A 41771-nucleotide genomic window follows, 5' to 3' on the forward strand; every position below is an offset into this window, starting at 1 on the left:
CCGAGGAGTCCGGGGGTGCCGTGGGACTGCCGAGCCGGCGACGGCAGCCGACTCCCATGACCCAGTGGGACCCGCCCGCACGCCTGTCCTATTGGGCTTTCCATACCAATCGGCGGCCTGCGTACATGCGTTTCGCGTATCTTCAGCTCGGCTCCGACGCGGCCGCCGAGGACGCGGTGGACGCCACCTTCGACTCGATCATGAACGAGTGGCTCCGGATGCTTCACATGGACCGCCTCGACGCCTACGCCTGGACCGTCCTCAAGCAACGGATCGTCGACCGCCAGCACCGCCGCACGCCCTGCCCCGAACCGATGGACATCAGCGCCTTCGAGGCGGCTCTCAAGGAGGTCCACACCGACCAGTACGAAGTGCTGACGGACACCATCCGCTTCTACTCGGCCGTCTCCCGGCTCGCCGAGCGGCAGCGGGACGCGGTGCTGCTGCGCTACGGGCTCCAGTGCAGCCCCGGTGAGGCGGCCGCCGTGATGGGCGTCGACGAGGCCACGGTCCGTTCGCAGCTCGGGCAGGCCCACCGTCGGCTCGCCCGCCTGCTCGACGCCTCCGCCGAATCATGAGGCCGCGAGAGGGCCAGGACTGCGACGGCACCCCCCGCTCCCTGGCCGAGTTCCTGAGCCGGGCCAGCGTGCGCGACCGCTACCCGCACTACGACCTCGGAGCGGCGGAGGCCCGGCTCCTGCGCATCCCGCGCACCGGCTTGGGCCACGTCCACGCCCACGGCCGCGCCCGGCGCCGTTCCGGCTACGGCTGGAGCGACCCGGCGCGGGACATGCCGCTGGACGCCGAACGGGCCCGGCGCGACCTCAAGGCCGTCTGCCTGGCGGTCGTCTGCGACCCGAAGGCCGAGGCCCGGCTCCGCTCCTTCACCGACCGCGGCCACACCGACCTCGTCGGAGCCGTCGTCTTCGGCTGTCTGCTGCACCTGGCCGGGATGCGCGAAGGCGCCCGTTTCTGGTGGCAGTTCGCCGCCGGTTCGGGCCGGGCACGGACCGCACCCGCCGCGTACTGCCTCTTCCTCGACCACTCGCGGCGCGGCGAGCACCACGACGCCCGGGTCTGGGCGGTCGAGCTGGGCCGCCGCGGATTCCGGCCGGGCGGCCGCCGCGACCTGCGCGAGGTGCGGCTGTGCGCTCAGGCGGCGGTCCTGCGCTACGTCGACCAGCTCGACGACGCCGACCTGGGCCCGGTGCCGCTGCCGAAGCCCGGACTGGCCTCGGTGATCAGCGCGTTCCGGCGTCCGGTGGTGCCCGCGGAGCCGACCCGGCTCGGCGCCGGCCCGCTGCGCCATCCGTCCCTGACCGCGGCGGCCCGCCTCAGCGGCCGCTCCGCCGGCCCCGGGGAGGCGCTGGCGGAGGCCCGCCGCGCCCTCGCCGTCGTACGGGTACTGGAACGGCACCCGCTGGGGGTTCGGCCCGGCCTGCTCGCACGGGAGGCGGGGCTGGCGGAGGCGGAGCTGCGGCCGGTGCTGTCGATGCTGTGCGAGGAGGAGTACGCGTACCGGCCGGCCGCCGGGGTCTACGGCCGGGGGCCGGCCCTCGACCGGCTCGCCGGCCAGGGCCGCACGGGCCTCGCGGAGCAGTTGCAGCGGACCCTGGCACTCGCGCGGGACAGCGCGGGCGCCGCCGTCTACCTCAGCCGGTACGCCGAGGGCGAGGTCCGGATCACGCAGATGGCGGACGGGCCCGGGGCACCGCCGGTGCGGGAGTGGGTGGACTTCCGTGCCGCCGCGCACGCCAGCGCCGTCGGCAAGTGCCTGCTGACCCAGCTCGACCACGACGGGCGGGCCGATCACGTGGCCCGGCACCGCCCGGCCCGGCTCACCCGGCAGACCATCACCGACAGCAGGGTCCTGTTCAGCGCCCTGGACGCGGTGGCCCCGGGCGCCCCCGTCTTCGACCTGCGCGAGTACTCCCCCGGGGTCGTCTGCGCGGCCGTCCCCATCGCGGCGGGGGACGCCGCCGGCAGCCTCGCCCTCTCCCTCCCGGCCACCCACGCGCACCGGCTGCGGCACGCCACCGACGCGCTGCGCCGCAAGGCCGTTCCGGTGCTGCTCGCCCTGCTCCTGACGGGGGCGATCCCCCCGGACGCCCCGGACGCCGCGGCCGAGCCGGAGCCGGTGAGCGTGCCGGTGCCGCAGCAGGCGGGCGCCGCGGGGATCACCCCCGAGGTCCTGCGCCACCTGAGGAACCTGTTCCGTACGCCGCTGACCGGTGCGGGGAGCGCGGCCGCCCCCGAGGGACCGCACCTGGTCAGCGACCCCGCTTCGGCGGCCGCGTACCTCTTCGACGCCGCCTGCGACGGCGGGCAGCCGCGCCTGGCCCTGCCGCGCACCTTCGGCCCCCTCAGCCCGGGCAGCCTGACCGCGCCCGGGGCGCTGGTGGTGCTGCGGGCCTGGGCGGACTAGACCGTCAGTCCGGCAGCCTGACCGCGCCCGGGGCGCTGGTGGTGCTGCGGGCCTGGGCGGACTAGACCGTCAGTCGCCCGGGGTGAAGGAGTCCAGGGCGGCGTCGAAGTGGCTGCGGGCCTCGCCGAGCCGGCCGACCGGGGCGGAGACCCAGACGTCGTACAGGCGGCCGTTCTCGTCCCAGCAGAGGTCGAACGTGTGCCGGGCGCCCTCCGCCGTGGTGAAGCCGTTCCAGGTGAACTCCCAGAGCGCCGCGGGCAGTCCGTTGTGGGTGGTGGCGACGACCGTGCCGTCGCGGTAGCCCGGGTTGCTGTCGGGGCCGTCCGCGTCGGAGGCCCGCATGGTGGCGAGCGGGCCGCCGGGGGCCGCAGGCTTCGTCTTGATGCCGATGCGGAACGCGCCGTCCGGGGACACGTAGAAGACCCTCTGGTCGTCGGTACTGCGCTGGTAGCCCTGGGGCACGGCCAGGCTGAAACCCTGCGGGTCGGCCAGCATCCGGTAACCGGCGGGCGCCCGCTTGGCGCTCGCGGCGGCGGGCCGGGAGGACGGCGGCGGGGCGGACGCGGAAGGGGCCGACGCGGAAGGGGCCGGGGTCGAGGGGAGCGATGCAGCAGCCGGGGGCGACGAGGGGGCGGCGTTCGCCGGGGCCGGGGAGACCACCGTGGTGGCGGGGCCCGGCGCAGCCCGCCCCGCCGGTTCCGCCGTCCCGCCCCGCAGCAGCGACGTCACGGCCAAAGTGGCCACCACCGCCGCGACGACGAGCGCCGCCACCAGCCCGGCCCGCAACCCCGGCCGGGACCGGGGCCGCAACGCCGCGGTCGGGACCGGGGCGGCGGGCTCGGGCGGGACGGCGTCGACGGGCCCGGGACCAGGGCGAGGAACCGGGACCAGCGGAACCCGTCCCGTGGCCACGTACGCCGACAGCAGCCGCTCCGCCTCGGCCGCTCCCAGCCGGCGCTCCGGATCGCGCTCCAGCAGTCCCCGCACGACCGGCAGCAGCGGGCCCGCCTGCGCCGGCGGCCGGATCTCGGCGTAGACGACGGCGTGCAGGACCCCTCCGAGCGAGTCGCGGTGGAAGGGCGACTCCCCCGTCAGTGCCGCGCACAGCAACACGCCGAGCGACCACAGGTCACAGGCCGGAGCGGCCGCCGCGCCCTGCATCCGCTCGGGCGAGGTGTACTCGGGCGAGCCGACGAACGCGCCGGTCTCGCTGATCGTGGTGGCCCCGGCGAGGTGCGCGATGCCGAAGTCCGTGAGCACCACCCGGCCCGTACCGGCCTCCATCAGGACGTTCGCCGGTTTGACGTCCCGGTGGAGCACCCCGCGCGCGTGCGCCGCGCTGAGGGCGCCGAGCAGTGCGAGGCCGGTGCGCGCCGTCTCCTCCACGCTCAGGGGCCCTGCGGCGGAGAGCCGGTCGGCGAGCGAGCCGCCGTCGACGAGTTCCATCACGATGTGCGGGCGCCCCTCGTGCTCCACCACGTCGTGGACCACGACGACGTGCGGATGCCTGACCTGCGCGACCGTACGGGCTTCCCGCAGGGCGCCACCGGACTCACGACCGCCGTCGAGGTGCAGCTCCTTGACCGCGACGGCCCGCCCGAGCAGCTCGTCCTCGGCCCGCCACACGGTCCCCATCCCACCCCGCCCCAGCCGCTTCTCCAGCCGGTAACGTCCGCCGATCACAGCACTGTTGCGCGACTCGCCCTGCGACACGTTCTCCCCCTCGACCCGTCCACGGCCATGATGCCGCACCGGCCACCCCGGGGGGATCGGGCGGTGGAGCCGTCGTGTCGGTCATGTGTCAGTGGCTGTCGCTCGGTTGTCGGTGGGATCCGGGACCTTTTGAGAGGACCTGCCGGGTGTGCATCCGGCAGGCGGTTCGAGGAGGGGATCTCTCATGCATGACGTAGTGATCGTGGGCGCGGGCCCGGTCGGTCTGTTCCTCGCTTGCGAGCTCGGTCTGGCGGGCTGCTCCGTCCTGGTGCTCGAGCGGGAGGCGGAGGCCGGATCCCCGTTCAAGGCGGCGGCGCTCGGGTTGCGGGGTCTGAACGCCGCGTCGGTCGAGGCGTTCTACCGCCGCGGAATGCTGCACCGGCTGTTGACGGCGTCGGGCGCCGCCGATGATCGCGGCGCGGATCCGCAGGGGGAGCCGTCACCACCGCGTCGCGGTGGCCACTTCGCCGGCATCATGCTCGACGGCGCCAAGTTCGACGAGGCCTCCCTGCCGTTCTTGCTTCCCGGCCCGGCGGCGGGGGGCCTGATCACGAACCTCGAAGCGGTCGAGGCGGTGCTGTCCGAGCAGGCCGCCAAGCTGGGCGTGGAAGTCAGGCGCGGCGTCACCGTCAGCGCCCTGGCCCACGACAAGGAGGGCGTCGTCGCCCGGGCCGGCACGGCCGAGTACCCGGCGCGCTGGCTCGTCGGCTGCGACGGCGGCCGCAGTACGGTGCGCAGGCTCGCCGGCTTCGACTTCACCGGCACCGAGCCCCGGTTCACCGGCTACAGGATGCAGGCCACTTTCGCCGATCCCGAGAAGCTCAGCTTCGGGTTCAACCTCACGTCGACGGGCATGTACCTCCAGATCGCGGAGGGGAACATCGGCATGATGGACTTCGACGGCGGCGCGTTCGACCGCTCGCAGGAGCCGACTCGCGACCACCTCCAGGCCGTTCTGCGCCGGGTGTCCGGCACCGACGTGACGGTGACCGGCGTCGATCTGAGCTCCACCTTCACCGACCGGGCGATGCAGACCTCGAGCTACCGGCAGGGACGCGTCCTGCTCGCGGGCGACGCCGCCCACATCCACTCCCCGCTCGGCGGGCAGGGACTCAACCTGGGCATCGGCGACGCCGTGAACCTGGGCTGGAAGCTCGCGGCCACCGTGCTGGGGCGGGCTCCCGACGCACTTCTCGACACCTATACCCGCGAGCGCCACCCGGTCGGTGCGCAGGTGCTCGACTGGTCCCGCGCCCAGGTGGCGATCATGAGCCCGGACCCGCACGCCCAGGCGATCCAGGCAGTGGTCCGCGACCTGCTCTCGACCAGTGACGGAACGACCTACGCGCTGGGGAGGATCTCGGGAACCTCGGTCCGCTACGACCTCGGTGGCGACCACCCGCTCATCGGCCGCAACGCCCCGGACCTCCGCCTCGCGGACGGCACCCGCCTCGGCGACCTGATGCAGGACGGACGGGGCGTCGCGCTCGATTTCAGTACCGGCGGACGCCTGCGCGCTTCGGTGACGGGCCGGGAGAGCCGAATACGGTACGTGGCGGGACCGGCGAGGAACGACCTCGGACTGGGCGCCGTGCTCGTCCGCCCTGACGGCGTGGTGGCCTGGGCCGCCGGCGACCGCCCCGACACGGATGCGTTCGAGCGGACCGCCGACCACTGGTTCGGCGCCCCGACGACCGACTGACGCGCCGGGAACGCAAAAGACCCCACCGCGGGGGTGGGGTCTTGCTGGTGTCCGAGGGGGGACTTGAACCCCCACGCCCGATAAAGGGCACTAGCACCTCAAGCTAGCGCGTCTGCCATTCCGCCACCCGGACCAGGTGGTCGGCCCCGGTTTCCCGCGGCGACATGGACAACAATAGCAGGGGATCGGGGTGGTTCCGACCAGGTATTCGGGGCGGGGGGCGGCGCTGACCTGCGGGCATGGCGGGACCGGGCGGTCAGGGGCAGTGGATGACCTGTCCCGCGTACGAGAGGTTGCCGCCGAAGCCGAACAGCAGGACGGGGGCGCCGGAGGGGATCTCGCCGCGCTCGACCAGCTTCGACAGGGCCATCGGGATGCTCGCGGCGGAGGTGTTGCCGGAGTCCACGACGTCCCGGGCGACGACGGCGTTGACGGCGCCGATCTTCGCGGCGAGCGGCTCGATGATGCGCAGGTTGGCCTGGTGCAGGACGACGCCGGCCAGCTCTTCCGGGGTGATCCCGGCCTTCTCGCACACCTTGCGGGCCAGCGGCGGGAGCTGGCTGGTGGTCCAGCGGTAGACGGACTGGCCCTCCTGGGCGAAGACGGGGGGCGTGCCCTCGATCCGGACCGCGTGGCCCATCTCCGGCACGGAGCCCCACAGGACGGGGCCGATGCCGGGCTCCGCGCTGGCTTCGACGACGGCCGCGCCCGCGCCGTCGCCGGTCAGCACGCAGGTGGTGCGGTCCGTCCAGTCGGTGATCTCGGTCATCTTGTCGGCGCCGATGACCAGGGCGCGGGTGGCGGAGCCGGCCCGGATCGCGTGGTCGGCGGTGGCCAGGGCGTGGGTGAAGCCCGAGCAGACGACGTTGAGGTCCATGACGGCGGGCCCGGCGCTCACGCCCAGTTTGGCGGCGACGCGGGCGGCCATGTTGGGCGAGCGGTCGATCGCGGTCGAGGTGGCCACCAGCACGAGGTCGATGTCACCGGGCAGCAGCCCGGCGTGGGCGAGGGCCTTGCCCGCGGCCTGGAAGGCCAGCTCGTCGACCGGCTCGTCGGGGCCTGCGATGTGGCGGGTCCTGATGCCGACCCGCGAGCGGATCCACGCGTCGTTGGTGTCGACCATCGCCTCGAGGTCCTCGTTGGTGAGCACTCTCGCGGGCTGGTAGTGCCCTAGCGCCACCACGCGTGAACCGGTCATGGGCGGGATCCCTCTCGTACGAGTGTCAGGTTCACCCAGCTTTGCCTGCTACCGGCGGGTACGGGTGCGTGTGACCCGACAGGAATAGGGGGCCTTACTTTGGAGAATTCAGAGGATCTTCCTGCCGGGGACGCCTGGGGCGGCGCATCCGCGAGAATGGGGCGGACAGGTGCGTGACGGACCGTACGCACGTCAGAGCGACAGAACGACGGAGTGATCACATGGGGCGGGTCACCGAACGCCGTCGCGTCATCCGGATCCGCGGCGGCGTCGCCGGGGCCCGGCCGGACACGCTCGTGGCCGAGGAGCCGCTGGAGATCAGGCTCAACGGCAAGCCGCTCGCCATCACGATGCGCACCCCGGGCGACGACTTCGCGCTCGCGGCAGGCTTCCTGGTGAGCGAGGGGGTGCTCGCGCACGCCTGCGACCTCCAGGCCGTCACCTACTGCGAGGGGGCGGCCGAGGACGGGTCGAACACCTACAACGTGGTGAACGTGCGCCTCGCTCCCGGGGTTCGGCTGCCCGACATCTCCCTGGAGCGGAACGTCTACACCACCTCCTCCTGCGGCCTGTGCGGCAAGGCCAGCCTGGACGCGGTCCGTACGGCGACCCGTTTTCCCGGGCTCGCGGCCGACCCGGTCCGCGTGAGCGCGGCGGTGCTGGGGGAGCTGCCGGACCGGCTGCGTGCCGCGCAGAAGGTCTTCGACCGAACCGGCGGCCTGCACGCGGCGGCGTTGTTCTCGGCGGAGGGCGAGCTGCTGGACGTACGGGAGGACGTCGGCCGGCACAACGCCGTGGACAAGATCATCGGCCGGGCGTTGCAGGCCGGGCGGCTCCCGCTGGGCGGCGCGGTGCTGCTGGTGTCGGGCCGGGCGTCCTTCGAGCTGGCCCAGAAGGCGGTGATGGCCGGGATACCGGTGCTGGCCGCGGTCTCGGCCCCGTCCTCCCTGGCGGTCGACCTCGCACTGGAGTCGGGACTGACCCTGATCGGCTTCCTGCGCGGGCAGGACATGAACATCTACGCGGGCGAGGAGCGGGTGACGCTCTGAGCCCGGCGCGCGTCATTTCCTCCTGCGCCCCCGGCCGCCCTGTCCGCGCGCCGGCTTGGGATCCGGGGCCGGCGGGTCGATGCGGTGCAGGTCCAAGGTCGCGGGGAGGGGGCTGGTGCCCGGGCCGCCCGCCCGCGCCCAGGCGATGATCTCGTCGGTCGCGGTGTCGTCGAGGGCCCAACCGAACCAGGCCGCCCTGGCGCCCCGGCGCCGGGCCTCGCTGGTGGGCTGGACGACGATCACATTGGCCTGGGCGCAGGGGCCGAGGCACTCGCTCGTACGGACCGCCAGGCGCCCCCCGGAAGCGGCGGCGGCCTCCCGCAGCCGGGCCAGCTGTCCGGCGTGGTCGGTGCCGGGGTTCTTGCGGGGGTCTCCGCAACAACAGCCCCGGCAGACCACCAGGGTGCACGGGCGTTCGGCGTGGGCGGAGAGCGGGCGTATCCAGGTCACCGATGCACGTTACCGGGCCTGCACGGCGGGGTGTTGGACCGTTCAGGAGACCTCCGCCACACGAGGGGCGGGCAGTTCGGTGCTGCCGGCGCCTGCGGGGTCCTGGGCGCGGCGGCGGGCCAGTACCGCACAGACCATCAGCTGCATCTGGTGGAACAGCATCAACGGCAGCACCGCGAGCGCGGCCTGCGCGCCGAACAGCACGCCGGCCATGGGCAGTCCGGCGGCGAGGCTCTTCTTCGACCCGGCGAACTGGATGGCGATGCGGTCTTCACGGCCGAAGCCGAGGCGCCCGGCCCCGTACCAGGTGACCAGCAGCATCACGGCGAGGAGTACGGCCTCCACCCCCGTCAGCGCCGCCAGGCGCACGAGGCCGACCTGGTGCCATATCCCGGCGGCCACGCCCGCGCTGAACGCCGCGTAGACGACGAGCAGGATCGAGCCCCGGTCCACGTAGCCGAGCACCTTCTTGTGGCGGACCAGGAAGCCGCCGATCCAGCGGCGCAGGACCTGGCCCAGCAGGAACGGCAACAGCAGATGGAACACGATGCCCAGCAGGGAGCCGGCAGAGAGGCCGCCGGCCCGGCCGCCCAGCAGCCCGGCGGCGAGCAGCGGTGTGAGGAGGATCCCGGCGAGGCTGGAGAACGAGCCGGCACAGATGGCGGCGGGCACGTTCCCCCGGGCGATCGAGGTGAAGGCGATGGAGGACTGGATGGTCGAGGGGACCAGGCAGAGGAAGAGCAGGCCGTGGTAGAGCGGCGGGGTCAGGACGCCGGGGACGAGCCCGCGGGCGGCCAGGCCCAGCAGCGGGAACACGGCGAAGGTGGCGGCGAGCACGGTGAGGTGGAGCCGCCAGTGGCGCAGGCCGTCGAGGGCCTCGCGGGTGGAGAGCCGGGCCCCGTAGAGGAAGAAGAGCAGGGCGACGGCGAGGGACTGGGCCGCGTCGGCGACGGTCGCGGCGGTGCCCCGCGCGGGGAGCAGCGCGGCGAGGGCGACCGTGGCGAGCAGGGCCAGGACGTACGGGTCCGGCGGGAACCGGACGGGCGGGCGGGGGCGGGCCATAAGGGTGCTCTCTGCTACCGGGGGCGGGTCTTCCCCATGCTGACGCGGGTGACGGTCATCGGGAAAGCCGTACACCGCTCTGACTGTCATCACGTATCGCAATAGCCTTGAGCGATGAACGGTCCCGGTATGTACGACCCGGTCCAGCTGCGCACCTTCCTGACCGTCGCGCAGACGCTCAGCTTCACGCACGCGGCGGGCCGGCTCGGGGTGCGCCAGTCCACCGTCAGCCAGCACGTGCGGCGGCTGGAGGAGGCGACGGGCCGGCCCCTGTTCACCCGCGACACGCACAGCGTCGAGCTGACCGAGGACGGCGAGGCCCTGCTCGGGTTCGCCCGCACCATCCTGGAGGCGCACGAGCGGGCGGCGGCCTTCTTCACCGGCACCCGGCTGCGCGGCCGGCTGCGCTTCGGGGCGTCGGAGGACTTCGTCCTGACCCGGCTCCCGGAGATCCTGGGGACCTTCCGCCAGGAGCACCCCGAGGTGGAGCTCGAACTGTCCGTCGAGCTGTCGGGCATCCTGCACGAACGGCTCGACGCGGGACGGCTCGATCTGGTGCTCGCCAAGCGGCGCGGACCCGGGGACGAGCGCGGGCGCCTGGTGTGGCGGGACCGGATGGTGTGGATCGGGGCGCAGGGGCTGCGGGTGGACCCGGAGCGGCCCGTTCCGCTGATCGCCTTCCCGCCGCCGGGCATCACCCGGGCGCGGGCCTTGGAGGTGCTGGAGCGGGACGGGCGGCCCTGGCGGATCGCCTGCACGAGCGGCAGCCTGAGCGGGCTGGTCGCAGCGGCCCGCGCGGGGCTCGGCGTGATGGCGCACACCCGCGGTCTGATCCCGCCGGGGCTGGTGCGGGTCGGCGGGCTGCCGGAGCTGGGGCCGGTGGAGTTCGCGCTGCTCCAGGGGCGGCGGCCGACCCCGGCATCGGACGCCCTGGCGGCCGCCGTCCTCTCCGGCGGCGACCGCGTGAGCCGTCCGGCGTGAGCGGACCCGCGTGAACGGGCCGGCGTGGGCGGACCCGCGTGGGCAGGCCGGCGTGAACGGGTCCTCGCCAGGCGGCTGGAGCAGACCGCGAGCCGGCCGCTCCCGGCCCCTCCGTGCAGGTCACACGTACACCGGACGGTCCGGGGGGATCTTGTGGAGGTTTCCCGGGGGGTGCCGGTCGGCCGGTCGCGTGGGATAGCGTCGCGGCGCCGCACGGAGAGGAGCGGGATGTTGCGCGAGTTCACCGTCCCACCCGTGGTCGCAGGCACGCCGTCCGGCGGCCTCGCCGACATCGTCTTCCAGCACGCCCGTGAGGACCCGGACCGGGTCGTGCTCGGCCGCAAGACGGACGGGGTCTGGGGCGACGTGACCTCCGGCGAACTGGCCGAGGAGGTGCTGGCGCTCGCGAAGGGGCTGCTGGCGCAGGGCGTCGGCTTCGGGGACCGGGTCGCGGTGATGTCGCGGACCCGGTACGAGTGGACCCTCTTCGACTTCGCCTTGTGGGCCGTCGGCGCCCAGCCCGTGCCCGTGTACCCGACGTCCTCCGCCGAGCAGGTGCACTGGATCCTGTACGACTCCGGTTGCACGGGCTGCGTCGTCGAGAACGAGGACCAGGCCATGACGGTCGGCTCGGTCATCGAGCGCCTCCCCGGCCTGCGCAGGCTGTGGCAGCTCGACGCCGGGGCGGTGGCGGAGCTGGTCGCGGACGGTGCCGGGATGGCGTCCGACGTGGTGCACCGGCACCGCCGGGCGGTCACGCCGGACGCGGTGGCCACCGTCATCTACACCTCCGGTACCACCGGCCGCCCCAAGGGCTGTGTCCTCACCCACGCGAACTTCATGTTCGAGGCCGACACGATGGTGACCCGGTGGGAGTCGGTCTTCCAGGCCGGCGCGGGTGAACAGCCGTCCACGCTCCTCTTCCTGCCGCTGGCGCACGTCTTCGGGCGGATGGTGGAGGTGGCCGCGGTCCGCGCCCGGGTCAAGCTCGGGCACCAGCCGGTGCTGGCGGCGGCCGAGCTCCTGCCCGACCTCGCCGCGTTCCGGCCGACGTTCGTGCTGGGGGTCCCCTACGTCTTCGAGAAGGTGTTCGCGGCCGCCCGCCGCAAGGCGGAGGCCGAGGGGCGCACCGGCCCCTTCGACCGGGCGGTGGAAACGGCCGTGCGGTACGCGGAGGCGCGAGAGCAGAAGGCCTTCGGTACCGGCCCGGGCCCGTCCGCCGGGCTGCGCATGGAGCACCAGCTCTTCGAGAAGCTGGTGTACGGCAAGGTCCGCGAGGCGATGGGCGGCCGGGTGCGGCACGCGATGTCGGGCGGGTCGGCGATGTCGCGCCGGCTGGGCCTGTTCTTCGACGGCGCGGGCGTCACGGTCTACGAGGGCTACGGCCTGACGGAGTCGAGCGCGGCGGCCACCGCGAACCCGCCGGGGGCGACGAAGTACGGGACGGTGGGGCCGCCCATCCCCGGCTGCACGGTGCACATCGCCGACGACGGCGAGGTCTGGCTGCACGGCGCCCACATCTTCTCCGGATACCTGAACGACCCCCGCGGCACGCAGGAGGTCCTGCGCGGCGGCTGGCTGGCGACCGGGGACCTGGGCCGGCTGGACGAGGACGGCTACCTGACCATCACCGGGCGCAAGAAGGAGATCCTCGTGACCTCCAACGGCAAGAGCGTTTCGCCGACAGCCCTGGAGGAGCGGGTGCGGTCGCATCCTCTGGTGTCGCAGTGCGTGCTGGTGGGCAACGACCGCCCGTACATCGCGGCACTGCTGACGCTGGACGTGGAGGGCGTCGCGCACTGGCTTTCGATGCGGGGGCTGCCGCAGCAGGCGGCGGCGGAGCTGGTGCACGACGAGGAGCTGACGGCGGAGGTGCGCAGGGCCGTGGTCGCCGCGAACACGCTGGTCTCGCAGGCGGAGGCGATCCGCACCTTCCGGGTGCTGCCCGGCCAGTTCACGGAGGAGGGCGGCCTGCTGACCCCCTCGCTGAAGTTGAAGCGGAAGGCGATCGAGAAGGCGTACGCGGTGGAGGTCGCGGCCATGTACCAGCGGTGACGGCATGTCGCGGAGGCCCGGGGGGCCGGGGGCGGGGACCGGAGGGCACCCGTTAGACCACCCGGATGGCGGGAATACGCCGTAGACATGGCCGGTTGTCGCCCGACGCGTCGTAGCGGGCGCACCGGCACGACACCCACCCGTCCCCGACCGCGAGGAACGACCCGACGTGAACCAGGTCCCCGGCATCAAGCTCAACAACGGCACGCTCATGCCCCAGCTCGGCTACGGCGTCTGGCAGGTCCCGGACGACGAGGCGGAGCGGGCGGTGGGCACGGCGCTGGAGGCGGGCTACCGCAGCGTCGACACCGCCGCGATCTACGGCAACGAGAAGGGCACCGGCAAGGCGCTGGCCAATTCCGGTGTGCCGCGCGAGGAGCTGTTCGTCACCACCAAGCTGTGGAACGGCCCGTCGCAGCGCTGGGGCCGGGACGAGGTGCTGCGCGCGTTCGACGACTCGCTGGACAAGCTGGCGCTGGACTACGTCGACCTGTACCTGATCCACTGGCCGCGCCCGATGCGCGACGACGTCCTGGCCATCTGGAAGACCTTCGAGGAGATCGCCGCGAGCGGCCGGGCGAAGGCGGTCGGCGTGTCGAACTTCCGCCCGGCGGACCTGGAGCGGCTCGGTGAGGCGTCCGCCCTGGTCCCGGCGGTGAACCAGATCGAGCTGCACCCGCTCTTCCCGCAGAGCGAGCTGCGCGCCGTGAACGCCCGGCTGGGCATCACCACGGAGGCGTGGTCGCCGCTGGGGCAGGGCAAGGAGCTGCTGACCCTGCCTGCGGTCGCCTCGGTCGCCGCCAGGCACGGGCGCAGCGCCGCACAGGTGGTGCTGCGCTGGCACCTCCAGTCGGGTCACGTGGTGATCCCGAAGTCCGTCACGCCGGCGCGGATCCGGGAGAACCTGGACGTGTTCGGCTTCGAGCTCGACGCCGAGGACATGGCGGCGCTCGACGCACTGGGCTCCGGCCCGTCGGCCCACCGGATCGGCCCGGACCCGGCCGTCTTCGACGCCTGACCGGCCGGCGCCCGGCGGCCGACCGCCCGGGGGCCCGGTAGCGGCTCACGGCCAGGGCCCGCCGATGGTCCGCCCAGCTCCGAGCGCGGCTCGCGACCCGGGCCCGGCCGACAGCCGGCCCGGACCGGGAGCCGCTCACAGCTCACGGCCAGGTCCGCCCACGGCCGACCGGGGACCGGCTGGAGGCCGCCCGGGGTCCGGTCGTCGGGGGCCGATCGGGGGTGGGTAGTGGCTTGCGGACCCGGACCCGGGGGGCGGCGCGCGGGCGTGCGGGTGGCGGGTGGCGGGTGGGGGTCAGCCGTCGGCGAAGCCGCTGACGAAGCCCTGGAGGCGGTACGTCGGCTCCGGGCGCGGGGTGTCCTGGCCGGGCAGCCGCCGCAGGCGGTCCGCCAGCTCCCGCGCGCTGACGCCGCGGGGGCTGACGCGGGAGGCGTAGCGCCCGGCCAGCAGGTCGGCGGCCGCGCGGCGCGGGGTGCGGCCCTGCCCGTGGCCCGCGAACGGGGCGTCCCCGTACGGCCGCAGGCCGGCCCCGGCGGCGTAGGAGGCGACGCTCGCCGCCGCGTCCGAGGGGCCGTCCGTCAGGTGGGGGGCGAACACCTCGTCGATGTCGCTGCCCACATCGTGCGCGGCGTCCTTGTCGACGGTGGTCAGGAAGACCCCGCCGGGACGCAGCACCCGCCCGGCCTCGGCGACCACGGCCGCCACCGCGCGCGGCTCCCGCAGCAGGTGCAGCAGCCACACCGCGCTCACCGCGTCCAGCGACGCCGCCGGGAACGGCAGGCGGGTCGCGCAGGCGCGCACGACGCGCAGCCCGCGCCGCGCGGCCGTCGCGGCCATCCCGTGCGAGGCGTCGGCGCCCAGGACCCGCAGGCCGGGGCGGGTCAGCCGGGCGGTGACGATGCCGGTGCCGCAGCCCACGTCCAACAGGGTGCCCGCGGTGGGCGGGAGGAGGCCGAGGACCGCGGCGGCGGCCGCCTCGGCGCGCGGGGCGCCGCCGCGGGTGGCGTCGTAGGCGTCGGCCTCCGCGTCGTAGTCGACCAGCGGCGGCGGGCCGGCGCCAGGCATCAGCGGGCCCCGTGGGCGGGGGCCAGCGCCTCCACTCGTTCGGCGAGGGCGAGGTCGGTCTCGGTGACCGCGTCGCCGGCGCTGTGGGTGTTCACCGACACGCGGACCGTGTCGTAGCCGAGGGTGAGGTCCGAGTGGTGGTCCAACTCGTCCTGGACGACGGCGATGTGGGCGACGAGCGCGCTCGCCGCGAGGTGGCTGCCCAGCCGGTACGTGCGCTGGATCCGGTCGTCTTCGAAGGCCCAGCCCGGGAGTCCCCGCAGCCGGTCCTCGATCTCCTTCTGGGAAAGCGGCTCGCCCGACATCCACACGCTCCTTCACGACCCGGTCGGCCCCACGGCCTGACGTGGTGTCAAGGTTCCCACAGCGCGCGCCGCGGGGAAGTCCCCGCGCACCGGCACGCGCCGATTCTTGCGGCTAACGTCGGGCCATGACCTCTGCGAGTGTGGGTGCGCTGCTGCGTACGTGGCGGGTGCGGCGCGGGATCAGTCAGCTGGAACTGGCGGGGCGCGCCGGTTCCTCCTCCCGGCACATCAGCTTCGTGGAGAACGGCCGGTCCCGGCCCAGCGAGGAGATGGTGCTGCGGCTGGCGGAGCACCTCGACGTACCCGTGCGGGAACGCAACGTGCTGCTGGTGGCGGCCGGTTTCGCGCCCCGGTACGCCTGCACCCCGCTGGACGCGCCGGAGCTGGGGGTGCTGCGCGAGGGGCTGGAGCGTTTGCTGGGCGCGTACGAGCCCTACCCGGCGCTGGTGGTGGACGCGACGTACCAGGTGGTCGCGGCGAACCGGGGCATCGCGATGTTGCTGGAGGGCGTCGCGGAGCACCTGCTGGCGCCCCCGCTGAACGCGATGCGGATCACCTTGCACCCGCAGGGGCTGGCCCCGCGGATCCGCAACCTCCGCGAGTGGCGCGCGCACCTGCTGGCACAGATGGGACGGCAGATCGCGCTGGCCCGCTCGGAGCCGCTGCGGGCGCTGTACGAGGAGGTCTCGGCGTACCCGCTGGCGGAGCGTGGGCGCCCGGACGAAGGCGAACCGGCGGAGGCGACTTCACTCATCGCGCTCCCGCTGGTGATCGAGCACGCGGGACAGGTCCTGTCCTTCGTGTCGTCGATCTCCACCTTCAACACGCCGATGGACGTGACCGTCGCCGAGCTGGCCATCGAGACGCTCCTGCCGGCCGACCCGGCGACGGCGAAGTACCTGCGCTCGGCCGGCCCCTGAACCGCCCGGGCGCAGCGCGAGCCGCCGGCCACGGCGGATCGGCCTCCGTCGGGTGGTCGCGTGGAGCGGGGCTCCCGGAGCCGCGTGCGCGGCCCCGGGAGCCGGCCCGACCGTGCCGGCCGGAATCCGACGGGGTCGATCACCGGCGACGTCGGGCCGGCGGGCTCAGAGCTCCGCGAGGTCGAGGCCGGCCTGCGCGGCGGCGGCCCGGACGGTCTGTTCGAGCAGGACGGCGATGGTCATCGGGCCGACACCGCCCGGTACCGGCGTGATCAGCGAGGCGCGGGCGGCGGCCGACTCGAAGTGGACGTCGCCGACGTTGCCCTCGTTGTACCCCGCGTCCAGGACGACCGCGCCCGGCTTGATGTCCTCGCCCCGGATGAACTCCGCCTTGCCGACGGCGGCGACCAGCACGTCGGCCTGGCGCACGATCGAGGGCAGGTCCACGGTGCGCGAGTGGCAGTAGGTGACGGTGGCGTTGCGCTCCAGCAGGAGCATCCCGGCGGGCTTGCCGAGGATCGCGCTGCGGCCGACCACGACGGCGTGCTTGCCGGTGAGGTCGACGTCGTAGGCCTCCAGCAGCCGCATGATGCCGCCGGGCGTGCAGGAGACGAAGCCGGGGAGGCCGAAGCCCATGGCGGCGAAGGAGTGCATGGTGACGCCGTCGACGTCCTTGCCGGGGGCGATGGCCTCGAAGGCGGCGCGCTCGTCGATGTGGTGCGGGACGGGGTGCTGGAGCAGGATGCCGCTGATCTGCGGGTCCTCGGAGAGCTCGGTGAGGGCGGCGACGAGTTCCTGCGTGGTGGTCGCGGCCGGCAGCTCCACGTGGCGGGAGGTGATCCCGGCCTTGGCGCAACGGTTCTGCTTCATGCGTACGTAGGTGACGGACGCCGGGTCCTCACCGACCAGCACGGTCGCCAGACAGGGCGCGGTGCCGGTGCGCTCGGTGAGCCGGGCGGCGTGGGCGGCGGTCTGCTCCGAGATGCGGCGGGCGAGGGCGGTGCCGTCCATCAGCCGGGCGGTCCGGTCCGGGGTGTGGGTCTGGGCGGTCGTCATGGGGTCTCCTGAGCGTCGCTGCGGATCGCGGTTCGCCCAGGCGCGCGGCAGTCGGCGTACGGGATGCGGGTACGCCGGGCCGCTCCCCGGTGGTGATCCACCCGAACGCCAGTCACGGCCCGCCGCCCACTCTAGTCGACTGCCGCCGGGGCCCGGCGGGCCGCGTGGGCAATCCGGTGGATCACTCGGGCGCGAGCTGGGAGGATCCAGACATGACACGCACTTTCGACCATCTGGTCGCCGAGGCCGATTCCGTCTCGGTGGAGGGGTGGGACTTCTCCTGGCTCGACGGCCGGGCCACCGAACAGCGGCCCTCCTGGGGGTACCAGAAGCTGCTGGGCGAGCGGCTGGCGGCCGTCGGGTCCGCCCTGGACGTCCAGACCGGCGGCGGGGAGGTGCTCGCGGGCGCCGGGCCGCTGCCCCGCCTGACGGCGGCCACCGAGTCCTGGCCGCCGAACGTGGCCAAGGCCACGCGGCTGCTGCACCCGCTGGGCGCGGTCGTGGTCGCGGACGCCGACGAGCCGCCGCTGCCCTTCGGCGACGAGGCCTTCGAGCTGGTCAGCAGCCGGCACCCGGTGACCGTGTGGTGGGACGAGATCGCCCGCGTGCTGGCCCCCGGCGGCACGTACTTCTCGCAGCAGGTCGGTCCGGCCAGCGTCTTCGAGCTCGTGGAGTTCTTCCTGGGGCCCCAGCCGCCGCAGGTGCGGCGGGCCAGGCACCCCGAGGACGCCCTCGCCGGGGCGACGGCCGCCGGCCTGGAGGTGGTGGATCTGCGCTCCGAGCGGCTGCGCACGGAGTTCCACGACATCGGCGCCGTGGTCTACTTCTTGAGGAAGGTGATCTGGATGGTGCCGGGCTTCACGGTCGGGCACTACCGCGACCGGCTGCGCGAACTGCACGAACGGATCGAGAGTGAGGGCCCGTTCGTCGCACACACCGCCCGATTCCTCATCGAAGCCCGCAAATCGGGCTGACGAGGGGACGGGAGGAGGGCGGACGGATCGGGGCCGCATCGGGTTGCGCGGCCACAGCGTGGCGCAGGTCACTCAATTCAGCGCGTAACGAATCGACTCGGGCGTGCGATGAACCGACAGGTGTCCTCGCGCAGCCCGGAATACAGAGCCCCCTCGGGTCCGTTTCCCGAGTTCGCGCGATGATGTCCCGCCCACCTTTAATTGTTCGCAACGAGAGGCTCCTTGTGTCGCTCAGCCCGTCCCGTACGTTCCCTCCGGAGATCGCCGAATCGGAGGCCCTCGTCGCGCTCGTCGAGCGCGGCCGCGAGCAGGGTCACATCAACGGTGACGATGTGCGTCAGGCCTTCGAGGCCGGCCGCATCCCGGTGGACCAGTGGAAGCGGGTCCTGCGCAGCCTGAACCAGGTCCTGGACGAGGAGGGTGTCGCCCTGCACGTCAGCGCGGCGCCCGCCACGAAGGCCGCCGTCAAGAAGCCCCGCAAGGCGGCGGCCGCGCCGGCCCGCACCGTGACCAAGAAGGCGACGGCCGCGCCGCGCCCCATCGGCGCGCGCAAGGCATCGGCCAGTGCGGCCCCCGCCACCGCGGCGGCGATATCCGCTTCGCCGGCCGCCGAGGACGAGGTGACGGCCGAGGCCGCCGCCGAGCCCAAGAAGCGCGTGGTCAAGAAGACCGCCGCCAAGAAGGCCACGGCCACGAAGAAGACCGCCGCGGCGAAGAAGACCGGCGCCAAGGATTCCGACGAGGCCGAGACCCCGGTCGTCGAGGGCGAGGACTGGGCGGCCGAGGACCTCGCCGACGAGGCCGAGGAAGAGGCTCCCAAGGCCGGCGGCACCCAGGGCTTCGTACTTTCCGACGACGACGAGGACGACGCCCCGGCGCAGACGGTCATGGTGGCCGGCGCCACCGCCGACCCCGTCAAGGACTACCTCAAGCTGATCGGCAAGGTGCCGCTCCTCAACGCCGAGCAGGAGGTCGAGCTCGCCAAGCGCATCGAGGCGGGTCTGTTCTCCGAGTACAAGCTCGAAGAGGAGGACGACCACAAGCCCGCGTTCAAGCGCGAGCTGGAGATCCTCGTCGAGGACGGCCGCCGCGCGAAGAACCACCTGCTGGAGGCCAACCTCCGCCTCGTGGTCTCGCTCGCCAAGCGCTACACGGGCCGCGGCATGCTCTTCCTGGACCTGATCCAGGAGGGCAACGTCGGTCTGATCCGCGCCGTGGAGAAGTTCGACTACACCAAGGGCTTCAAGTTCTCCACGTACGCGACCTGGTGGATCCGGCAGGCGATCACCCGCGCCATGGCCGACCAGTCCCGCACCATCCGCATCCCCGTGCACATGGTCGAGATCATCAACAAGCTGGCCCGGGTGCAGCGCCAGATGCTCCAGGACCTCGGCCGGGAGCCCACTCCGGAGGAGCTGGGCAAGGAACTCGACATGACCCCCGAGAAGGTCATCGAGGTCCAGAAGTACGGCCGTGAGCCGATCTCCCTGCACACCCCGCTGGGTGAGGAGGGCGACAGCGAGTTCGGTGACCTCATCGAGGACTCCGAGGCCGTGGTCCCGGCCGACGCGGTGTCCTTCACCTTCCTCCAGGAGCAGCTCCAGTCGATCCTGGGCACGCTCTCCGAGCGCGAGGCGGGCGTCGTGTCCATGCGCTACGGCCTCAACGACGGCCAGCCGAAGACGCTGGACGAGATCGGCCGCGTCTACGGGGTCACCCGTGAGCGCATCCGCCAGATCGAGTCCAAGACCATGTCGAAGCTGCGCCACCCGTCGCGTTCCCAGGTGCTGCGCGACTACCTGGACTGACCGGACCGGGAGACGGAAAACCGGCCCGGGCCCCGTACGTACGGGGCCCGGGCCGGTTTTCCGTGTTGCCGCTCAGGCGGTGGCGCGGGACTTGCGCGCGGCCATCACGGCGTAGCAGAAGACGCCCGCGAAGAGGAACAGGACTCCCTGGTAGACGGCCGCGTAGCCGGATCCGGCCACCAGCCACAGGGAGAAGGCGAAGGCGAGGCAGGCCAGGACGGCGTCGCGGACCAGCCGGCCGCGCCGGACGCGGCCGCGCTGTCCGGAGGCCAGGAAGTAGATCTGCGCGGCGGTGGACAGCAGGTAGGGGACGGTCGCCGTGAAGGTGGTGACCAGCACCAGCACCTCGAAGACGCCGTCGCTGCCGGCCGTGTAGTTGTAGACGGTCAGGCCGGAGGCCAGGGCGGCGGTCACGAGGACGCCGGCCACCGGCACCCCGCGCCGCTTGGTCTCGAATGCCTTGGGGAAGAGCCCGTCACGGGCGGCCGCGTACGGGGTCTGCGCGCTGAGCAGCGTCCAGCCGTTGAGGGCGCCGACCATCGAGATCACCGCGGCGCAGGCGACCACGGTGCCGCCCCAGGTGCCGCCGAACATGACGTCGACGGCGTCGGAGAAGGGCGCCTGGGAGGTGACGAGCCGGTCGTGTGCGACCAGTCCGAAGACCGACAGGGTGCCCAGCAGGTAGACAGCGGCCGCGCCGGTCGTGCCGAGGACGGTGGCCCGGCCGACGTTGCGGGCCGGGTCGCGGACCTCGCCGGCGCTGACGGCTGCGGATTCGATGCCGAGGTAGCTGAACAGCAGGATCGCGGCGGAGGCGGAGACCGCGCCGACGGGGCCCTGGCCGGTGGCCTGGAACGGGCCGAGGTTCGCCGGGTCGAAGGCGAACAGTCCGCCGACGGCCACCACCAGGAGCGGGGCGAACTTGAGGACGGTCGAGACGAGTTGGACGGCGCCCACGTACCGGGTGCCGGCCAGGTTCGCGAGCGCCGGCAGCCACTGCACGGCGAGGGCGCCCAGGCACATGGACCACGTGTGGTCCCCCAGCGCCGGGCAGAGCACGCGGAGGTAGCCGACGGCGGCCACGGCGAGGGCCGCGTTCGAGACCCAGGTGGTGATCCAGTAGCTCCACGCGGCGAGGAACCCGGCGAAGTCACCGAAGGCGGCGCGGGCGTAGACGTACGGGCCGCCGGTCTGCGGGTGCCGCTCGGCGAGCCGGCCGAAGACCAGGGCGAGGGCGATCGCACCGAGGGTGAGGACGCCGAAGGCGACGAGACTGATCGTGCCGAAGGGGGCCACCGAGGCGGGCAGGAGGAAGATGCCGCCGCCGATGATGTTGCCCATGACCAGGCAGGTCGCGATCGGCAGGCCGAAGCGGCGGGCGTGCGGGCCGCTCGCGCCGTCGGCGGTCGCCGGTGCGGGCGCGGGCGTGGTCGCGGGGGCGGAGTCCGGGGTGTGCAGGGTGGTGCTCACGGGTGGTGCGCCTCAGGTGTTTCATATGCTGGACGGGTCGACTTATCGTCGTGCACACGAAAAGCCGCGACAAATCAGCGGTTTTCGTCCTGTACGGGCACCCTTGCGGACGGAAACATTCCGCTTGATGTGGCTTCCGGCCGGGAATCCTCCGTCGGCGCCGCCACCGGCACCTGCGGCCCGTCCGCCTCCCGCAGCCAGCGCCGAAGGACGCGGTGCACGGCTTCCGCGCCGACCAGTGCGGGTCCCGGTTCCGACAGTTCCGGCGGCCACATCAAGAACGCCTGCCCCTGCTCCCCGCCGAGGCCGCCGTGCGAGCCGATCTGCTCCTCGAAGGCGTGCACCACCCCGGTCCGCGGGTCGCACGCCGAGTTGACCATGATGTCGGCCACGTGCGGGAAGGAGTCCGTCCGGCGCACGGCCCCGGCCGCGCCGGGGCCGAAGCCCGCCAGCAGCGCCTCCGCCTCGCCGGGCCGGTCCAGCCGGGCCACCGCGCCGTCCGGGCCCAACACCTCACCGTCCACGAGGAGGAAGCCGACCCCCGGGTGGTTGGCCAGGGTGGGCAGCAGGGCGGGGTGGACCCGCTCGATCCAGGCCCGGCCCGCCCGCCCCGGCACGTCCGGGAAGGAGATCAGCCCGAGGTTGCCCGAGGCCAGCACCACCGGGTCGGAACCCGTCGCCGGGTGCGCCTCCTCCCCCTCCTCCACCGGCCGGTGCAGGGCGGCGAGCACCGCCGCCCGGGCCTCGGCGCCGCTGCGGGTGCGACCGGCCCGGCGGGAGACCGGCAGCCCGCAGCCCGCCCGCACCAGGTCCTTCAAGGTGAGCCCGTAGCGGCCGAGGAAGGTCTCCCCCGGGCTCTGGCCGTGGTCCGAGAGCAGCACGATCCGGTAGGCGCGGGGGGCGTGCTCGGCGACCCGGGTGATCAGCGCGAGGCTGCGGTCGAGCCGGGCCAGCACCCGGTCGGTGTCCCGGCCGTGGGGTCCCGAGTGGTGCGCGACCTCGTCGTAGGCCACGAGGTCCGCGTAGACGGCGGCGCGGCCCGCGAGCATGTCCCCGATCACCGCCGCGACGACCACGTCCCGTTCGACGACGGTCGCGAAGGCCCGGATCAGCGGGTACAGGCCCCCGCGGCCGACGCGCGGGCTCTGGCGGCGGGCCCGGGCCCGTAGCGACTGGCCGATCTCCCGGCCCACCTCGGCGACGAAGGAGACGGCGGTGCGCACGGCGTTGGCCGGGTCCGAGAAGTACGCGAAGTAGCCCGCGCGGGACCGGTTGGCGCGCCCGCGCCGGGCGGAGAGGGAGAGCACCAGCGCGAGCTGGTCCGCGCCCCCGCTGAACAGGTTGCCGCGGCTGGCCCCGTCGAGGGTGAGCAGGCCGCCGTCCCCGGTACGGGCGATGGCGCGGCGCTGGAGCTCGGCGGCGCTGGCCGGGCGGTTGCAGACCATCACCTCGCCGGTGTCCTTCTCGTACCAGCGGAAGGCCGGCACGTCGAAGGTCGAGCCGTGCAGGATGCCGAGCTGACTCGCGCCGGTCTGGCTGGACCAGTCCGTGCGCCAGGGCACGAGGCGGTGGCCCCGCTCCAGCAGGCCGGCCGCCGTCGGCATCAGACCGCGTTCCAGGGCCCGGCGCAGTTCCTCGTGGCCGACCCCGTCCAGTTGCAGGAAGACCAGGCCGGGAGCCGGCCGGCGGGCGTCGCCCGCCCGGGAGCCGCGCCCGCGCCGGCGGCGCCGGTCGGCGAGCCGGTAGAGCCTGCGGCGGTACGCCTCGTCGTCCCGCACGGCGAGCGCGGTGGAGGTCGCCGACGCCACCGCGGACATCGCCGCGGCGACGACCACCGCCGTCTCGGGGGCCACCTCGCCGTGGCCGTCGGGAATCAGGCCGATCGCGATCAGCAGCAGCGAGCCGTTGAGGAAGAAGACGAGCAGGCCGAGCACCAGTGCGGGCACCAGCAGCAGGGCCCGTACCAGCAGCGGCCACACCAGCGCGCTCAGCAGCCCGAAGGCCCCCGTACCCCAGGCGGCCGTCAGGCCGGTCCGGGTGGGGCTGTCGCCACCGGGGCCCTCCGCCTGGAGGCGGAAGTCCGGCAGGACGCCCGCGAGCACCAGCATGGTGAGCGTCGACACCGCCCACACGAGGATCACCCGCACCAGCGCACTGCCCGCCGTGCGCCACCACCGTCGGCCCACGCCGCACCCCCCGTTCCCGGTCTCCCCCGCCAGCGTCGCACGGCCGGGGTCGTACGGGAGGGGCGCCCGGATTCGGTTCTACGTCCCGTCGTAGCCGGCGGTCGGCATGGAGAGCCTGCGGTGCACTTCGGCCTTCATGGCGGAGGTGTACGCCGGTTCGTCCTGCCCGGCGGTCTCCAGCCGTACGCCGCGCCGCTCGCACTCGGCCGTGAACTCCTCGACGGAGCGCAGCGCGCGGGCCAGGACCCGGCGGTTGGCGGTGACGAACAGGTCGACCTGCCCGGCGTCGATGTCGCGCCAGAGCCCGCAGTGGTCGGCGCGCAGGCCGTAGACCAGCAGGTGCCGTGTCACGACGTACCCGTGTTCGGCGGCCCAGCGCGCGCACATGGCGTGCTGACCGCGGGTGTCCACGGCGAAGGGGTCGGCGTCGAGTTCTTCGAGCGGGGCCAGGCTGGCGATCGCGGCCACGCGCAGCGCATCCATGGCGCGAGACCCTACTCCGATCCCCGTCCGGGGAGGAGGGGGCGACCGGTCACGGTTGCGCGCCCTTCGGCCTACCCTCGGGGGACGAGGAGGGAGAGCCACGTGGCGGTGGAGATCACCTGGTGGGGGCATGCCACTTGCACGGTGGTGGACTCCGGTGTGCGGGTGCTGACGGACCCGCTGTTCGCGCGCAGGCTCGCGCACTTGCGCAGGCGGCGCGGGGCGCTGCCGCCGCCGGAGGCGGCCGACGCGGACGTGGTGCTCATCTCGCACCTGCACGCCGACCATCTGCACCTGCCGTCGCTGGCCGGGCTCGCGCCCGGCACCCGGCTGCTGGTGCCGCGCGGGGCGGTGGGGGCCGTGCCGGGGCTGGCGCGGACCGCGGGCGCGCGCGGGCTGTCGGTGACGGAGGTGGCGCCGGGCGAGGAGGTCACGGTGGGCGGTGGGCTGCGCGTACGGGCGGTCGGCGCGCGGCACGACGGCCGGCGGCTGCCGTTCGGGCCGCAGCGGGCACCGGCGCTCGGGTACGTGGTGCGGGGCTCGGCGCGGACGTACTTCGCCGGGGACACCGGGCTGTTCGACACCATGGCCGAGGAGGTCGGGCCGGTGGACGTGGCGCTGCTGCCGGTGGGCGGCTGGGGGCCGTACCTGGGGCCGGGGCACCTGGACGCGGGCCGGGCGGCGCGGGCACTGGCGGAGCTGGAGCCCGCGGCGGCGGTCCCGGTGCACTACGGGACGTACTGGCCGATCGGCTTGGACGCGGTCCGGCCGCACGAATTCCACGCCCCGGGGACCGAGTTCGTGCGCCTCGCGGCCCGGCTGGCACCGAAGGTGGCGGTACGGGCCCTCGCGCACGGCGAGCGGGTGCGGCTGCCGTGACGCTGTGGCAGGACGCGGCGCACAGCACCCAGCAGGCCGTGGGCTACCCGGCGTTGTTCGTGCTGGTCGCGCTGGGCGCGCTGGTGCCGGTGATCCCGACGGGGGCGCTGGTGAGTTCGGCGGCGGTGGTGGCGTTCCATCAGCAGACGCTGCCGTTCGGGCTGCTGCTGGTGTTCGGGCTGGCCTCGCTCGCGGCCTTCCTCGGGGACCTGGCGCTGTACTGGCTGGGGCGCAGCGGAGTGCGCTCGCGGGGCGGCTCGCGGTGGCTGGAGCGACTGCGGGGCCGGGCCACGCCCGAGCGGCTTGCGCGGGCGCAGCGCCGGCTGGACGAGCACGGGGTGCTGGTGCTGGTGGTCTCGCGGCTGGTCCCGGCGGGGCGGGTACCGGTGATGCTGGCGTGCCTGCTGGCGGAGTTGCCGCTGCGGCGGTTCGCGCGGGGCGACGGTCCGGCGTGCCTGGCGTGGGCCGGCACGTACGGGCTGATCGGGATACTGGGCGGGTCGCTGTTCTCCCAGCCGTGGAAGGGCGTGGCCGTGGCGGTGGGCGTGACGCTGCTGATCAGCGCGGCCCCGCCGCTGTGGCACCGGCTGCGTCCGGCGCCCTGAGCGGGGCCCGAGCGGTGGAGGCCGCGGTGGGCGGGCCCCACAGGCTCTCGCCCCGCACCCAACCGGCGTGTCCCGCACAGGTGACGGTGACGGTTGCGGGGGCGGCGGGGCAGGCCGGGGATGCCGGTGAGGCCCTCGGCGGGGCGACTCGGAGACGGGCGTCGCGGACAGGTGTCGTCGCCCTGTCGGGGCCGGCGACGTCCCTGTGGTCTACGCCCGCTACGGGGCCGGCTCAGTCGGCCAGCTCCGCCAGCACCGAGCGGAGCCGGTCCAGGGAGGCCTGGACGTGGGGCAGTTCCAGGGGGTGCCGGGCGTTGAGGGAGGCCAGCCGCTCCCCGGGCCCGGCGCCCAGCAGCGGTCCCGTCGACAGGCGCACTCGCAGCGCGTCGGGCGAGTCCGCGAACCGCTGGCCGCCGGGCGTGGGCGCCCCCAGCCGGGCGCCGAGCCAGTCCTCCAGTTCCATCGCGTCGCCCACCCCGTGCCGGGCCAGCCCGGCCCGGAGCGGGGTGAGGTCCGCGTAGAGGTGGCGGCCGGCCTGCGGGGGCCGGGCGAACGCCCCGGCGACGAGCAGCTCGTGGTGCGCGGCGGTGGCCACCGCGCCGTGCAGGGCGGCGGCCGCGTAGGCCCGTTCGCCGACGGCGTCGGGTTCGTCGAGCGCGTGCGCGGCGGCCCCGGCGACCGGGCCGGCGACGAGCGCGCCGGTGGCGGTGAGGACGTCGAGCGTGCGTGCCCGCAGCCAGGTTCCGCGCGCGGTGCCGGGGAAGCGGACCACCGCCGCGGGCCAGCCGGCCGGCAGCAGGGACCCGGACAGGTCGACCAGTACGGCGGCCCGGTCGGGGAGCATCTCGGCGGGGCTCAGCACCAGCGTCTCGTACGGCCGGTGCACGGTGTCCCGCCAGCTCTCGTCGCTGACCACGAACAGCCCGGCCGACTCGGCGGCCTCGCACGCCTCGCGGAGCATCTCGGGCGGCGGCACGGTGGCGGTCGGGTCGTCGGCGACGGACAGCAGCAGGACGCGCGGGTCACCACCCTCGGCCCTTACCCGCCTCACGGTTTCGAGCAGGGCGTACGGGTCCGGTACGCCGCCGCACTCCGCGGGCGTCGGGACGTGGTAGGCCCGCCGTCCCAGCAGGCGGATCTGTGGGGTCCACCAGGCGGGACAGGGCCGGGGCAGCAGCACGTCGCCCCCGTACGCGCCGAGCAGCGCGAGCAGCAGACCTGGCGCGCCGGGGCCGGAGGCGACGTCCTCGGGCCGGGTGGGCAGTCCGCGCCGGGCCCAGAAGCCGCAGGCGGCCTCGCGGACCGCGTCCCCGCCGCCCGGCGGCTCCGGGGTGGCCCGTCCGGCCGCCCGGGCGAGGACGGCGGTGAGTTCGGGCAGGACCGGGAGGCCGGGCTGCGGGGCGGGCGGCCCGTAGCGGACGTTGCCCCGCTCCTCCGCCGTGGTCCTCCGCGGCCCCGCCGTGCCCGACATCGCGCCTCCGCCTTCCGTCGTTCCGCCGTCCGGTCCCCCCGGTCGCCCTCACCGCCGGATCATGCCCTTCATACGGTTGTTCACCCGTTGTCGCCCGCCCGGCCGCGTCGGCTTGGGCGCCCACCGGCCTCCGGCGCTGTCGGCCCCCACGAGGCCCACTGTCCTCGCACACCATTCGACCTGCCACCTTCCGGGGCCGATCCCTTGTCCGCAAAGCAGTGAGTCCACATGTCAATACGCATATCTCAGATGTCGAGCGGATCCCCTACGGTGATCACACGCTTCGACGAAGAGGAGTCACCGCCATGAAGGAGCCCGTCGTCTACACGCACGGCCACCACGAGTCGGTCCTGCGTTCGCACCGCTGGCGCACCGCCGAGAACTCGGCCGCGTACCTGATCGGTGAACTCCGTCCGGGCATGTCGGTCCTCGACGTGGGCTGCGGTCCCGGCACCATCACCGCGGACCTGGCGGAACTGGTGTCCCCGGGCGGCCGGGTCACGGCGGTCGACTCGGCGGCGGGCGTACTGGAACAGGCCCGGGCGTACGTGGAGCGGCGCGCACCCGCAGTGCCCGTCGAGTTCGCCACGGCGGACGTGCACGCGCTGGACTTCCCGGACGACACCTTCGACGTGGTCCACGCACACCAGGTGCTCCAGCACGTCGGGGACCCGGTACGGGCGCTGCGCGAGATGCGGCGCGTGTGCCGGCCGGGCGGCGTCGTCGCGGCGCGGGACGCGGACTACGCGGCGATGACGTGGTTCCCCCGGACGCCGGGCCTGGAGGAGTGGCAGGGCCTATACCGGCGGGTGGCGCGGGCCAACGGCGGGGAGCCGGACGCGGGACGGCGGCTGCTGTCGTGGGCGCGGGCCGCCGGCTTCACCGAGGTGGCGGCCTCGGCGACGGCCTGGTGCTACGCCACCGCGGAGGAGGTCGCCTGGTGGTCCGGCCTGTGGGCGGACCGCACGACGGAGTCGGCGTACGCCGCGATCGCGACCTCCGGCGGCCACGCCACGGCGGCCGGACTGGCCGCGATCGCCGAGGCCTGGCACGCGTGGGGCGCGGCCCCGGACGCGTGGTTCTCGGTCCTGAACGGGGAGGTCCTGGCCCGCGCGTAGGGTCGGGGGCAGGGGCGCGCGCGGGAACGGGCCACAGGTTTCAGCAGGCCTGGCGTCAGGGCGACTTCGGCCGCATGCGGAAGTCGTAGGCCGGGGGCAGGGGGCGGTCCGTGAGGGTCGACCAGATCTGTTCCAGGGTCTCCTCCCCCTCGCGCAGGTCCGGCACCTCGAAGCCGTCCTCGAAGACCCTCCGGGCCGCGCCGAGGTGGCCCTCCGCCGCCAGCAGCCGCGCCGCGAGGAGCCGGAAGCGGCCGTGTTCGCGCAGGGCGGGCCGCAGCCGGTCCCAGACGGAACGGGCCTCGGTGAGGCGGCCGGCCGCCAGGAGGGCCGCGAGCGCCTCCCGCCCCAGCGCCGACTCCGCCGCGAGCCACGGTTCTGCGCCCCGGCTCTCCTGCGCCAGGTCGTCGAAGGCCTCCGTGTACCGGTCCGCGGCCCGTTCGGCGTCACCGGCCAGCGCGTCGGCCACCGCCAGGCACCTCAGCAGCGGCCACCGCGAGGGCGCGAGCGCCAGGCCCCGCTCCCAGCTGCGTACGGCCTGGGCCACGTCGCCGGCGTGCCACTGGGCGACACCCAGGTGGTACTCGGTCAGCGGGTCCGCGGGGGCGGTCTCCAGCATGTCCCGCCAGTGCGGGGCCACCAGGGTGTCCCCCGGTGGGGCCACCCTGCGCGGGGCGGGGAAGACCCCCGTCCGCCACAGCTCCAGCCACGGCGCCTGGGCCTCCTCCAGCGTCGATTCCGGGAACGGGGTGCCGGGCAGCTTGAAACCGCCGCACAGCACCTCCAGCGCGCCCCACCCGGAGCCCGTCGCGAGCCGCTCCCCCGGTGTCTCGTCCGCCGAGCGGCGCCACGCCGCGTACGCCTCCTCCACCCGCTCGGCGGGCAGCGCGGCGTCCAGCGCCGCCGCGGCCGCGCCGCGCGCCGCCGCCCAGTCGGGGCCGTGCACGGCGGCGGGGTCCGCGTCGAGGGGCCCGTACGCCTCCAGCCAGTCGAACTCCGCCCCGGGCTCCAGGCGCACGTGCTCCAGCTGGGTGCGGGCCAGCCCGGCCTGGATCTCGGCGTAGCCGCCCGTACCGGGCTCGGTGAGCCACTCCTGCCACCGCCGGCCGCCGTCGCCCGAGCCCCAGGTGAACAGCTTGCGCCCGCGCAGCAGCCCGGTGGAGGTCTGTACGAGCCCGCGGCCCTCGGCGTCGAGTGCGGCGATCCAGGGCCGCACGCCGTCCGGGACCTCGTAGAAGTAGTCGGCGGGGTGCGTGCTGCGCGGCGGGTACGTGCGGTCCGCGTCCTCCCACTCGGGGACCGGGATCCGCCGCAGCGAGCGCTCGTACCCGAAGTGCCAGGCCTCGTCCGCCGGGGCCAGCACCCGGCTGCCGGGGTCGTCGGGGACGGCGGTGTTGGACCACCAGTAGACGGGGGCGGGCCGCTCGTGCGGGTTGCGGACGCGGACGCCCACGTACAGGAACTCCGAGTCCTGCGGCAGCCACAGGTCCACCTGGAACGGCAGGTCCCGCAGCCGCTCCCACTCCCACAGCCGGACCATCTCGCCGCCGTCCGGCGCCGGGACGAGCGCGGCGTGCAGCGGGGCGCAGGACAAGGTGGTGTGGCCGGTCGCGCCGGTGTTCCATTCCACGCCGCCGGAGAACCAGGCTCCGTTGAGTGCGAAGTTCGCCGGCTGGAACACCGGGTTGCGGTAGAGGAGTTCGCGCCCGCTGGGGAGGTGCACCAGCGAGTGGATCCGCCCGCCGAGTCCGGGCAGTACGGTGACGCGCAGATGGGCGTTCTCGATGACCACCGCTTCGAAGTCCCGTTTGCGCCGGTCGCGCCGGTACCCGTCGCGGATCCGGACCGGCAGCAGTGAACGCAGCGGTTCGTAGCCGATCTGGCGGGCCATGTCGCGCGGCAGCCCACGGCGCGCCCGCTCGTCCAGTACGTGAACCTCGGCGGGCGCGCGCAGGGCGGGCAGGGGGTTCTCGGGGCCCAAGGGGGCGGCGGGGAGGGTGAGGAGAGCACGTCGGACGGTGGTGGCCATGAAGGAATGGAACACGCCGTACCGGCCGGTGCACAGGGGTTCCGCGGATCACCACCGGTCAGGATTACGCAAAGCGGTGGCCTACGGTCCGGTCGGCACCGCCCGGACGGGGTGCGTCAGGGCTCCAGTGGCAGCTCCGGAACGTCCGTGCGGTCGAGACCGAACACCTGGACGTAGAGGGAGAGTTCCGCTTCCAGGGCGCGGACCATGGTGTCCGCTCGCCGGAAGCCGTGCCCCTCGCCCTCGAAGGTGACGTAGGCGTGCGGCACCGAGTGGCCGCGCAGGGCGGCCAGGAAGCGCTCCGCCTGGGCCGGCGGGCAGACCGGGTCATCGAGGCCTTGCAACAGGACGAAGGGGGCGGTGATCCGGTCGGCGCGGGCCACCGGCGAGCGCTCGCGGCAGCGTACGCCCAGGGTCTGCGGCGGCCCGGCCAGGCCGTCGACGTAGTGGGACTCCAGGTCGTGGGTCTCCTCCGCGAAGCCCGTCAGGTCCAGCACGGGGTAGATGATCGCCGCGCAGGCGTACAGGTCGGTCGCGGCGAGGGAGGCCGCCGCCGTCCAGCCGCCCGCGCTGGCGCCGCGGATCGCGAGCCGGTCCGGGTCGGCGGTGCCCTCGGCGGCCAGCGCCCGGGCCACGGCCGCGCAGTCCTCCACGTCGACCACGCCCCACTGCTCGCGCAGCCGCTCGCGGTAGGCACGCCCGTAGCCGGAGGAGCCGCCGTAGTTCACCTCGACCACGCCGATGCCCCGCGAGGTGAAGTAGGCGATGTGCAGGTCCAGTACGGGCGGGACGTGGTCGGTGGGGCCGCCGTGGGCCCACACCACGTACGGGGGTAGTTCGTCGGCGGGCGCCGGCCGGTCGGGGTGGTGGGGCGGGTAGACGTGGGCGTGGATCTCCCGGCCGCCCGGGCCGAGGAAGGTGCGGCTCTGCGGCTCCGGGTAGTACGCGGGGTCCACGGGGTCCGCGGCCCGGGCGCCGATGACCCGCGCGTGGCCGGAGGCGGTGTCCAGCTCGACCACCTCGTAGCCGCTGCGCGGGCTGGCGGCGACCCCGTACACCCGGGTGTCGTGGACGGCGAGGGTGGGCTGCCAGGCCGTCCAGGGCCCGGCCGCGTCGACCAGGTCGCCGGTGTCGGGGTCGAGCACGCCGAGCACCGAGGAGCCCTGGCCGTGCAGGACGGCGACCAGCCGGTCCGGCAGCGGGACGAGCCAGCGCAGGCCCGGCTTCCACAGCGGGCCGCCGAACTCCTCCTCGCGCGGGCACAGGTTGACGGCCTCGCCGGTGGCCGGGTCGACGCGGTACGGGTTCCACCAGCCGCCGCGGTCGCTCACCGCGAGGAGGGTCCCGTCGGCGGCCCACTCCACCTGGGCCACGGCCTCGTCGGGGCCGCCGAGGACGGTGCGCGGCTCCACGAGGACTCCGGACCCGGTGACTTCGGCCAGCACCAGTTCGGTGCCGTCCCAGGGCATCCGCGGGTGGTCCCACACCAGCCGGGCCACGTACCGCCCGTCGGGTGAGATCCGGGGTCCGGTGGTGAAACGGTGCCGGTCGTCCGCCAGCTCCCGCACCAGGGACCGGTCGGCGGCGGCCGAACCGTCCAGCGGTACGGCGGCCGGCACGCGGCGTACGTCGGTGGGCGCCGGTCCGGTGAACTCCTCCAGCACGCACCACACCTCGCCGCCGCGCAGCACCGGGTCGGCCCAGCGCAGCCCGCCGCCGACCGCGGACAGGGGGGTGAGGGGCCTGGGCGGGGGGTTGCCGGGCGCGTCCGGCTCGTACGCGTACAGCCGCTGGTCGGCGTGGTGGACGAAGACCACCAGCGGGCCGCCGGTGGCGCGTTCGGTACCGGCCCACGGGCGGCCGCCGTACTCGGTGAGCCGGCTGCGGACGTTCCAGGGCGCGTCCAGCACCGACCGCTCGGGGCCCCCGTCGGCGGGCCTGCGGACCAGGGTGCGGCGGCCGCCTTCGGCCGGCCGGGGTTCGGTCCACCACACCTCGGGTCCCACGGTGCCCACGTACTCGGGGCGCCCGTCGAGCGAGGCGGCCAGCGCGGCGTCGATGGGCGAGGGCCAGCTCCCGTAGGACCCGGCCGGGGGTGCCGTCATCGCCCGGCCCCCGTCACAGGGTGCGCAGCGCGCGGTCGAGCACCCGGACCCCGAAGTGCAGGGCGTCCACGGGGACCCGTTCGTCCACGCCGTGGAAGAGGGCCCAGTAGTCGTAGCCGGGCGGCAGCTTGAGCGGGGAGAAGCCGTAGCCGGTGATGCCGAGCCGGGAGAACTGCTTGGCGTCGGTGCCGCCCGCCATGCAGAACGGCACCACGTGCCCTTCGGGGTCGAAGTGCTCGACGCTCTCGCGCAGGATCCCGTACGTCCGCCCGGTGACGGGGGCTTGGAGGGCCACTTCCCGGTGGTGGAACTCCCAGCGCACGTCGGGGCCGGTGAGTTCGTCGAGGGTCTCGATGAACTCGGCCTCGCCGCCGGGCAGCATGCGTCCGTCGACGTAGGCGGTGGCGTGCTCCGGGATGACGTTCAGCTTGTAGCCGGCGTTGAACATGGTCGGGTTGGCGCTGTTGCGGAGCGTGGCCCCGGCCAGCCCGGCGGCCGGGCCGAGTTTGCCGAGGAGCCCGTCGAGGTCGAAGTCGCGGGCGCGCGGGTCCACGGACAGGCCCTGGAGGGCGGCGAGTTCGGTGAGGCAGGCGACGACGGTGTCGGTGAGCCGGACGGGCCACTCGTGGGCGCCGATCCGGGCGACGGCCGCGGCGAGGCGGGTGACGGCGTTGGCGCGGTTGGGCTTGGATCCGTGTCCGGCGGTGCCGTGCGCGGTCAGCCTCAGCCAGGCGGTGCCGCGTTCACCCGCGGCGATCGGGTAGAGCGGCCGGCCGGGGCCGGCGTGCAGGGTGAAGGCGCCGGATTCGCTGATGCCCTCGGTGCAGCCCTCGAACAGGTGGGGGTGGTGGTCGGCGAGGAAACCCGATCCGTCGACCGCGCTGTCCTCCTCGTCGGCGGTGTAGGCGATCACGATGTCCCGGCGGGGCTTGGTGCCGGTGCGCGCCCAGGCCCGTACGACGGCCAGCATCATCGCGTCCATGTTCTTCATGTCGACGGCCCCGCGGCCCCAGACCACGCCGTCGCGGATCTCGCCGGAGAAGGGGTCCACGCTCCAGTCGGCGGCCTCGGCGGGGACGACGTCGAGGTGACCGTGGACGAGGAGGGCGTCGGCGGACGGGTCGCTGCCCTCGATCCGGGCGACCACGTTGGTCCGCCCCGGGGTGCGCTCCAGCAGTGCCGGCTCCAGCCCGGTGGCAGCGAGCCGCTCGGCGACGTACTCGGCGGCGGGCCGTTCCCGGCAGTCGCCGCCGCCGCGGTTGGTGGTGTCGATGCGGATGAGGCCGGAGGTGAACTCGACGGCTTCGTCCAGCGCCGTCCGGTCCACTGCCCCGCCCGTCGGGCCGTCGGTGGCGTGCATGGGCTGCGTGGGGTGCATGTCAGCCATACTGCTCCTCCACGGCCGCCGAGACGACCGTCGTGACCGCCTTGAAGGTACGGATGCCCTCGTACATGGTCTCGCTGGTGTACGCGACCCGGCGCTCGCCCGAACGTGCGACGCCGGGGATCACCGTGGCGGCGGCCGGCAGGTGCTCGGCGTCGAACTCGACCTCGACGGTGAACGGGCCGTGCGCGTGGGGTTCGTGGCGGACGGCCAGGCGAATCGCCCGCTTGGCGGCGGTGCGGATGTCGGCGGCGGTGCGGGCGGGGGTGCGGCACACCGCCGCGTAGCGCGAGACGTGGTCCTTGACGGCGACGCTCTCCGCGCGGGGCGCGTAACCGGTGGCGTCGGCGCAGGTCAGGTCGTCTCCGGTGACGAGGACGACGGGGACGCCGTATTCGGCGACGACGTGGGCGTTCAGCAGCCCCTCGCTCGCGCGGGCCCCGTTGAGCCAGACTCCGGTGATGGTGTTGGCGAGGTAGGTGTGGGCGAGCACGCCCTCGGTGCCGGCTCCGGTGTGGTAGCCGACGAAGGCGATGCCGTCGACGTCGCCGTGCTGGACGCCCTCCACCATGGAGAGGGACTTGTGCCGGCCGGTGAGCATCTCGGCGCGCTCGTCGAGCTGCTCCAGCAGCAGGTTGCGCATGGTCCAGTGGGCCTCGTTGACGAGCACCTCGTCGGCGCCGCCGTCGAAGAAGCCGAGGACGGCCGCGTTCACGTCGGAGGTGAACAGGGAGCGGCAGCGTTCCCACTGCGGGGTCCCGGGCAGTACGTCGGCGGGCCAGGTGACGCCGGTGGCGCCTTCCATGTCGGCGGAGATCAGGATCTTCATCGGGCCCCCCGGTCGGTCGGGTCGCGGACGATCCAGACTAGGCCCTGTACGGGCGATCTCTGAGGACCCGGCCCGCAGCGTCGGATGCAGGGCGTCCCAAGGCGGACGATCGCCCTCCTACCGGACGTACCCGGGCGACTGCGACCATGCGGGCAGGCGCCGCGCCCGACGCCGCGGGGGCCGGCCCGGGCGGGCTCACCGGGAGCGGAATTCCACCCGAACCGGTGAGCCGCCCGGCGGCCCGGGCGGGGAACGGCCTTGCTCAGCCCTCGACTTCGGCCGCCAGGTTGGCGAGCACCGTGTCGTAGATGCGGCCGAGTCCCTTGGGGGCGAAGGTGCGCTCGAAGAAGCCGCCGACGCCCCCGGCGCCGTTCCACACGGTGGAGACGACGACCCTGGACTTGCCCTCGCCGGACGGGGTCACGGTCCAGGTGGTGACCATGGAGGAGTTGCGGTCCTTCTCCACGAGCTGTCCGTCGGTGGGCTCGCCGACCTCCAGCAGGCAGTCCCGTACGCGCTTGCTGGTGGCCTGGAGCTTCCAGTGGACCAGGGTGCCCTCGCCGTCGCCGCCCTCGCGCACCTCGTACTCGCTGAAGTGCTCGGGCAGCAGCTTGCCCCGGGTCCCGGTGTAGTCCGCAAGCGCGTCGAACACGGTCTCCGCGTCGGCCGCGATGATCCGCTCCGTGGTGGCCTCGACCTGCGCCATAGCTGTTCCTCCAGCAGTTGTGTCCGCTCGTCGCGGCAAGCCAACCACCTCGGGGGCGGGCGCCCAAATCGGGTCCGGGCGCCCCGGGACGGCCCGTACGGCCCCTGAACGCTCATCACATCGGGCCAATGGGCGGCGCAATCCGGGTTTCGGGGCGCGGTTTCCGGGACGATTCCGCCCAGAACCCTCGGCTGGGAGGCCCCATGCTCGACCCCCTGAACACGCGCGGCTCCATGAAGCACCGCGCCGCCGTCCTGCTCTCGATCGCGACCGTCGCCGCCGCGCTCGCCACGCCGGTGACGGCCGCCCCGCTGGCGCCGACGGGCCCGGCAGGCTCCGGCTCGGCGGCGGCGCTGCGCTGGACGGGCTGCGCGACCACCCGCTACCCCTCGCTGCAGTGCGCCTCCCTCAAGGTCCCGCTCGACCACGACAACCCCGGCGGGCGGCAGATCACGCTGGCGCTGACCCGCGTCCCGCACACCGCGGCGAAGTCGCAGGGCCCCCTGCTGGTCAACCCGGGCGGGCCGGGCGGCAGCGGCCGGGCTCTGGCCGGTTTCGTCGCTTCCGCGCTGCCCAAGGACGTGGCGGCGGCGTACGACGTGATCGGGTTCGACCCGCGCGGGGTGGGCAAGAGCGAGCCGGTCCTGGACTGCGCTGCCGGCTACTTCGCCCCGGTGCGGCCGGACTCGGTCCCCACCGACGGGCGGGCCGAGCGGGCCAACCTGGACCGGGTCAGGTCGTTCGCCGAGTCCTGCCAGACCAAGCACGCGGACGTGCTCCCGTACATCGACACCGTCTCGGCGGCCCGGGACATGGAGACGCTGCGCACGGCCCTGGGCGCGGCGAAGCTCAGCTACCTCGGCTACTCGTACGGGACCTACCTGGGCGCGGTGTACGCCAAGCTCCACCCGGACCGGGTGCACCGCCTCGTCCTGGACTCCGTCGTCGACCCGGGCGGGGTCTGGTACGAGGACAACCTCGCCCAGGACCGGGCCTTCGACGCCCGCCACAAGGCGTTCCTGGCGTGGGTGGCCCGGTACGACGAGAAGTACCGGCTCGGCGGGGACCCGGCGGAGGTCGAGCGGCGCTGGTACGAGATGCGGGAGGCGCTGCGGGACACGCCGGCGGGCGGGAAGGTCGGCGCCGCCGAGCTGGAGGACACCTTCATGCCGGGCGGTTACTACAACGGCTACTGGCCCGGCCTCGCCGAGGCGTTCTCCGCGTACGCCGTGGCCAAGGACGAGAAGCCGCTGGTGGCGGCGTACGAGCGGTTCGGGGCGGTCGAGCCCGCGGCGGGCAACGGCTACAGCGTGTACACGGCGGTGCAGTGCCGGGACTCGGCGTGGCCGAAGGACTGGGACACCTGGCGGGCCGACATGTGGCGCACGCACGCCGAGGCGCCCTTCATGACCTGGAACAACGCCTGGTACAACGCGCCGTGCGCGTTCTGGAAGACGGACCCCCTGGCCGCGCCGGACGTCACCAACACCGGGCTCTCCTCGGCGCTGCTGTTCCAGGCGACGGAGGACGCGGCGACGCCGTTCGGCGGTGCGCTGAGCATGCGGGACAAGCTCAAGGGAGCGGCGCTGGTGGTCGAGGAGGGCGGCGGCAACCACGGGATCGCACTGAGCGGCAACAAGTGCCTGGACGAGAAGCTGGCGGCGTACTTGCGGACGGGCAAGGCGGCGGACGCCACGTGTCCGGCCCAGCCGGCCCCGACGCCGGCCTCGGCCACCCGCGCGCTCCCGCACTCGGCGGGCGGCGCGGCCCTGCACGGGCTGCTGGGCTACCGGGGCTGAGGCCCGGGGCCCACCAGGTCAGCTGCCCGCCCCGCCCGGGGCGGGCAGCGTGCGCAGGGCCTCGGTGGCCGCCACCGCGAGGCGGGGGTGGGACTGGGCGCGGGTGAGGACCTCGTGGGCGCGCGGGTCGGCCAGCGCGCCGAGCCCCTCGACGCAGGCCAGGGCGACGCGCCAGTACGGGTCGTGCGGCGCGAGGAGCCGGGAGAGGGTGCGGATCAGCGCGGGCGCCGACTCGGGGGCCCGCAGGGCGGTGAGCAGCCGGACGGGGTGCAGGGCGTAGGCGGTGCGGAGTTCGTTCGTCGCCAGGGCCGCCGCCGCGCGGGCGGTGCGGGGGTCACCGAGGACGGCCAGCGCCTGGGCGGCGGCCTCGCAGCGGGGCGGGTCCCGGTGGTTGAGCAGCAGTACCAGCGCCTCGAAGGCCCGCCGGTCCCCGGCCATACCCAGCCGGTACGCGGCCAGTTCGCGGGCCCACAACGGCCGTCCGGGCGAAGTCAGCGCCCCCGCCAGCCCGTCGGGCCCCGCCGCCAGCAGTGCCTCGTACTCCGCCGACCGTCCCGATTCACTGCGCAGCCGCTCCAGTACGTCGTTCACGCCGCCCAGCGTAGGGCCGCAGCGGTGTACGTCACATCCGTTCCCCATCTCCTTGCTCTGGCCAACGGGTTACCGAGGAGTTACGCTCCCCTCAACACGTACGGGACCGGCCTGGTGACGCAGCCGCCCCGTACCAGTCGGTCCGGTACCTCAGGTACCGCGAGCCCGTACCGCACGTCGGGGTACGGCGCTCCACGTACGGCGTGGCCCCGGGACAGGGTCCGCTGTTCTTCCGCCCCCCGGGCACCTCTGTGCGCAATCCCGGCCGCGTGCTGTGCGCCGCGCGCCGCGCCCTCAGTCGTCACCCTCTTCCACTGGAGTCCCGCGATGGACCGTCCGTCCACGTCCAGTCAACCCACCCTCCAGACCGTCGCCGTCATCGGTCTCGGCACGATGGGCACCGGCATCGCCGAGGTGCTCGCCCGGGCCGGCCGTGAGGTCATCGGCATCGACGTCAGCGAAGGTGCCGCCCGCCGGGCCACCGCCGCGCTCGCCGCCTCGACGGCCCGTTCCGTGACCCGGGAGCGGCTCACCGGGCCCGAGCGCGACGGCGTGCTCTCCCGGTTCCGCACCTTCACCGAGCTGAGCGCCGCCGCCGAAGCCGACCTGGTCATCGAGGTCGTCCCGGAGGACTACGCGATCAAGCAGCGGCTCTTCCGCGAGCTCGACGCGATCGTCCGCCCGGACACCATCTTGGCCACCGGCACCAACGCCCTGTCGGTGACCCGGATGGCCGCCGAGTCCCAGCGCCCCGAGCGGGTCCTGGGCCTGCACTTCTTCAACCCGGCGCCGGCGATGAAGCTGGTCGAGGTCGTCTCGTGCGTGCTGACGGCCCCGCCGGCCGTCCAGGCGGTCACCGAGCTGGCCCGCGAGCTGGGCAAGGAGCCGGTCGCCGTCGGCGACCGTCCCGGTTTCGTCGCGGACGGCCTGCTCTTCGGCTACCTGAACCAGGCCGCCGCCATGTACGAGTCGAAGTACGCCTCCCGCGAGGACATCGACGCGGCGATGCGGCTCGGCTGCGGCCTGCCGATGGGCCCGCTCGCACTGCTCGACCTGATCGGGGTGGACACCGCCCGTACCGTCCTGGAGGCCATGTACGCCTCCTCGGGCGACCGGCTGCACGCCCCCGCCCCGATCCTCGGGCACCTCTCCGAGGCGGGCCTGACGGGACAGAAGGCGGGCCGCGGTTTCTACACCTACGAGGCCCCGGGCAGCCCGGTGATCGTGCGGGACCTGCAGACCCCGCCCGACGGGTCGCTGCTCGGCGGGGGCCGCGCCGTCGCCTCGGTCGGCGTGGCCGGCTCCGGCACCATGGCCGGCGGTATCGCGCAGGTCTTCGCGCAGGCCGGCTACCCCGTGGTGCTGGCGGGCCGCAGCCAGGAGAAGGCGGACGCCGCGAAGGCCGCGATCGGCAAGTCCTTGGGCCGTGCGGTGTCCAAGGGCCGGCTGACCGAGGAAGGCGCGGCGAAGACCCTGGCCCTGATCACCCCGGCGGGTTCGCTGGACGCCTTCGCCGACGTGGACCTGGCGGTGGAGGCCGTCGCGGAGGACCTCGCGGTCAAGCAGGAGCTCTTCGCGGGCCTGGACAAGGTCTGCAAGCCGGGAGCGGTGCTGGCGACCACCACCTCCTCGCTGCCGGTGATCGCCGTCGCGCGGGCGACCTCGCGCCCGCAGGACGTGATCGGCATGCACTTCTTCAACCCGGCGCCGGCCATGAAGCTGGTCGAGGTGGTCCGTACCGTCCTGACCGCCGACGACGTGCACGCCACGGTCCGCGAGGTCTGCGGGAAGGTCCGCAAGCACGCGGTCGACTGCGGGGACCGGGCCGGCTTCATCGTCAACGCGCTGCTGTTCCCGTACCTCAACAACGCGATCAAGATGGTCGAGGAGCACTACGCGGGCATCGACGACATCGACGCCGCGATGAAGCTGGGCGGCGGCTACCCGATGGGGCCCTTCGAGCTCCTCGACGTGGTCGGCCTGGACGTCTCCCTGGCCATCGAGAAGGTCCTCCACCGGGAGTTCCGCGACCCGGGCCTCGCGCCCTCGCCGCTGCTGGAGCACCTGGTCGCGGCGGGCTGCCTGGGCCGCAAGACCGGCCGCGGATTCCGTGAGTACGCCCGCCGGTGATCCGCCTCCCGGGCGTCCCGACGCCCGGGCCCGCGAGCCGGATGCGTGGGGAGGGCTCTTCGGGTCCGCCGGACCCTCACGGCGGACGAACCCTCCCGACGAGCACTGTGTGCCCGGTGCCGGTCCTCCCCCGCATCCACCCCTGTCCCACCCCCCTCAGGCGCGCTCTCCTGCGCGAATGAAGTACTTTCGCTCTATGTCCCAGCCCGCCAAGACCTCGCCCCGCGCCGCCACGGCGTCCGACGCCCCGGAGAGCGCGGCCGGCACCAAGGCGGCCGCTCAGCGGCTCAAGATGCGCCGCGAGCTGGCGGCTGCCGCCATGGAGCTGTTCGCGACGAAGGGGTACGAGGCCACGACGGTCGACGAGATCGCCGCGACCGCCGGGGTGGCCCGCCGGACCTTCTTCCGGCACTTCCGGTCCAAGGAAGAGGCGATCTTCCCGGACCACGACGACACCCTGACCCGCGCCGAGGCCGTACTCGACGTGGCCCCGGCGCACGAGCACCCGCTCGACACGGTGTGCCGGGGGATCAAGGAGGTCATGAAGATGTACGCCGCCTCCCCGGCGGTGTCGGTGGAGCGCTACCGGCTCACCCGTGAGGTGCCGGCCCTGCGGGAGCGGGAGATCGCCTCGGTGGCCCGGTACGAGCGGCTGTTCACGCGCTACCTGCTCGCCCATTTCGACGAGCAGGACCACAACGACGGCAACGACGACCCGCTGCTGGCGGAGGTCGCGGCCTCGGCGGTGGTCACGGCCCACAACCACGTGCTGCGGCGCTGGCTGCGGGCCGGCGGTCAGGGGGACGTGGAGGCGCAGCTGGACCACGCGTTCTCCATCGTGCGCAAGACCTTCGGTTCGGGGATCGGCGCCGGACGTACCCTCACGGAGCCGCCGGCCGCGCCGGCGGCGGTGCGCAGGGAGGGCGAGGTGCTGGTGGCGGTGGCCCGCACGGACGCGCCGCTCGACGAGGTCATGCGGACCATCGAAGAGGCACTCAAGAACACGTAGCGACTCCGGTCACGGAAGTCCGGCACGACGCCGGCACAGGGCCGCCTCCCGTTTCGGGGGGCGGCCCTTCCGTTTGTCCGGCTTGCCCCTACTCGCGGGTAACTCTGATCGATCATCGCTCATCTGCGCAGGTCAAATGGCAAATGAGAGAAAGTTTTGGCACGCGGTGCCTTGCTGAGTGACACGGGGTGCCATACGTTGAAGTGGTCCGGATGTCCCCGCGATCCACGTCCACCCGGCACGGACCGCGCCCCGGATGCCTGCGTCACCAGGCCCCCGTACGCCCCACCACAGGCGTCGCCGCACCACCGTTTTCGCCGGACCGACGGCACACACCACACCCGTACTGCGCAGCCGCGTATCCCCTCAGCGCACCCTCATCAGCGCTTAGCCGGAGGCAATACCGTGAAGGACATCCTGGACGCGATCCAGTCGCAGGCCGCAACGGCCGCCGACTTCGCGGCCCTGCCGCTCCCCGACTCGTACCGCGCGATCACCGTGCACAAGGACGAGGCGGAGATGTTCGCGGGGCTCACCACCCGTGAGAAGGACCCGCGCAAGTCCCTGCACCTCGACCAGGTCCCGGTGCCGGAGCTCGGCCCGGGCGAGGCCCTCGTGGCCGTCATGGCCTCGTCGGTCAACTACAACTCCGTGTGGACCTCGATCTTCGAGCCGGTGTCCACCTTCAGCTTCCTGGAGCGCTACGGGCGCCTGTCGGAGCTCACCAAGCGCCACGACCTCCCGTACCACGTCATCGGCTCCGACCTCGCGGGCGTCGTGCTGCGCACGGGCCCCGGCGTCAACGCCTGGCAGCCCGGTGACGAGGTCGTCGCGCACTGCCTCTCGGTCGAGCTGGAGTCCTCCGACGGCCACAACGACACGATGCTCGACCCCGAGCAGCGCATCTGGGGTTTCGAGACCAACTTCGGCGGTCTGGCGGAGATCGCCCTGGTCAAGTCGAACCAGCTGATGCCCAAGCCCGACCACCTCAGCTGGGAGGAGGCCGCCTCGCCGGGCCTGGTGAACTCCACCGCCTACCGCCAGCTGGTCTCCCGCAACGGCGCCGGGATGAAGCAGGGCGACAACGTCCTGATCTGGGGCGCCAGCGGCGGCCTCGGCTCCTACGCCACCCAGTTCGCGCTGGCCGGCGGCGCCAACCCCATCTGCGTCGTCTCCTCCCCCGAGAAGGCCGACATCTG

Annotated in this window: 33 protein-coding genes, 1 tRNA gene, 1 pseudogene and 1 riboswitch; of the genes and pseudogenes, 17 read left to right on the forward strand and 18 right to left on the reverse strand. The window is 74.0% G+C overall.

What is annotated here, in order from left to right:
• The first annotated feature begins 125 nt into the window (after positions 1-125).
• Together IE207_RS17145 and IE207_RS33210 are read left to right on the forward strand one after the other, a co-directional pair.
• Positions 126-578 (forward strand): RNA polymerase sigma factor, encoded by a 453-nt coding sequence (locus IE207_RS17145; protein ID WP_229873781.1) that lies wholly within the window; start codon positions 126-128, stop codon positions 576-578.
• A 788-nt stretch (positions 579-1366) separates the two neighbouring features.
• Positions 1367-2086, forward strand: a pseudogene (locus IE207_RS33210) (IclR family transcriptional regulator domain-containing protein); the annotation flags it as partial.
• A gap of 408 nt (positions 2087-2494) precedes the next feature.
• On the opposite strand, the gene IE207_RS17155 reads toward IE207_RS33210, so the two are convergent.
• Positions 2495-4138 carry a serine/threonine-protein kinase gene (locus IE207_RS17155; RefSeq protein ID WP_506004948.1) on the reverse strand — a complete coding sequence of 548 codons (1644 nt, stop codon included), beginning with the start codon at positions 4136-4138 and terminating at the stop codon, positions 2495-2497.
• 184 nt (positions 4139-4322) lie between these two features.
• On the opposite strand from IE207_RS17155, the gene IE207_RS17160 reads away from it, so the two are divergent.
• Positions 4323-5840, forward strand: coding sequence for an FAD-dependent monooxygenase (locus tag IE207_RS17160; RefSeq protein ID WP_190185075.1), 1518 nt, complete (start codon positions 4323-4325; stop codon positions 5838-5840).
• Between the two features lie 45 nt (positions 5841-5885).
• Here IE207_RS17160 and IE207_RS17165 read toward each other — a convergent pair.
• Positions 5886-5973, reverse strand: a tRNA-Leu gene (locus IE207_RS17165).
• Positions 5974-6096: 123 nt separating this feature from the next.
• Positions 6097-7038 carry a beta-ketoacyl-ACP synthase III gene (locus tag IE207_RS17170; RefSeq protein ID WP_190185076.1) on the reverse strand — a complete coding sequence of 314 codons (942 nt, stop codon included), beginning with the start codon at positions 7036-7038 and terminating at the stop codon, positions 6097-6099.
• 221 nt (positions 7039-7259) lie between these two features.
• Here IE207_RS17170 and fdhD point away from each other — a divergent pair, with 221 nt between their 5' ends.
• Positions 7260-8087, forward strand: coding sequence for a formate dehydrogenase accessory sulfurtransferase FdhD (gene fdhD / locus IE207_RS17175; protein WP_190185077.1), 828 nt, complete (start codon positions 7260-7262; stop codon positions 8085-8087).
• 12 nt (positions 8088-8099) lie between these two features.
• Here the strand turns inward: fdhD and IE207_RS17180 are convergent, their stop codons facing one another.
• Positions 8100-8537 (reverse strand): (2Fe-2S) ferredoxin domain-containing protein, encoded by a 438-nt coding sequence (locus IE207_RS17180; protein WP_190185078.1) that lies wholly within the window; start codon positions 8535-8537, stop codon positions 8100-8102.
• A gap of 42 nt (positions 8538-8579) precedes the next feature.
• On the reverse strand, positions 8580-9599 hold the full coding sequence (locus IE207_RS17185; RefSeq protein WP_190185079.1) for a bile acid:sodium symporter family protein: 1020 nt from the start codon (positions 9597-9599) through the stop codon (positions 8580-8582).
• Positions 9600-9728: 129 nt separating this feature from the next.
• Here IE207_RS17185 and IE207_RS17190 point away from each other — a divergent pair, with 129 nt between their 5' ends.
• The 3 genes from IE207_RS17190 (at position 9729) to IE207_RS17200 (ending at position 13653) form a co-directional block, all read left to right on the forward strand.
• Positions 9729-10580: a LysR substrate-binding domain-containing protein gene (locus tag IE207_RS17190; RefSeq protein ID WP_190185138.1), complete on the forward strand. Its 852-nt coding sequence runs from the start codon at positions 9729-9731 to the stop codon at positions 10578-10580.
• Positions 10581-10811: 231 nt separating this feature from the next.
• Complete coding sequence (locus IE207_RS17195; protein WP_190185139.1) at positions 10812-12635, forward strand: AMP-dependent synthetase/ligase; 1824 nt, start codon at positions 10812-10814, stop codon at positions 12633-12635.
• 169 nt (positions 12636-12804) lie between these two features.
• Positions 12805-13653, forward strand: coding sequence for an aldo/keto reductase (locus tag IE207_RS17200; protein WP_190185080.1), 849 nt, complete (start codon positions 12805-12807; stop codon positions 13651-13653).
• Positions 13654-13947: 294 nt separating this feature from the next.
• Here IE207_RS17200 and IE207_RS17205 read toward each other — a convergent pair whose 3' ends face one another.
• Together IE207_RS17205 and IE207_RS17210 are read right to left on the reverse strand one after the other, a co-directional pair.
• Positions 13948-14694 (reverse strand): class I SAM-dependent methyltransferase, encoded by a 747-nt coding sequence (locus tag IE207_RS17205; RefSeq protein ID WP_190185140.1) that lies wholly within the window; start codon positions 14692-14694, stop codon positions 13948-13950.
• Between the two features lie 23 nt (positions 14695-14717).
• Positions 14718-15023: a 4a-hydroxytetrahydrobiopterin dehydratase gene (locus IE207_RS17210; protein ID WP_190185081.1), complete on the reverse strand. Its 306-nt coding sequence runs from the start codon at positions 15021-15023 to the stop codon at positions 14718-14720.
• Positions 15024-15148: 125 nt separating this feature from the next.
• On the opposite strand from IE207_RS17210, the gene IE207_RS17215 reads away from it, so the two are divergent.
• Complete coding sequence (locus IE207_RS17215) at positions 15149-15943, forward strand: helix-turn-helix domain-containing protein (RefSeq protein ID WP_190185082.1); 795 nt, start codon at positions 15149-15151, stop codon at positions 15941-15943.
• A gap of 165 nt (positions 15944-16108) precedes the next feature.
• On the opposite strand, the gene IE207_RS17220 is transcribed toward IE207_RS17215, so the two are convergent.
• Positions 16109-16999 carry a bifunctional 5,10-methylenetetrahydrofolate dehydrogenase/5,10-methenyltetrahydrofolate cyclohydrolase gene (locus IE207_RS17220; RefSeq protein ID WP_190185083.1) on the reverse strand — a complete coding sequence of 297 codons (891 nt, stop codon included), beginning with the start codon at positions 16997-16999 and terminating at the stop codon, positions 16109-16111.
• 27 nt (positions 17000-17026) lie between these two features.
• Positions 17027-17125, reverse strand: a riboswitch (ZMP/ZTP riboswitch).
• Between the two features lie 86 nt (positions 17126-17211).
• On the opposite strand from IE207_RS17220, the gene IE207_RS17225 reads away from it, so the two are divergent.
• Positions 17212-17973, forward strand: a complete 762-nt coding sequence (locus tag IE207_RS17225) for a methyltransferase domain-containing protein (protein WP_190185084.1) — start codon at positions 17212-17214, stop codon at positions 17971-17973.
• A 224-nt stretch (positions 17974-18197) separates the two neighbouring features.
• Positions 18198-19781 (forward strand): RNA polymerase sigma factor, encoded by a 1584-nt coding sequence (locus IE207_RS17230; RefSeq protein ID WP_190185085.1) that lies wholly within the window; start codon positions 18198-18200, stop codon positions 19779-19781.
• 72 nt (positions 19782-19853) lie between these two features.
• Here IE207_RS17230 and IE207_RS17235 read toward each other — a convergent pair whose 3' ends face one another.
• From IE207_RS17235 to IE207_RS17245, 3 genes are all read right to left on the reverse strand, one after another.
• Positions 19854-21251, reverse strand: a complete 1398-nt coding sequence (locus tag IE207_RS17235; RefSeq protein WP_190185086.1) for an amino acid permease — start codon at positions 21249-21251, stop codon at positions 19854-19856.
• A gap of 74 nt (positions 21252-21325) precedes the next feature.
• Positions 21326-23437 carry a phage holin family protein gene (locus IE207_RS17240; protein ID WP_190185087.1) on the reverse strand — a complete coding sequence of 704 codons (2112 nt, stop codon included), beginning with the start codon at positions 23435-23437 and terminating at the stop codon, positions 21326-21328.
• 78 nt (positions 23438-23515) lie between these two features.
• A complete protein-coding gene (locus tag IE207_RS17245) occupies positions 23516-23920 on the reverse strand; it encodes a hypothetical protein (protein ID WP_190185088.1) in 405 nt (134 codons plus the stop codon).
• Between the two features lie 102 nt (positions 23921-24022).
• On the opposite strand from IE207_RS17245, the gene IE207_RS17250 reads away from it, so the two are divergent.
• On the forward strand, positions 24023-24799 hold the full coding sequence (locus tag IE207_RS17250; protein ID WP_190185089.1) for an MBL fold metallo-hydrolase: 777 nt from the start codon (positions 24023-24025) through the stop codon (positions 24797-24799).
• Entirely contained in the window at positions 24796-25404 is a 609-nt protein-coding gene (locus IE207_RS17255) for a DedA family protein (protein ID WP_229873782.1), read from the forward strand. Before IE207_RS17250 ends, IE207_RS17255 begins: the two co-directional genes overlap by 4 nt.
• A gap of 232 nt (positions 25405-25636) precedes the next feature.
• Here IE207_RS17255 and IE207_RS17260 read toward each other — a convergent pair whose 3' ends face one another.
• Positions 25637-26875 carry an aminotransferase class I/II-fold pyridoxal phosphate-dependent enzyme gene (locus IE207_RS17260; protein WP_190185090.1) on the reverse strand — a complete coding sequence of 413 codons (1239 nt, stop codon included), beginning with the start codon at positions 26873-26875 and terminating at the stop codon, positions 25637-25639.
• Between the two features lie 305 nt (positions 26876-27180).
• Here IE207_RS17260 and IE207_RS17265 point away from each other — a divergent pair, with 305 nt between their 5' ends.
• On the forward strand, positions 27181-27993 hold the full coding sequence (locus IE207_RS17265; RefSeq protein ID WP_190185091.1) for a methyltransferase domain-containing protein: 813 nt from the start codon (positions 27181-27183) through the stop codon (positions 27991-27993).
• Between the two features lie 55 nt (positions 27994-28048).
• On the opposite strand, the gene IE207_RS17270 is transcribed toward IE207_RS17265, so the two are convergent.
• The 5 genes from IE207_RS17270 to IE207_RS17290 form a co-directional block, all read right to left on the reverse strand.
• Positions 28049-30019, reverse strand: a complete 1971-nt coding sequence (locus IE207_RS17270; RefSeq protein ID WP_190185092.1) for a DUF5107 domain-containing protein — start codon at positions 30017-30019, stop codon at positions 28049-28051.
• Positions 30020-30135: 116 nt separating this feature from the next.
• Positions 30136-32124, reverse strand: coding sequence for a prolyl oligopeptidase family serine peptidase (locus IE207_RS17275; RefSeq protein WP_190185093.1), 1989 nt, complete (start codon positions 32122-32124; stop codon positions 30136-30138).
• 13 nt (positions 32125-32137) lie between these two features.
• Entirely contained in the window at positions 32138-33511 is a 1374-nt protein-coding gene (locus tag IE207_RS17280) for a M20/M25/M40 family metallo-hydrolase (protein ID WP_190185094.1), read from the reverse strand.
• Positions 33504-34337, reverse strand: coding sequence for a M55 family metallopeptidase (locus IE207_RS17285; protein WP_190185095.1), 834 nt, complete (start codon positions 34335-34337; stop codon positions 33504-33506). Before IE207_RS17285 ends, IE207_RS17280 begins: the two co-directional genes overlap by 8 nt.
• 262 nt (positions 34338-34599) lie before the next feature.
• Positions 34600-35043 (reverse strand): SRPBCC family protein, encoded by a 444-nt coding sequence (locus IE207_RS17290; RefSeq protein WP_190185096.1) that lies wholly within the window; start codon positions 35041-35043, stop codon positions 34600-34602.
• A gap of 233 nt (positions 35044-35276) precedes the next feature.
• Between IE207_RS17290 and IE207_RS17295 the strand changes: the two genes are divergently transcribed.
• Positions 35277-36842 carry an alpha/beta hydrolase gene (locus IE207_RS17295; RefSeq protein WP_190185142.1) on the forward strand — a complete coding sequence of 522 codons (1566 nt, stop codon included), beginning with the start codon at positions 35277-35279 and terminating at the stop codon, positions 36840-36842.
• Between the two features lie 18 nt (positions 36843-36860).
• Here the strand turns inward: IE207_RS17295 and IE207_RS17300 are convergent, their stop codons facing one another.
• A complete protein-coding gene (locus IE207_RS17300; RefSeq protein WP_190185097.1) occupies positions 36861-37481 on the reverse strand; it encodes a HEAT repeat domain-containing protein in 621 nt (206 codons plus the stop codon).
• Between the two features lie 279 nt (positions 37482-37760).
• Here IE207_RS17300 and IE207_RS17305 point away from each other — a divergent pair, with 279 nt between their 5' ends.
• From IE207_RS17305 to IE207_RS17315, 3 genes are all read left to right on the forward strand, one after another.
• Positions 37761-39563, forward strand: coding sequence for a 3-hydroxyacyl-CoA dehydrogenase family protein (locus IE207_RS17305; protein WP_190185098.1), 1803 nt, complete (start codon positions 37761-37763; stop codon positions 39561-39563).
• Positions 39564-39759: 196 nt separating this feature from the next.
• Positions 39760-40572, forward strand: a complete 813-nt coding sequence (locus tag IE207_RS17310) for a TetR family transcriptional regulator (protein ID WP_190185099.1) — start codon at positions 39760-39762, stop codon at positions 40570-40572.
• Between the two features lie 405 nt (positions 40573-40977).
• A partial coding sequence (locus IE207_RS17315) for an alcohol dehydrogenase catalytic domain-containing protein (RefSeq protein WP_190185100.1) occupies positions 40978-41771 on the forward strand: 794 nt, incomplete at its 3' end.

This window comes from Streptomyces cirratus (genome assembly GCF_014650775.1).
Lineage (GTDB): Bacteria > Actinomycetota > Actinomycetes > Streptomycetales > Streptomycetaceae > Streptomyces > Streptomyces cirratus.

Bases quoted from the DNA above. Each gene is read 5' to 3' on its own strand.
- IE207_RS17145 (WP_229873781.1), top strand. From the start codon at position 126: ATGCGTTTCGCGTATCTTCAGCTCGGCTCCGACGCGGCCGCCGAGGAC.
- IE207_RS17160 (WP_190185075.1), top strand. From the start codon at position 4,323: ATGCATGACGTAGTGATCGTGGGCGCGGGCCCGGTCGGTCTGTTCCTC.
- IE207_RS17170 (WP_190185076.1), bottom strand. From the start codon at position 7,038: ATGACCGGTTCACGCGTGGTGGCGCTAGGGCACTACCAGCCCGCGAGA.
- fdhD (WP_190185077.1), top strand. From the start codon at position 7,260: ATGGGGCGGGTCACCGAACGCCGTCGCGTCATCCGGATCCGCGGCGGC.
- IE207_RS17185 (WP_190185079.1), bottom strand. From the start codon at position 9,599: ATGGCCCGCCCCCGCCCGCCCGTCCGGTTCCCGCCGGACCCGTACGTC.
- IE207_RS17190 (WP_190185138.1), top strand. From the start codon at position 9,729: ATGTACGACCCGGTCCAGCTGCGCACCTTCCTGACCGTCGCGCAGACG.
- IE207_RS17210 (WP_190185081.1), bottom strand. From the start codon at position 15,023: ATGTCGGGCGAGCCGCTTTCCCAGAAGGAGATCGAGGACCGGCTGCGG.
- IE207_RS17215 (WP_190185082.1), top strand. From the start codon at position 15,149: ATGACCTCTGCGAGTGTGGGTGCGCTGCTGCGTACGTGGCGGGTGCGG.
- IE207_RS17220 (WP_190185083.1), bottom strand. From the start codon at position 16,999: ATGACGACCGCCCAGACCCACACCCCGGACCGGACCGCCCGGCTGATG.
- IE207_RS17225 (WP_190185084.1), top strand. From the start codon at position 17,212: ATGACACGCACTTTCGACCATCTGGTCGCCGAGGCCGATTCCGTCTCG.
- IE207_RS17245 (WP_190185088.1), bottom strand. From the start codon at position 23,920: ATGGATGCGCTGCGCGTGGCCGCGATCGCCAGCCTGGCCCCGCTCGAA.
- IE207_RS17260 (WP_190185090.1), bottom strand. From the start codon at position 26,875: ATGTCGGGCACGGCGGGGCCGCGGAGGACCACGGCGGAGGAGCGGGGC.
- IE207_RS17265 (WP_190185091.1), top strand. From the start codon at position 27,181: ATGAAGGAGCCCGTCGTCTACACGCACGGCCACCACGAGTCGGTCCTG.
- IE207_RS17270 (WP_190185092.1), bottom strand. From the start codon at position 30,019: ATGGCCACCACCGTCCGACGTGCTCTCCTCACCCTCCCCGCCGCCCCC.
- IE207_RS17275 (WP_190185093.1), bottom strand. From the start codon at position 32,124: ATGACGGCACCCCCGGCCGGGTCCTACGGGAGCTGGCCCTCGCCCATC.
- IE207_RS17280 (WP_190185094.1), bottom strand. From the start codon at position 33,511: ATGGCTGACATGCACCCCACGCAGCCCATGCACGCCACCGACGGCCCG.
- IE207_RS17285 (WP_190185095.1), bottom strand. From the start codon at position 34,337: ATGAAGATCCTGATCTCCGCCGACATGGAAGGCGCCACCGGCGTCACC.
- IE207_RS17290 (WP_190185096.1), bottom strand. From the start codon at position 35,043: ATGGCGCAGGTCGAGGCCACCACGGAGCGGATCATCGCGGCCGACGCG.
- IE207_RS17295 (WP_190185142.1), top strand. From the start codon at position 35,277: ATGAAGCACCGCGCCGCCGTCCTGCTCTCGATCGCGACCGTCGCCGCC.
- IE207_RS17300 (WP_190185097.1), bottom strand. From the start codon at position 37,481: ATGGGGAACGGATGTGACGTACACCGCTGCGGCCCTACGCTGGGCGGC.
- IE207_RS17305 (WP_190185098.1), top strand. From the start codon at position 37,761: ATGGACCGTCCGTCCACGTCCAGTCAACCCACCCTCCAGACCGTCGCC.
- IE207_RS17310 (WP_190185099.1), top strand. From the start codon at position 39,760: ATGTCCCAGCCCGCCAAGACCTCGCCCCGCGCCGCCACGGCGTCCGAC.